General features: G+C 35.5%; 30 protein-coding genes. 17 read left to right on the forward strand and 13 right to left on the reverse strand.

Translation table 11 applies throughout. The features are described 5' to 3' along the window. On the forward strand, positions 1-330 hold a 330-nt coding region (locus LOK78_RS16120; protein ID WP_232635629.1), incomplete at its 5' end, for a hypothetical protein. Positions 331-358: 28 nt separating this feature from the next. Continuing rightward, a complete protein-coding gene (locus LOK78_RS16125) occupies positions 359-808 on the forward strand; it encodes a hypothetical protein (protein WP_232395144.1) in 450 nt (149 codons plus the stop codon). A gap of 9 nt (positions 809-817) precedes the next feature. Here LOK78_RS16125 and LOK78_RS16130 read toward each other — a convergent pair whose 3' ends face one another. From LOK78_RS16130 to LOK78_RS16185, 11 genes are all read right to left on the reverse strand, one after another. Further along, complete coding sequence (locus tag LOK78_RS16130) at positions 818-2,395, reverse strand: glycoside hydrolase (protein WP_232635630.1); 1,578 nt, start codon at positions 2,393-2,395, stop codon at positions 818-820. A gap of 15 nt (positions 2,396-2,410) precedes the next feature. Further along, positions 2,411-5,518: a glycoside hydrolase family 2 TIM barrel-domain containing protein gene (locus LOK78_RS16135; RefSeq protein ID WP_336246342.1), complete on the reverse strand. Its 3,108-nt coding sequence runs from the start codon at positions 5,516-5,518 to the stop codon at positions 2,411-2,413. 38 nt (positions 5,519-5,556) lie between these two features. Next, positions 5,557-6,573, reverse strand: a complete 1,017-nt coding sequence (locus tag LOK78_RS16140) for a glycoside hydrolase family 43 protein (RefSeq protein ID WP_232395142.1) — start codon at positions 6,571-6,573, stop codon at positions 5,557-5,559. Positions 6,574-6,579: 6 nt separating this feature from the next. Continuing rightward, positions 6,580-8,721, reverse strand: a complete 2,142-nt coding sequence (locus tag LOK78_RS16145) for a glycoside hydrolase family 43 protein (protein ID WP_232635631.1) — start codon at positions 8,719-8,721, stop codon at positions 6,580-6,582. Between the two features lie 18 nt (positions 8,722-8,739). Continuing rightward, a complete protein-coding gene (locus tag LOK78_RS16150) occupies positions 8,740-11,496 on the reverse strand; it encodes a LamG-like jellyroll fold domain-containing protein (RefSeq protein ID WP_232635632.1) in 2,757 nt (918 codons plus the stop codon). A 5-nt stretch (positions 11,497-11,501) separates the two neighbouring features. Beyond that, positions 11,502-13,001, reverse strand: coding sequence for a glycoside hydrolase family 30 protein (locus tag LOK78_RS16155; protein ID WP_232635633.1), 1,500 nt, complete (start codon positions 12,999-13,001; stop codon positions 11,502-11,504). Between the two features lie 121 nt (positions 13,002-13,122). Beyond that, on the reverse strand, positions 13,123-14,187 hold the full coding sequence (locus tag LOK78_RS16160; protein WP_232395138.1) for a PKD domain-containing protein: 1,065 nt from the start codon (positions 14,185-14,187) through the stop codon (positions 13,123-13,125). A 22-nt stretch (positions 14,188-14,209) separates the two neighbouring features. Beyond that, complete coding sequence (locus tag LOK78_RS16165; protein WP_272490622.1) at positions 14,210-15,751, reverse strand: PKD domain-containing protein; 1,542 nt, start codon at positions 15,749-15,751, stop codon at positions 14,210-14,212. 29 nt (positions 15,752-15,780) lie between these two features. Then, positions 15,781-17,763, reverse strand: coding sequence for a RagB/SusD family nutrient uptake outer membrane protein (locus LOK78_RS16175; RefSeq protein ID WP_232635634.1), 1,983 nt, complete (start codon positions 17,761-17,763; stop codon positions 15,781-15,783). A 12-nt stretch (positions 17,764-17,775) separates the two neighbouring features. Continuing rightward, positions 17,776-20,913: a SusC/RagA family TonB-linked outer membrane protein gene (locus tag LOK78_RS16180; RefSeq protein ID WP_232635635.1), complete on the reverse strand. Its 3,138-nt coding sequence runs from the start codon at positions 20,911-20,913 to the stop codon at positions 17,776-17,778. 254 nt (positions 20,914-21,167) lie between these two features. Next, positions 21,168-21,716, reverse strand: a complete 549-nt coding sequence (locus LOK78_RS16185; RefSeq protein ID WP_232635636.1) for a beta galactosidase jelly roll domain-containing protein — start codon at positions 21,714-21,716, stop codon at positions 21,168-21,170. A 229-nt stretch (positions 21,717-21,945) separates the two neighbouring features. On the opposite strand from LOK78_RS16185, the gene LOK78_RS16190 reads away from it, so the two are divergent. From LOK78_RS16190 to LOK78_RS16210, 5 genes are all read left to right on the forward strand, one after another. Beyond that, positions 21,946-25,992 carry a hybrid sensor histidine kinase/response regulator transcription factor gene (locus LOK78_RS16190; protein ID WP_232635637.1) on the forward strand — a complete coding sequence of 1,349 codons (4,047 nt, stop codon included), beginning with the start codon at positions 21,946-21,948 and terminating at the stop codon, positions 25,990-25,992. 164 nt (positions 25,993-26,156) lie between these two features. Continuing rightward, positions 26,157-28,595 carry a glycoside hydrolase family 2 TIM barrel-domain containing protein gene (locus tag LOK78_RS16195; protein ID WP_232635638.1) on the forward strand — a complete coding sequence of 813 codons (2,439 nt, stop codon included), beginning with the start codon at positions 26,157-26,159 and terminating at the stop codon, positions 28,593-28,595. Positions 28,596-28,922: 327 nt separating this feature from the next. Next, entirely contained in the window at positions 28,923-30,362 is a 1,440-nt protein-coding gene (locus LOK78_RS16200; RefSeq protein WP_232635639.1) for a tyrosine-type recombinase/integrase, read from the forward strand. Then, on the forward strand, positions 30,349-31,014 hold the full coding sequence (locus LOK78_RS16205) for a hypothetical protein (protein WP_232635640.1): 666 nt from the start codon (positions 30,349-30,351) through the stop codon (positions 31,012-31,014). The genes LOK78_RS16200 and LOK78_RS16205 overlap by 14 nt, the downstream gene beginning before the upstream one ends. 57 nt (positions 31,015-31,071) lie before the next feature. After that, a complete protein-coding gene (locus tag LOK78_RS16210) occupies positions 31,072-31,521 on the forward strand; it encodes a hypothetical protein (protein WP_232635641.1) in 450 nt (149 codons plus the stop codon). On the opposite strand, the gene LOK78_RS16215 is transcribed toward LOK78_RS16210, so the two are convergent. Next, the gene (locus LOK78_RS16215; protein WP_232635642.1) at positions 31,518-31,904 is read right to left on the reverse strand and encodes a DNA/RNA non-specific endonuclease; all 387 of its coding nucleotides are present in this window, start codon (positions 31,902-31,904) and stop codon (positions 31,518-31,520) included. The two genes, LOK78_RS16210 and LOK78_RS16215, sit on opposite strands and share 4 nt — an antisense overlap. A gap of 90 nt (positions 31,905-31,994) precedes the next feature. On the opposite strand from LOK78_RS16215, the gene xerA reads away from it, so the two are divergent. The 6 genes from xerA to LOK78_RS16245 all read left to right on the forward strand — a co-directional run bounded on the left by xerA (position 31,995) and on the right by LOK78_RS16245 (position 35,507). Beyond that, positions 31,995-33,125 carry a site-specific tyrosine recombinase/integron integrase gene (gene xerA, locus LOK78_RS16220; protein WP_232635643.1) on the forward strand — a complete coding sequence of 377 codons (1,131 nt, stop codon included), beginning with the start codon at positions 31,995-31,997 and terminating at the stop codon, positions 33,123-33,125. Positions 33,126-33,196: 71 nt separating this feature from the next. After that, the gene (locus LOK78_RS16225; RefSeq protein WP_232635644.1) at positions 33,197-33,460 is read left to right on the forward strand and encodes a hypothetical protein; all 264 of its coding nucleotides are present in this window, start codon (positions 33,197-33,199) and stop codon (positions 33,458-33,460) included. 373 nt (positions 33,461-33,833) lie between these two features. Beyond that, the gene (locus LOK78_RS16230; protein ID WP_232395946.1) at positions 33,834-34,136 is read left to right on the forward strand and encodes a hypothetical protein; all 303 of its coding nucleotides are present in this window, start codon (positions 33,834-33,836) and stop codon (positions 34,134-34,136) included. Positions 34,137-34,426: 290 nt separating this feature from the next. Then, on the forward strand, positions 34,427-34,906 hold the full coding sequence (locus tag LOK78_RS16235) for a hypothetical protein (protein ID WP_232635645.1): 480 nt from the start codon (positions 34,427-34,429) through the stop codon (positions 34,904-34,906). A 135-nt stretch (positions 34,907-35,041) separates the two neighbouring features. Next, a complete protein-coding gene (locus LOK78_RS16240; RefSeq protein ID WP_232635646.1) occupies positions 35,042-35,209 on the forward strand; it encodes a hypothetical protein in 168 nt (55 codons plus the stop codon). Between the two features lie 19 nt (positions 35,210-35,228). Beyond that, positions 35,229-35,507, forward strand: coding sequence for a hypothetical protein (locus tag LOK78_RS16245; RefSeq protein ID WP_232635647.1), 279 nt, complete (start codon positions 35,229-35,231; stop codon positions 35,505-35,507). A gap of 44 nt (positions 35,508-35,551) precedes the next feature. On the opposite strand, the gene LOK78_RS16250 is transcribed toward LOK78_RS16245, so the two are convergent. Next, positions 35,552-36,517: an IS110 family RNA-guided transposase gene (locus LOK78_RS16250; RefSeq protein WP_232635648.1), complete on the reverse strand. Its 966-nt coding sequence runs from the start codon at positions 36,515-36,517 to the stop codon at positions 35,552-35,554. Between the two features lie 360 nt (positions 36,518-36,877). Between LOK78_RS16250 and LOK78_RS16255 the strand changes: the two genes are divergently transcribed. From LOK78_RS16255 to LOK78_RS16270, 4 genes are all read left to right on the forward strand, one after another. Continuing rightward, positions 36,878-37,354: a hypothetical protein gene (locus tag LOK78_RS16255; RefSeq protein ID WP_232635649.1), complete on the forward strand. Its 477-nt coding sequence runs from the start codon at positions 36,878-36,880 to the stop codon at positions 37,352-37,354. 63 nt (positions 37,355-37,417) lie between these two features. After that, positions 37,418-38,152 carry a hypothetical protein gene (locus tag LOK78_RS16260; RefSeq protein WP_232635650.1) on the forward strand — a complete coding sequence of 245 codons (735 nt, stop codon included), beginning with the start codon at positions 37,418-37,420 and terminating at the stop codon, positions 38,150-38,152. Positions 38,153-38,427: 275 nt separating this feature from the next. Next, positions 38,428-39,201 carry an XRE family transcriptional regulator gene (locus tag LOK78_RS16265; protein ID WP_232635651.1) on the forward strand — a complete coding sequence of 258 codons (774 nt, stop codon included), beginning with the start codon at positions 38,428-38,430 and terminating at the stop codon, positions 39,199-39,201. Continuing rightward, positions 39,198-40,535, forward strand: a complete 1,338-nt coding sequence (locus tag LOK78_RS16270) for an exonuclease domain-containing protein (protein WP_232635652.1) — start codon at positions 39,198-39,200, stop codon at positions 40,533-40,535. Before LOK78_RS16265 ends, LOK78_RS16270 begins: the two co-directional genes overlap by 4 nt. The last annotated feature ends 464 nt before the right edge of the window (positions 40,536-40,999 follow it).

A 40,999-nucleotide genomic window follows, 5' to 3' on the forward strand; every position in this document is an offset into this window, starting at 1 on the left:
GAAAAGGGTAACTTTGATCAAAACCTGGTATCCATTTTTAAAATGCAATGCAGGTTCCTAGAGTACCACATGACTCAATTGAACCAACATTTTTCTGTTCTATATGAAGAAAACAGAATGAACAATGCGGATGCCATTAAGTTTATAAAGGCATTTGCTGAAGGTCAAAAGGCATCAAAATCAAATAAGAATGATTCTGTTGTTGCAGTCAACATAGTTGAGCCTTCTTCACCAAAGGCAATCAAAAAGAAACGTGAAAAGCGAATCCTTATAACTGAAGAAGATGCAGAACTGGAACTGTTGCAAAAAGTTTTTAAAATCTATAATTAACGTAAAACAAACGTTTATTTGACGCAAAATGAGCCAAGAAACCCAATATTATACCTGTAAATACTGTTTTGAATCATTTATACCCAAACGTAGAAGGGTACAGAAATACTGCAGCAACACTTGTAGGAACAAGGCGCACCATGCCAGAAAAACTGCAACAACAACCAAAGAAACGTTGCCCACCCAAATAGAAAATAAACCAGCCATTTCTAATCCCACGAAGGAATCGATAAATGCATCTGGAGTGGCTAATGCAGCCATTGGAACATTTACTGTAAATACTCTGTCTAATCTTTTCACCAAGGAAGAAAATAAACCTGCCACCAAAAAGGACTTGGTCGAAATCTTAAAAGCTCTAAAAGGCAGGTACCATATAATTAAAAACGGTGAGCCACTTGGTGATGGCAGAAAACCGTATTATGATATTGTAAAACAAGAGTTGGTTTATTTGTGGCCGTTTCAAACTACAACAAATTAATAAGGACTCCTATTCAAATTTAGAATCCAACACTAAGGTTACAATGGATTTACCATGGATATTAAAACCTTCATCTAAAAGTTTATTTTCTTCCTCCTTGTAAAGATTCATATCTTCCTCAGCACTTGTAGTAAATTGGGTAAAACGATAATAATTAGATCCATTAACATCTAGCTTAATTAATTGGTCTTTTTCACTATAATTAATTACTATTACTACCAATCTCCCACTCTCTTCATCCAAATAGGCCGAAGACATTAAACTTTGAGCAGATTCTAAATCAGTCATTCCGGTATTCACTTCCACTCTGACCATTCCAGGTCTTACAAACCGGCTATAATGCCCCATGCTCCATAAGTTTTTAACAGGAGAGAATTCCCCATCTGTATAAGCTTCATTGGGGTCTAAGGCAATAAAATAGTATTTGGTATCAAAATCAGAATCCCCAGGTTCAAAGGCATTCCAAAATTGCCAAGCCGAAGCATTGGCTTTAGTAATATCAAAATGAATAATTTTAGCTAAAAACAGGGCACAATCCATAGCAGTTCTTTTCCCTTTGTGACCGTCCTTATACCCATTGGCCAACATAGAATATTCTGATTCCCAAAATTTTAAATTTGCTTGCTTAGTAGCTTCTCCCACTTTCTCTCTTACTGAGATTATTTGGTCGTCTGAGTTGTCCGTAAAATAGCTATGGGCTGCAATAATGTTAGGCATATGTTTTAAATCTCCCACATATAAAGAACTATCCGGATGAAATAAATTAGCTATTTGTTGATGTGCATGCCCATTTCCTTCATAAAGAAAATTAAGTTGTGCTGCTTCAGTTATCAAAATATCGGTTTCCAATTGAGAAGCCGTTAAAGTACTATCCAGCAACTTTGCAATTTCAGAAATGTTGGCATTGCTCCAAGGTGTTCCTTCTTGTTTTGCTGTTCCAAATTCAGCGAACCAGTCCCATTGCGGCTCATTACAAGGACTTATATAATCAAAATGAATCCCGTTTTCTTCAAAATGAGATAAAACCTGAGTTAAAAATTGTACATAATCCTTAAAATGTTCTGTCCGTAAATTGGTTTTAAAATCTTTATTGAGCTTATATCCTAATCCATTTTCTGTGAATTGCACAGGCGGAGAGTTTGAAAAAGCTATTAGCTGCTCAACTTCATAGTGTTTTACTTGCTTTAAAAACCATTGATACCCTTCTTGTTTGGACCAATCATAGGTTCCATCTGAATTTAAAAAACATTCCACACGCTTTCTAAAATCACTTATCCCACTACTATCTCCTTGTTCTTGGGTTCCTGCTCCAATATTAAATCTCCAAGAAGAAAGTCCAATCCCCTTTGGATTACCTAAGGAATCCACGGCTTTACTAAATAAAAGCTCTGCAATCCGCTCCTTTTTTTCATGAGGCCAGTATTTACCTATTCCTTCACCAAACCAGCAACCCGCAGCACCAAAATTATCCATCGTTTGATATGTTACTTGCGTATCTACAGTGATAATGCGGTCTGGCTCCAAAGGTTTGAAACATGATATGGTAGTCAACACCATCAATAAGAAGAAATAGGATAATGATTTCATGACACCGGTTTTTACTTACGGAATTAACGAGATAATATATCCATAACTATATTTGTTATCCAACATGCGGTAAGGGTCATGTGGCAACGCACCCCAACTATTATCTCCTCCTACGCCACGTTGTTTATAATCGATATGTAAATAAACGGTATCTTCAAATTGTACATCAGTTGTATGACGTTGGTCTTTTGTTTTACCGGGATCTAAAGCTTCCGTTGACACAGGCAATGCACTAATACCCAATGGTTGTAATCCATGGATCTGAAGGCCTTTACCTGAATTACTTGTCAATTTTAACCAGCGTACATCTGTTTTATAACCGTTTTCTTGCGGACGAATATATTCCCATACAAACTGGTCTTTTACCGTACCTTGATATTCTCCAACAAACGAAGCTGATTTTCTATCGGAATAGTTTTCCCATGGTCCACGGCCATAATATTCTAAATTTGAATAATCACCCTCCAATTGCATTCGCATACCAAACCTTGGTAACTCTGGAAGCTTCTTATCTTTCATATCCAAAGAGGCTATTACCTGAACATCACCGTTGTTTAAAATCAGATATTCCACAACATATGGTAAGTCAATCTCATTAAGTTTTAAGGTAACCTCTATGGGTAATCCTTTATCGGTTTGTTTTTTGACTACTACCGATTGCACTTCTGGATTTTTACTTGCCTTTTTCCATATTTCCAACTGCTCTGGCATATGATTTCCAAAATCGTTATCGGTAGGAGCTCTCCAAAAATGGGGCTCAGGAAAAGTCTCTATTATTTCATTACTTCCTTTGTGGTGATACGATTTTAAAATTCCTTTCTTCAGATCAAATACACCTACAACATGGTCGGTTTCAAAAGATACCTCCTCATCTGTTTTTTTATAGGTTAACGACCCTTTTAGATCCTCTTTTGAATGATTTTTAAAGAAATTTCCTTGACCTAACTTAAATTGCTCTCTGCCCAATTCATGTTTTGCAGGTACAAGTTCTACTCCATTAGAAGTTAGAGCATATACATTTAAAAAATACTCTTCAGTATCATTCATATCGGGTAAATCGATTTTTTGAGATACTGTTGTTTGTGGTTTTCCATCAATCTGAAAAGTCTTTCCAGCCACTTTTATTCCATTTCTAAGAAGTTCCCATTGAATAACAAAGGCGTTCAAATTAGTGTAGAAATAGTCGTTATGAATACTTAAAGTGTCTTCTTTTAAACTAAATGTGATGGGTTGGTACACCTTTTTGACTTCATAAATTCCTGGATGCACTTTTCGATCTGCCGACACCAATCCGTTGGCGCAAAAGTTCTCATCGTTTTGAAGGTTTTCACCACCCAGATCTCCACCATAGGCCCAATAAGTTTTTCCGTTTTCTTCGGCTAACAAACCTTGGTCAACCCAATCCCAAATAAATCCACCTTGCATGTGAGGACTACTGTTAATAATGTCAAAATATTCTTGAAAATTACCATTGCTATTTCCCATAGCATGACTGTATTCACACATGATAAAAGGTCTCGTTTTGGTTGTTGATTCTGCATAAGACTTCATGTAATTTATACTAGGATACATGGGGCAAACCACATCGGTATCTTCTTCCTCTCCTGCTTGTTCAAACTGTACCAAACGCGTGTCGTCAAAGGCTTTCAACCATTTGTAAGCCTCATGAAATACAGGGCCATTTCCACACTCATTCCCCATAGACCACAAGATAATGCTCACATGATTTTTATCTCGCTCTGCCATTCTTTTAATTCGATCCAAATGGGCAGGAGCCCACTCTTTTAGATAAGCTGGATGCCTTAATGTATCAAAACGTCCTTGCCATGTAGCTCCCATGGCATGAGTTTCAATATTAGCTTCATCCACAACAAACATTCCGTATTCATCACAAAGTTCATATAATCTGGTACCATGTGGATAATGACTCATCCTGATCGCATTAATGTTATGTTGTTTCATCAAAGCGATATCTTTTCTCATGGTCGCCTCATCCGGAACATGTCCCTTGGTACCATGATGCTCATGAAGATTGACTCCCCTTACCATGATGGGATTTCCGTTCACCAAAAGTTGGGCATTTTTCAATTCCACACTACGGAAACCAATTTTACCTGTAACCAAGTAATTTTCATCTTCTGTATCATTCCAAGTAATTTTATAATGATATAAGTTAGGTGTTTCATCACTCCATTTTTTTACATTTTCAATGGAAGACGTAAACGATACACTCTCGGTTTTAGAGTTTATTTTTTTACTCTCCTGAAATACTTGTTTTCCTTCAGCATTTGTTAACGTAAAGGATAGCAAGGATTTTTTATTTTTATTGCCTTTAAATCGTTTTAAATCAACCGTTGCTTGCAATTCTCCGTTGATATAATTGGCGTCTAATCCTGCCTTTATAAAATAATCCCAAACCGTTAATTTAGGTAAGGCTTGAAGGTACACATCTTGTTCAATACCGCTCAGTCTCCAAAAATCCTGATCTTCTAAATAACTACCATCATGCCAACGAAAAACCTGTACTGCCAAGGAGTTTTTACCAGATTTTAAAAAGGGAGTCACATCAAATTCTGCGGGAGTTTTAGAAGCTTTAGTCATACCTACTTCTTGCCCATTAACAAATATTCTGGCATAGCCAGAAATAGAAGCAAAATGTAACAACACTTCTTTATTATTCCAATTTTCAGGAACCTCAAAAGACCTTCTATAAGTTCCAACAGGATTGTAATCCCCATTTATAAATGGCGGATTTTTAGGAAACGGATAAGTAACATTTGTGTAAATAGGGGTATCATACCCTTGAAGTTCCCAGTTTGAGGGCACTTCTATAGTCTTCCAATCGGAATCATTCAAATTGGGCTCATAAAAATCCATAGGTCTTTCACCTGGTTTTTTTACAAGATTGAACTGCCAGGCTCCATTCAAACTTTGAATTAAAGAATTGGAATTTTCAGCATTTGAAACCAAAAAATAGGATCTTCCTTCTTCTTTGTTTCTATCTAAAACAGAAGGATTCTCCCATTCGTTCTGTTTTTGACTATTTTTAAAAGTATCTTGGGCTTTACTGGTTATAAACTGGCAAAGACACATTATGAGCAAAAAGATTTTAGTGTATTTCATTCCTCTATTTCTTGGTATTATTTTGTATATTTTCAAAGCTAATTTGTTGTCATTAATTTTATTTTATCTCCTGAATCATCCACTTCAAATAATCGAGGTATCCGAACGTATTGTCCGTCATTATCTACCCAATGACTGTGTACAGACATTAGCAACTTTCCTTCAAAAGTTCTGAACAACATACCGTGTCCATAATTTGGAGGCGTAATTGGTTTAGACTCCTGAATCCATGGACCATCTAGAGTTCCACTTTCGGAATAGGCCACTCCTTGGGTATAATCACCAAAAATCCAACTAGTCCATAACATGCCTAATTTTCCTGTTTGGGTTTTAAACAACCAAGGGCCGTCCGTCACTTTATTAGGTACTTCATCTCCTCTGCTATTTGTTTCTTTACTCCACGGACTATCACTCGCCCTAAATAAGATTTTAGCCTTTCCTTTGGTTCCACTTAAATCAGATTTCAATTGTTTTTTTTCAATGGTTCCATCCCAATTCTGAAGCCATTCATGGCAATACACTAAATATGGTGTCCCATTTTCAATCCATAGCGTCCCATCCAAGGTTGGCATATTGGCAGGCAAGTAAATATCATCCTTCATAGGTTTGTAAGGCCCATCTGGTTGGTCACTTACCAAAACATGGCAAGCCCGACGTTCAATAACATTATTACGAAACGTATCAATCTTCACTTCTCTGTTTGTGAACGTGGCGAAGTAATAATATTTGTTTTTATATTCATGTAACTCGGCAGCCCAAATCATGGGGTTTGGCCCCATCCAAGACTTCGGATTGGTTTCGGCTACGTCATAAGGTCCAGACCATAATTTCAAATCTTTACTCTTCCACAACTTTCCTCCTGTTCCAGTCATGTAATAAGTTTGCGTTTTTTGATCAGCTAAAATAGCAGGATCACTTAAACGAATACTATCCAACGGGATATTGTGACGGATAATCCCCTTTGATTCTTGACCAAAACTCTTAAAAACAGAGAATACCATCACCAAAATCACTAGTTGGCTTTTATAAAAACTTAGTTCAGTAGATTTATACATTTCAAATTAATTAATAGGATCAATTCCATTAAACGTTGGCTTCACTTCAACAATATGTCCGTCCTCGTCAAACAGCATTTTGTCGATGCATACTTCACGATGAAAGCCTCCTTTTCCTCCCATAGTCACACCTTTTGGGTAGGTAAAACGGTGATACACCAAGTACCATTCATCTTTTCCTGGAATTTGAATGGCCGAATTATGTCCCGTTGCAAAAATGTTGGTTTCAGCATCGCGCTGAATCACAATATTATTTTCAGGAATTTGAAGTTTCCCAAGAGGCGCATCGCTTATGCCGTACCGAACTTTGTAATTCGGACTGCGGGTATCATCTTCAGACCACATGAAATAATAGGTACCATTTCGATAGATGACATACGTTCCTTCTCTATAAGTGGTATCTATTTTAAAGGTTTTAAGTGTCTCTTTTTTAATGGACACCATATCCTCATTCAATTCTGCGCCTGCCATATAGCCATTGCCCCAATACAAATAGCTCTTTCCAGTTTTTGGATCTGTAAATACATCAGGATCTATTTCTTGACCGTGCTCCACAGCTTCCGGTTTGAAATCAATCAATGGTTTTCCGCCATCTACAAATGGCCCGGTAGGATTATCTGCAACCGCCACACCTATTTTTTGTGCTGCCGTGAAGTAATAGAAATATTTGTATTCACCATTTATTTTCTTTTCAACAATACAAGGTGCCCAAGCATTGCGATTTGCCCAACTCACATCTTTCTTTAAATCGAGGATGGTTCCTTCATCTTGCCAATCCACCAAATTATCTGATGAAAAGGTTTTGAAATACCAACCCGACCATCCATCAAAGCCATCGGTTGTTGGATAGATATAATATTTCCCAGTTTTTTCTGAATACAGTACATCCGGATCGGCATAATAGCCTTCCAACACAGGATTATGGTCTTCTGAAGCCGTCACTTTATACGTTATATCATCATGCCCCTCAATGGAAATGGTATAATCTACACCACCTTTTGAAAAATCCTGAGGTCCTTGTGGACTTACCGAAAACCCGGACCACATTTTAAATCCGGGATCAAAAGCAGTAAGGTCAACACCTCTTTTCACAGGTAAATGAATGCTCGTTTTTTTACCATTTATGTCCACATTTAGAGGTTTTAAGTCAGATGAAGTCACATCCATCAAAGGATCATCTTGTCTCCCCCATTTTTTTATCAAACTGTAATACTCATTCATTGTAATTGGCATCACTGTACCATGACGAGGATGGAAGTTCATGGTAATATCTTCGTCAATCACTTCAAAATGCTCCAGGTCTTTGCTTTTGGTAAATTGATACCTTCCCGAACCATATACATCATACATCAAGATCCATTCATCAGAATCATTCAGTTTAAACACCCCAGAACCTTCTACCCTTTCGATCTCTTTATCCACGCGATTCATGTTTGGATAAGCATACCCTTCTGTTAGCTTATCGGAAACGGCCAATTTAATGCCAGGGGCACCGCTTTCCGATTTATGGAACAAATAGAATTTATTGTCCTTTTTTATGATATCTCCGTCGATACAGGCATTCCCATCGGGGTTAAACAACAATTGTTTAGGAGCCGATTCAAAACCTGAAAAATCTTGATTGGCATAGGCATAATAAATGATATCTGGATGATTTCCTTTCTCTTTCATGGAGAAATATACCATGTACTTTCCATTGGATTCGTCATAAATCGTTTGAGGTGCCCATACGCGATCTACATTTCCAAACTCCGTTGGATATGTCTCAGGGATGTTAATTATAGAACTTTCCCAATGAATCAAGTCTGTTGATTTCATTAAAATCAAAGCATAATTGTTCCACCCCATTTCGGGCACATACAAATCGGTTACCACCATATAAAAGGTATTGCCATCGGCGCCTCTTAAAATGTGTGGATCCCGAACGCCGCCTGTAGAACTGATTTTTTTGGAATCTATAATAGGTTCGTTATTGTTTAAGGCGCGATAGTGATATCCATCCATACTCAACGCATAGCGAATAGCCTCTTCTCCTGTACCATTTCCTGTAAAATAAGTAAATAAATACGCTTCCCCTTTATCCTCTTTTTTTTCACATGATAAGATTAAGCTCAACATTAAAATTACTAAGAAGACCTTTTTATACATTTCTCTCTATTTAGTCTTTTATTTAATTACAATTTTTTGAATATGACTACTGTTCGAATTTTGAAGTTTTAAGATATAAATTCCGGGTGTCAGGCTTGACACATCAAGGATTCTGGTAGAATTATAACTTATATTATCAGTAACAACTAGACCGCCCTTTAAATCATACATTTCAATCTTTGTGATCCCGTTAGAAGTTTCCCCTAAAAGTTTAACATGTAATTCATTCTTCGTTGGATTTGGCCAAATAGAAACGGAATTATCATTTAAGGTAATATCTTCTATAGATAAATTATTAAATAAGTTGGTCACTTGAGAAGTAGAAAGTGGATAATTAAATACTCTAAAATCATCAATTAATCCTTCAAAAAACCCATTATTAGATGGACTTACTCCTATATAATTGACAAATGGTTCAATATCAGAAGGTCTAATAGTAATTGTACTTGACTGAGCCACTTCATTGCCATCAACATAAATAGATGCACCTTCATCCCCCAACGTAACTACTAAGTGAGACCATGTATTTGCAGGCAATGCTGCTGCGGTTAAAATCTGCTCTGATCCCAGATGTTTTAAGGTCAGTTGCATTTGTCCACCTATAGATGGTGATAAATAAATATGCTCATTATCTCCTGCAGTGAATTCAAATAAACGTTGATTCAAATTAAATCCTGCCCAGTTTACCCAAAAGGCAAGGGAGATTTCGTCGTGATTAACTATATCTGGTGATAAATGAATAAAATTTCCAGATCCATTAAGTGAAATAGCCTGACCCTCTTCAAAATACCCTTCAGTATAAGAACCACCCATAGCTGCTGCATGATTGAGGTTTACAGAAATGTCGTTTGTATGACCATCAAAAGTTAAATGACACACCTCATCATTTTGCCCACTAGCGATACCGGACACTTCATTAGAGTAATCTGAACCATTTAAAGACTCATCTGTTGCTTTAATTTTATAATAATAGGTAATTCCTTCAACCACTGTATTATCCACGAAGGAATTCTCAGAAATATTTCTTCCAATTGTTTGAAAATCTCCTCCTGAAGATTCCGCTCTAAAAATAATATAACCTGCAAGGTCAGTTTCTGTATTTGCTGTCCAATCTAACTGAATGGAAGTTTTTCGTGAGGTTGAAACTAAATTATCAGGAACTTGGGGTGCTGAGAATTCTACTTCAGCAGATATGGGTAGAAATCGCCATTGCTGTTCAAAATTTCCTGTTATCTCCCACTGCTCTACATTACCAGTACCATTTACTTGAATGCAATGAGAACTTTCTCTAGACCGAATATAAAACCAACCATCTTCTACATAATCCAAAAACCATTGTTGATTTCCATATTGACCAAAATCCCAAATATGAATATTTGCTTCATTGTCCAACGAAAAATTATTTAGGTCCAGTCTTCTGTTTGCACTAGACACCGGTTGAATTCTATAATAGCTAAAATCTCCACCTACGGTAGGAATAACTGGATTTACATTCCATTTCTGCATGTTGGAATTTATATCTGCAGATTGTTCTACATTCGCTCCATTGTAATCTCCTGCTACGGTTAATACTTGTCCACTCTGTCTATTTACAAGTTTATATTGTCCATTGATATAAGGCTGAACATCCTCACCATAGGTAATATTAATAACTCTTTCAGCATTAGTTTGGCCAGTAGCGTATCCCGTACCACCAGGCATCTCTAAAACAAATTCACGATATGGGCCTATACCATCATAGTAAACAACTCTATTTTTAGAAAGGAAATTATATTTTGTAGTGACTGCTTGTCTTTCTGAAGTACCTCCAAAAGCTTGAATTTTACCTTCAGGTGAACGATATACAGCTGCAGCCGTCCAATTAGGTCTATGTTCAGCGTAACCTATTCGCTGACCATCAAAAGCCTTGACCATTTCACCACTTGCCAAATCGATATCTGCCCACCAAATTCCTGTTTGCATTCCATATTCATAACCAACAAGAGCTTCTACGATATTATGCAATTCATCATCTGTAGCATGATCACCATTACTGGAAACAGTTGTAAAAAAATCAGCAAAACCATCAAAACTTCCAGCTAATTGATGCGTATTCCCTTCATTTACTCCTGCGGGTAACAAATAATTATACCAACTTAAAGCTTCATCACAACTTAAAGTATTTCCACCGGACAATCTAATATCCTCAAAAAATATATTATTGTTCATTAAGTTTGTAATATAGTACATATCTTCTTGAGTTCCCTGTCCCCAACCATAATCAGGCTCATTGAAAGCACCTATTGAAACTATATTATGACCATCATCCATAAATGCTTGAGCTGTTGTTTGAATAAGTTGTTCCCAATTTTCAGGTTCTCCCACATACCAATCATCAACCCAAGGATGATCACAATTTAAAGCCAAATTCGTATTTGGTCCCACATAAGTATTAATTAGGTATAATCTCCAATTAAGATCATCTATTTGTTCTTGTGTCAATTCTGTTCCTCCAATTAAAGGATAGGTAGGTTGAAAAGATGCACGAACAATATCAATTTGATCCAATCCCATAAAAAGGATGTTTCTTCTAAAGTTTTGTTCATTAGCCCAAGCAAGATCGGCTCCAAATTCAATAGATTTAGAAATTCCTGCATCCTCTACATCAAAAACAACATTACGATGAGCTAATGCTTGAGCTGGTATATTATCACTTGTACTTGCCGTTTGTCCAAACAAACTTGGTTCTAAAAAACCAAGAATTAAAATGGCTATATATAAAGTATTTTTTTTCATGAATTCTATTTAATTTGATATGTGTTCAAGGAATGTGGTGCTAATACCGTATTTAAAAAGCGTTTTCCTATTTTTACAGTAACTTTCTTGCTTTCATCGCTAAAGTTCCCTGCAAAAACAACTTTATCTTGTTCTGGAGTTTCAATAATCATAATTGGTAACTTATCATCCTTTCCTTCTTTAGCTGAAATGATTTTGCTTCCCGGAGATATATAATGTGAATAATGTTTCACAGCATAATACTCGGGTGTATAAGTAGCCGTTTTGGTTTTGGAATCCACACGAATCAAGGCATTTTGCTTCCATCCCCAACCACTCACTCCATCATCGGCTAAAATAGCATTCCAAAAAGTGTATTCTTCACATCCATTTCCCAAATAACGATTGATTAAATTAAAGGTGTGTTCAGCAGCCCCCCAATCGAAAGATCCCCAACCACATTCACTTTCTGTTTGTACATATCTATAATTCGGGTATTTCTCTCTAAGCTTTGGCATTATTTGCCCACCTTCCCATTGAAAGCCCAAACCTTTAATAGTTTCTGGCATATGAGGGTCTGAAAGCACCTCATCAATTACCTCAAAATGGTTTGTATTAATGGTCCCCAAGTAAATCGCTACCTCTGGATGCTGTTCTTTAAGGGCAGGCCCTAAATATTCTACATTAAATCGAATGATTCCCTCGGGGGTCCAAGCACATCCGGGATAAGGTGTGTAACTCCAAGCCTCATTTTGAAACATGACCATATTAATTGGAATACCTTCTTCCTGATAAGAAGAAATAAATTTGCAGAAGTAATTGGCGTAGGTGCTTAGGTACCTTGGATCCTGAATGAAATAATCGTTGACAGCCAATTTCTTTGGAAACAGGTTATCATAGGTAGTTTCCTGACCTTCAAAAAGCAATGCGTCCAATTTGGGATCCAATTCATTAAATTCTGAATTACTCACTACCGAATAGTAATGGTTAATCTTCATCCATGAAGGCGGTGACCAAGGAGATATCCAAAATGAAAGATCTGGATTGAATTCTTGAGCAGCCTTGATAAACGGAATCAAAGTTGTTTTATCCCTATCTATATTGAAATACTGCAGTTGAAAATCTCCACTCACCTCATCACAGCTATACCAATCCCTAGCATAGTCATTGGCATTCATGGAAAAGCGCCCCATGGTAAATTGCAAATCATCTTTCGGACCAAACAATTGGCTCAAAATGGATTTCTGTTTTTGTTCTGTCAACAAATTCAATGCATCCCAACCTCGTTCATTAAAGCAGGTTCCCCAAGCCTTGAAGGTAGTAATACTATCCCCTTTTTGTATTGACAACTGAGGACTAACTAGACCTGTTTTCTCAAGTTTTATTGTTGTTTCATTCCAAAAGTCACCTGAAACACTTGAAATCCAAATTACTTTTTGCCCATGAACTACTAAAACCGAAAAGAGAATTGCGAGAACAACCAGTTGTTTATTATAAACAAGGTTATAAAATTTGATCAAAATCATTATTATCTTTTTTAAGAGGCTTTAGAAATCTTAATATCATAAATGTTTAGAAGGATGCTTTTTATAAAAAATGCGCAAATCATATATTTAGTTTGCGCATTTTTATTACTAACTCAAACAACTATTTAACAAACAATTTTACATCATCGAAACCAGACCAACCATCTCCTCCATCACCAGATGCGTTTTCAACTTCTATACCTATTCTCGCTCCATTTGATTCAATTGGCGCAATGGTTGTAAACTCTACTAAATTCCATTCACCCGGGTTGACACTAAAAGTTTGGGTATCTAAAACATTTCGAACCCCATTTCCATTATTATAATATAAGGTAATTGTCACATTTGGTCCGTTCCAAATATCGAATAAAAGCATGTTGACCTTAAACTCTTCATCTGTACTAATAACGTGGTCTGTAAGATTATAGGCAGATGTATCTCCCGTAAAAGATACCCCGGAATAGTCATTGTCATCTGCTGGCATCCACCATCCTCCTTCTTCTACTCCGGAATCAACAGTAGCTGCATCACTGCTCCACCCAGGGATATCAGCCCAATTCACAACTCTTCCAGTTCCTGGAAGACTGAAATCATAATTTTCCACTTCCACAGGGACAAAAACAGAGACTCCAACGGCAATGGAAGCCATAAAAGTTGAAGGAGTCGATCCTTCTACTCCATTAACTGTTAAAATGACAGTATACTCTCCTGGTTCAGAATAGGTATATGAAGGATTTTCTTCTGTTGAAATGGTACCATCACCGAAATCCCATTCATAGGTAACTCCTAAGTCTGATGTATTAGTAAACACTACTGTTAAATCAGTTACTTCATAAGAGAAACTTGCAATGGGATTAATTTGTTCTACCACAATAACCTTTGAAGCAACGGATGGAGTTGTACCGACAGCTCCAGTAGCTTTTAGGGTTACAGTATAGGTCCCTACACTCTCATAGTTGTGTACAGGGTTAACATTTGTTGATGTATTTCCATCTCCAAAATCCCATTCTAAGGAAACGGCATAATTTGATGCACTAAAGAATGAAACTTCCAAATCATTGGACATATAGCTGAAATCTGATTTAGGTTCATTCAGGGAGTCATCGTCTTCATTACATCCAATACTAAATGAAATTATTAAAACTAAAACTCCTAAATATTTTATTTTAGATAACATATTTTTCATAGTTGATACTCTTTTAAAATCATTATAATTGCACAAAGGATAGATTATTCCATGTCAAATCGTACGGTTGATTTGAACCACTTTTTATCACTATATAAAACGTTTCTGGAGCATCAAATGTGTAAATTCCATCCACTGGATATTCTCCTCCAGCATTAGCTTCTCCCAAATCATAGGTTCCAGCAGTAGTTGGACTTCCGTTCCAAGTACTATAAACAACTTGATAGGGAATTCCAGGAGCGTAATCCTGGCCTGCCTGAGGTTGTACTGTACTGAAAATAAGTTCAGACCATGTTTCATCGATTACTGAGTTAACGGTAATTGAACCACTTAAATGATAAGTACCAGCTTCTACGGTTACTTCTTGATAAATATGTGACCCGGCCCAACCTCCAATACCTTGAAAATTGATAGCTGTTTCTGTCAATCCATCCATAATATCAACCGAAACTCCCGGTGCTACCTCCTGAACAGTCCAGTTAGTCATATCAATAAGACCTGTATCCACGACTTTTTTAAAGGAAAGTTCATTCCATGTTAAATCATATGGTTGATTAGATCCACTTTTAATCACTATATAAAAAGTCTCTGGTGTATCGAAAGTATACAAACCGTCAACAGGATATTCCCCTCCTGCATTTGCCTCTGCCAAATCATAAGTTCCCGGTTCCGTTGGACTGCCATTCCATGTACTATAAACAACTTGGTAAGGAATACCAGGAACAAAATCTTGTCCTGGTTGAGGTTGTTGATCACTAAAAATCAATTCAGACCACGTTTCATCTATTACTGAATTCACTGTAACCGATCCACTCAACAGATAGGTACCCGCCTCTACAGTGACCTCTTGATAAATATGAGATCCGGCCCAACCTCCAACACCTTGAAAATTGATTGAATTAGAGCTGATACTAACTGTGACACCTGGTGACACTTCTTGCACAGTCCAATTGGTCATGTCTATTAAGCCTCCGTCAAAAGGACTTCCTCCAGCATAGACTGTTTCAGAAACTACTGCCGGAGTAGTTCCCTGAAATCCGTTTACCGTTAAACTAACGACATATGGGCCTTCTTCTGAATAAGCATGGACAGGATTTTCTAAAGTTGAAGATTGTCCATCTCCAAAGTCCCAATAAAAGCTGGTTGCGTAAGTTGTGTTACTAGTAAAGGTAAATTCTAAAGGATCATCAATGCTTGTTGAATAACTAAAAGTAGCTGTAGGATCTAGAATTTCAAGTGTAATAGTTTCCTCAAAAACAGCCGGTGAAGAACCTTCCTGTCCATAAGCAGTCAAAATAACAGTATATGTTCCTGCTTCATCATATACATGTGTTGGATGATAAATGGTTTCTGTTGTTCCATCTCCAAAATCCCATTTGATAGACTTTCTATCTGTCACTGTACTGGTAAAGTTAACCTCTAAAGGGTTATTTGAACTTATTTCATAGATAAAAGCTGCATTGGGATTAACCACCTTTTCCATTTCGTCATCTTCATTACAAGAAACAAATGAAACCAATAGTAGGAACACATAATAAAATCTCAATTTATTTAAATACTTCATGATGTTTCAATTTTTAGTTATTCAATCTACTATAAATCAGTTGGTGCTGAATTTGGTGAGGTTGACCAGCCTGGATTTTGATAAATGACTGAAGTTGGTCCACCAGTAATTAAAAAATGTTCTGCTGCAATGGGCTCTAAATAATGCGCCATGGTCCATTCATAACCATTAAACACTAATTCATTGCCTGTTTTTTCATATGGTCTGAGATAATCACTTAAATCTGGAGAAGAAACTCGGGCTGATGGCGTACCATATGTAAGACTTGAAGGTGTGTACCAATCTTGCATGGGTCCCCAAAGCTTAAACCCTTCAATATGATATGGTTCAGAGATCATTTGATCCATGGCTCTCCATCTTTTCAAATCCATCCAACGCAATCCTTCTGCCATTAACTCACATCTTCTCTCTCTCCGGATGTTATAAAGGGTAGGGTCAATTAATTGTCCCGCCGAATAAGCCCCCCAATCATTTTGAGCCTCTATAGTCATTTGGGTATTGGATATAGACAATTGATAATTGGAATCTACTCCGGCCCTATTTCTTATTGCTGACCAATAGGTACTTGCCGTACCATCTAAAGAACCATTTTTCTCATAACATGCCTCAATGTAATTTAGGTAAGCTTCTGTAGCTCTGAAAACTAAGGCTCCTGTATATCCTCCACCATTGTTACATTGCGCTCCATCATAATTCAACCCTTTTCTTATAGCATATCCCGTACTATATCCTTGCTCTAGGTTTGTATTCGTTATATTGGGTACCGGTTCAACCGGTGTTATATGTGATCCTGCATTGGTATTGAACAATACATTGATTTGTTCTGGTTCTTTTAAAAACAGCCAAAGTCTGCCGTCTCTATTTGCACGTACATCAGAGATGTAATCATCACCCTGATAACCAGAACCTGAAGCGTATATAGGCAGTCCATTTTCCATTAAGAAACTTTCAACCAATCCTCTTGTCAATCCTACTCCATTATTTCCCAACTGAGCATATACAGGAACATTATGAGTGATTGACAAACCTCCATCATATCGTCTATAAAGTAGTACCTCACTAAAACCAGACATATCAACGGCACTAAACATATCAAAATATGGGTTACTAGGGTCATCGATTGATTGTTGAAGAACCTCATTATTTGATTCTAAACTATATGAATTAGCTACTTGCGAAGATGCCTCCATAGATTGCTCGAACAACCATTGGATTTCAGCCTCAATACTACCAGTCTGATATTGATATCCCTGATTATAATCCATTTCTGCTCCTGGCCACCCCGGACCATTCGGAACAAAAGGAGTCCCCGCAAAATATTTAAGCCATGTGCCTTCATATAAAGCAACTCTCGATTTAAATAGTTGGGCACAAGCTTTGTTGAGTCTGTTTTTTCCTCCATCAGGAGAACTGCTTGACATCAAACTAATGGCCATATCTAAATCAGATAGAATGAATCTAACCACCTCTGATCTAGGTTGGCGTTTGCTAGCTTCAGTTAACACTTCCATATCATCGGGAAATGTTTCTGTTATAATGGGAAAATCTCCCAAAAGTTGAACTCTAGTAAAATAATCATAGGCCCTAAAAAAGTACATTTCACCTATGTAATGCTCTATATTTTGAGGACTACCTGTTATCTCACCTGCTTCCCATTTTGGCAAAACAGTTTCAAGAAAGTAATTACATTGTCTTATATTATCAAACCACCAACTTCCTCCAGATTGTCCAACTCTCCATTGACCAGGGACAAATTTATTATCATATCCAAAAGTCGCCATATTGTCGGTGTGAACATCTATTCCAAAGGTTCCGAACGACCACTGTGCGTGAGTTGGAAACATATTGTACCTTTCAATTGCGTAAGCAGCTAATTGAGACTCATCATTCAGATATTGTTCAGGGGTTACCGCAGAAAGCGGTTCTCTTTCCAAAAAATCTTTTTCGCAGGAAACGACAAATGTCATTCCCATTAAAATCAAAGTGATATATTTTACTTTTAAGCTTTTCATTTCTTTCTCATTTTAAAAATTGATAGTCAAACCATAAGAGATTGTTCTGTATAAAGGATAATTATTTCCTGTCCATTTAGTTCCAATTGTCTCTGGATCAAATATTCCTGTCATTTTAGTCCAAGTGTAAATGTTCTCTGCAGAAATGTAGAACCGTACTTTTTGAAGACCAATTAGATCTATAACTTCATTTGGCAAACTATATCCAAATTGTAAATTCTTCAATCTTACGTATGAAGCATCCTGCAAATAACCAGTTTGTGCATAATGATTTTTACCATCACCAAATAGCGGTCTTGGATAATAAGAATCCAGATTTTGTCCTAGCGGATGATTTGGATCGGCACGATAATAGTCTTCATGTTGGGTTAAACCTGTAGACCACCAAATACCCCAATCCCAGGCTCCCCAGAAATAATAACTATTCACATAATAGTCCTGTTTCATAACACCTTGGAAAAAAGCTCTAAAATCAAATCCTTTGTAAGCTACATTTAAATCTAATGACACTGGAAAACGAGGCGTATTGTTACCAATAACTTTCATATCCCCATGGTCGGCTTCAGTAAAACCTCCAGAATCTATTCTTCCATCTCCATTCAAATCAGCATACATAATATCTCCTTGAGCCCATTGTGCTCCTAAGGCATCTTGACCTCCATTTGGCAAAGAAGCTAAATGTGCTTCCATTTGTCCTGCATATCGGGCTATATCAATGGTTTCGTACCCCCAAATTTCTCCAAGTTTACGACCTTCAACATATTGATTAAGATCTCCTGTTGGGTTATAGAATCTGGTCACTTCCGTCTGTGCATCAGACAATAAAAAATCAACGCTATAACTCAATCCATTTTTTAATTGGTCTCTCCAGCTTAAAGCCAATTCAAAACCAACGGTTTTTAAATCTGTATTATTCATGGCAGGAACTCCCGTACCTAAAGTTGCAGGTAAACTTGGTGGGTTCCCTAAAAGTCCTTTTGTATATCTATTGAAATAATCAAAAGAGAGATTCAATTTATTGTCAAACATTGAAAGATCCAAACCAACGTTGTAGGTTTCTATATTTTCCCAGAATAATGATTGACTAACAATTCCTGGTGCTGAACTTGTATTGGGTTGTGATCCATTAACTAACCACGACCCATTCGCTGTACCTAACGGCATTGTTGTATAGGTAGGATATACGTTGTTGGTGTTTTGATTCCCTAATTCTCCATAAGAGCCTCTAAATTTCAAGTTACCTACAGTATTACTTAGGGGCTCAAAAAAACCTTCTTTAGCTACATTCCAACCAATAGATACTGATGGGAACCAGTTCCATCTTTTATCCGATCTCCATCTCGACGTACCATCATAGCGCAAATTTCCTTCTACTAAATATTTTTCTTTGTAGTTGTAATTCAACCTTCCAAACACACCTTGTGTTGCCCAATCATAATAGTCACCTGCCACTTCAGGTGGCACTGCTTCTCCACTACTATCCGTTCCGTCAGTGGTATTAATTGTTGGTAAAGAGGATACTATAATCCCGTTCCTTTCCGCAGATAAAAAACGTGTTTTATTCAATTCAGATTGATAACCAAAAAGCACTTTAAAATTATGCCCTTCCCCTACTTCTCTTAAATAATCAGTAGTTATGTTAGTATTCAGATAATTTTCTCTAAAGCCTTGTTCATGCACTAAACTTTGCATCCAAGAATTAGTAAGTACCTCATTCCCATCGACATCATGGTTATAAACTTGGTTTACATCCCAATGACGAAATTCGTTCCTTGTACGATAATTTAATGACCCCGTAATAGTCCAATCTTTTACTGGTTCAAGAATAACCTGTCCTTGTTGATAAAGCCAATCATTTTGAGTTTTGTCAACACCACCATCTCTTAAGCCAAGTGCTGGGGAGGGAGAAGAAATTAAATGGCCATTTGGATCATACACAGGAAGCATAGGCCACCCCTGACGTGCCAAATCCTGAAACAAACCATCTGTCAATTGAGATGGCCTTTGAAAATCCTCTCTAATAAAACGATTTGTAACACTTACTTTAGCCCAATCAGAAAGCTTAGCTGTAATGTTTGCAGAAGTGGTATAACGGTTATACGTATCTGTATTAAATTCCATTAGACCATTTTGATCTAAATAATTTCCAGATGCATAATACTGTATACTTGATGTCCCTCCACTAATATTGACATTGTGCTCCTGAGAAAATGAATGGTCTTTATATATAACATCATACCAATCATTATTGGCTTGACCATAGCCATAGCCATCAGCCCAATATTGAGGGTTACTAGGATTTTGAACAATTTCATCATTTGTCAAACCATTTTGATAATTCAAAATGGCCTGAATCCTTTCATCAGTAAAAAAAGGAGCTTGTCCCCCATTAATGTTAGCATCATTATAATACAAGGCAAAAGTATATGAGTCCATCATGTCAGGGACATTAATAGGCGTATTCCATCTAAAATTATTATTATAACTTACTTGAGTTTTTCCGTCTTTACCCTTTTTAGTAGTAATAAGTATCACTCCAAAAGGAGCACGTGAACCATAAATTGATGATGCTGCAGCATCCTTTAATACGGAAACACTTTCGATATCCTGTGGATTTAAGGCGTACAAATCTCCCTCCATACCATCAATTAAAACCAAAGGGGCTGCATTGGAGTTATTCCCTATTGCTCCAATACCACGAATATTTATAACTGATCTATCATCTAAATTCCCTCCATTTTGCGAGATATTAAGTCCAGGAGCTAAACCCTGTAACATTTGGGTAGAATTTTGAACAGGTCGAGATTCAAGCTTTTCGGAATCCACAACCGCTACGGACCCAGTAAGATTTACCTTTTTCTGAGTTCCGAAACCCACAATTACTACCTCATCAATACCAACAACATCCTCATCCATTATAACATTAATTTGGGTTTGGTCTCCAACAACAACTTCTTTGGTCTTCAGACCTACATAGTGGAACTCTAATACATCTCCAGAAGAAACACCTGTAAGTGTATAGTTTCCATCAAAATCAGTTACAGTTCCCTTGGATGTTCCTTTTATTATTACAGAAGCTCCAATAACTGGTGTATCAAATTGGTCCTTAACAATTCCTGATACACTCTTTTCCTGGGCTGAAGCTAACATACCCCAGAAGAAAATTAACATAAAAAGCACTTTTGAGCTCTTTGATTTTAACTCATTCGAAGTGCTAGGACTCAAGCCAAAAAAACAACGTTTTTCTTTCATAGTTAGTTATACTTAAATTTGTGATTTATTAATTTGAAATAGTTAAGATTAAATTATTTTCATAATGCTAATGTATTTTTTAAGAATTTATAAAAACATCTTATTTTCATCAAAAAAGATCTATTTTTCATAATCACCTAATATATATTGAATTATGAACCACTTAAAAACAACCATACATGGTTATAAATTCCGGTCCCCTTTTTCCATAAATTATTGGTCCTTCTAGTTTCTTCCACAAGAATTGCGATCACATTATCCCCATGAAAATTGAGATAAGTATTTAAATGAAGTAATGAGATTTCATTGTTATTTAATTGAAATTTTTCTACTTGTACTCCGTTAATGTATAATTTTGATTTAGGGCTAATTCCCTCAAATCCCAAATAAATATTCTTTTTAATCCAGTTTGGTGGAACTTGAAAATGTTTCCTGTACCATGCAGTTCCTTCAGTAATGGTTTCTTTATCTGATTTTATGTGTATTTCTGGCATAAACTCATCATTACTCCAATCATGAGGTAGATCTAATTCTCTCCAGTCTTGATCATCAAAGTTAGTTTGGAATGCCAAATCATTTTTTCCATAATTATACTTCCAATTAAGATCAAACAATTGCTTATTGTCCAAGCTTATATTCGAATTACTACAGCTCGTAATCATTATCATTATCAAAAAAATAAGACTTGGTATTGCTTTCATAATCTCAATTTTAAATATGGAACTTCTAGCTATCTTTTAATTGTTCTATTAAAAGATTTTACAGTAAAACCAACATTATAAATCTAGATGGAAATTAAACATCTGTTGATCTTAGACTCGTCAATCAACCATCTTAAATCAGTCAAACACCAATAAGGAAGGAAGAGAATATAACTCATTATTAGAATTTAATTAATTTTACAAGAGACCCATAAAAAAGAAAAAGTATATGACTAATTTCTTTAGACAGTTATTGCTTTCTGGAATTATATCATTAGTAGGATTCTATTTAAATGCCCAGGTTTTAGAAATCGAGAAACTAGGTATTGAAAATGGACTATCCAACAATAATGTAGTGAGCATCACACAAGATAATGATGGATTTATTTGGATAGCTACTAAGGATGGTTTAAACAGATTTGACTCTAACACATTTAAAGTTTTTACATCTTCAGAATCGGAATCTAATACTATATGCAGCAATGTCCTTAATCATGTTTATGCAGATAAATTTGATGATGTGATATGGATAGCATCAGAAAAGAATGGTGTTGATGCTTACAATTACAAATCACATATTTTCACTCATTATGAACATGATTACGACAATCCTGAAATAAACGATTTGAGTGCTAATGGGGTGACAAGAATTGATGGAGATGATAAAGGTAATATTTGGTTTGCAACTTATGACCAAGGCATTGATATCCTAGATAAAAAAACCAATCAGTTTACCAATTTCAACACCTCTAATACTCCTGGATTAGGTTCCAACTATAATTGGTACGTCATGTATGATACCGAAGAAAAAATTTATGTGGGTCATGTTATGGATGGGTTCAGTATCATTAATTCAAAAACTAAAACAGCTATTAATTATAAACATGATCCCAAAAACCCCAATTCTTTAGCCGACAATACGGTAACTAGTATTTTAAAGGATAAAAAAGACCGTATTTGGATTGGTACTCGTAACGGTCTTACCTTGTTCAATCCTATAAGTGAAAGAATGGTAACCTTTCGTAACGACCCTAAAAACCCAAATTCCATTTCAAGTAATTTTATCCAGAAAATGTTTGAAACCAAGGATAATGAGCTTTATATAGGAACTGAAGGCGGAGGACTTAACGTACTGCATTTAAACGACTTAAATTTCGATTCAGATTCTTCCTCATTAAGTTTCTTTCATATTAATGCTTCAGAAACCCCTGAAGGGCTAACAAGTCAATCTGTGCAAACCGTTATCCAAGATACTTTTGGAAATATTTGGCTCGGTGGCCTTGGAGGAGGTATTAATTTCATACCAAGCAGAAAAAGTAATTTTCACAAAATTGTATACCTCCCATTCATCGGAAACACTAATAGCCTAAACGACAAACCTGTCCATTCAATTTGTGTGGACAATAAAAATCAAGTCTGGGTCGCAAATGGTATAGGAGGAATATCAATTTATAAGGGTGGCATAAAAACCAAACAGATAGACACCATACTAAATGATTCGAAAAAACAGAGCATTATTAGTTTGTATCGAGCCAGAAATGAAGACATTTGGATTGGAACATCTCAAGGGGAAATTTTCACTTACAGCAGTATAGAAGATAATTTTACCAAACTCAAGTGTTTTGACACTTTAAACAACACTCCTATTTATTCTTTTTTTGAAGATAAAAAAGGCCAAATTTGGATTGCAACAGATCTAGGTCTGCATGAATATAACCCTCAAACAAATCAATGTAATATTTTCTCTAAATCCAACTCAGAATTACCGGATAATATTATAAGGTCTATTGCAGAAGATGGTCATGGAAATTTGTGGGTGGGTTCGTTAATTGGCGGTTTATGTGTTTTTGACAAAAATTTCAAACTTATAAAAAATTATGGTGAAACCTATGACTTTTATGCTGTAAATCAAATCTATAAAGATTCTAAAAACAGGATGTGGATTACCAGTCAAAACGATTTATTTCTTATCAAGGAAAACTCTACTGATTCTGTCCTAAGGGTTAGTGAGATAACAGGATTGGCAGAAGCTAATGTACGTTCCATAGTAGAAGGTAAATCGGAAAAAGAGATTTGGGTCAGTACTACAAATGGAATTAGTCAAATTGAACTTAATACCATGAATATAAGCAATTATGATGTAAGTGATGGTATTGTGGCTGGGGACTATCTCTTTAATTCGGTAGCCAAAACGGATGATAATAAAATATATTTCGGATCTCAAAATGGAATTACCTGGTTTGACCAAAACCTTGAACCCATAACCATGCCTACTTCAGAGGCAACTATCACCAAGTTTTCTACAAGTAGTAACAAAAACTTTTTGAGCGAATTTACTGATGTTCCATTTGGAGACAATATAGAACTTGATTACACTCAAAATTCATTTCAAATTGGGTTTAACATACTAGACTATTCACTAGCCCATAAAGTAGAATTTGCCTATAAAATGGATGGACTTAACGATAATTGGTATCTTGATGATGACAATGATGTCACTTTTAGAAATTTAAAACCCGGCAATTATACATTCAACTTAAAAGCCAGAATAAAAAATAATGCTTGGTCTGATAAAATACATCCTTTATTTATCAAAATAAACCCTCCTATTTGGCTTACTTGGTATATGAAACTGATTTACATTATCATCATTGCAACAATGATTTATTATGCTTTAAAGTTTTACAAGAAAAAATTAAAAATAGAAAATGACCTTCTATTAGAAAAAAAGAGTAGGCAACATGAACAAGATTTAAATGAGGAAAAATTAAGATTTTTCACAAACATTACCCATGAATTAAGGAGCCCAATGACTTTAATTTTAGGCCCATTGGAAGATCTTATATCGGAAGGTTCATTTTCCGAAGAGCAGTCTAAAAAAATTCATATGATCCATAGAATTTCTAGTAAACTACTTCGAATTGTCAATCAAATTTTAGAGTTTAGAAAATCTGAAAATAAAAGCCGAAAATTAAGTGTTATTAAAGATGATTTAGGAAAATACATCTATGAAATAGGTGACAAATACAAGGATCGCGCAAAAAGTAATCAAATTGATTACAGTATTATAATTCCAGAGAAAAAAGTAGACGTCTTTTTTGATCCAGATGTAGTTACTATAATTGCTGACAATTTGTTATCCAATGCCTTTAAATATACACGTGAAGGTAGCATTACACTTGAACTTAAGCAATGTGTAGAAGACAGCATTGAATATACTAAAATTCTTGTATCAGACACCGGATATGGAATTTCTGATGAAAACTTACCCTATATTTTTGATCGCTATTTTCAGGCCAAAAACACCTCCCATCCGGTAAAAGGAACTGGAATTGGACTAGCCCTACTAAAAAATATGGTTGAACTACATGAAGCTGATATTGATGTCCATAGCGCTTTAAATGAAGGCACCGAATTTCGAGTGAAATTTTTAACTAATAATACCTATCCTGAAGCTGTTCATTATTACCCAGAAGAAGCTCAAATTGAAGAAATTGAAGAAAACTCTAAAAATTTAATCCTTGTTGTAGATGACGATCCTGAAATTGTTGAGTACATATCCGATTCTTTAAGTGATATTTATAATGTTATATCCGCTGAAAATGGTAAATCAGGATTTGAAATAGCTTCTGAAGAGATCCCTGATATTATAATAAGTGATATCATGATGCCCATTATGGATGGTCTTGAAATGTGTAAACAATTGAAAAAGGATCTAAGAACCAGTCACATTCCACTTGTACTCTTAACTGCCAAGGGTTCTTTGCACGATCAAAAAGTTGGATATGATTTAGGTATTGACTCCTATCTCACTAAACCCTTTAGTAGTAATTTGTTAAAGAGTCGATTAAAAAATATATTAGATGCCAGACAAAAATATTCTCTTTCCAATTCATCCGAGTTTAAAGCTAAGCAAGAATTATTGAATGAATCCATTGGAGAGCTTGATCAGGAATTCTTGAAAAAACTTACCCAAACAATTGAAGAAAATCTCGAAGATGAAAAAATGAATATCTCGTATGTAGCTGGACAACTGAATATGAGTCACTCCACTCTTTATCGAAAAATTAAGGCTTTAACCAACTTGACCGCAAATGAATTTATACGAAAAGTGCGCATTAATTTTGCTGAACAACTTTTAATAACTGGTCAGTATAATGTTTCAGAAATAATGTATCAAGTCGGAATCAATAGTAGTAGTTACTTTAGGCAATGTTTTAAAGAAGAATTTGGATTAAACCCTAGTGATTACCTTCAAAAACTAAAAGAATCTTAGTCCACACCTCACAAGTTTATGAAAACCAAATATTTAATAAATACTATTCAATTATCAATTGATTAATTACTGACCTTTTTCGCTTAAAAAAAGACTCCTACTTTTGAATAAAAATAGAATATTGCAAATACATTTCTATAATCTATTCGCTACTTAATTAAAGTATGAAACTAACCAAAATATTAGCTCTTTTATTTTTTCTAACATTGACATTCTCTAGCTGTCAAAATGATAATGTTGTGGATAGAAAACAGAACTTTGACAATGGATGGAAATTTCATTTGGGCGATATCCCTGAAGCTTCAAACTTTGATTTTGATGATTCTTCTTGGCGTTCGCTCGACTTGCCTCATGACTGGAGTATTGAAGGAACAGTAGATGTTTCTAATCCTTCAGGTAATGATGGAGGGTATTTTCCTACAGGTATAGCATGGTACCGTAAATCATTTATTATACCAGAAGATTATAAAGGAAAACTAATCAATATCCATTTTGAAGGAATTTACATGAATTCTGAGGTTTTCATAAATGGAAAATCGTTAGGCATATACCCCTATGGATATTCGCCCTTTTCCTATGATTTAACCAAATACATGCATATAGGAGAAGAAAATATAATTTCTATTAAGGTAGATAATTCCATACAGAAAAATAGTCGTTGGTATACTGGCTCAGGAATCTACAGACATGTTTGGTTGGAAGTAACAAACCCAACTCATATAGATCATTGGGGGGTATTTATTACAACTCCTAAAGTGACTTCGACCAAAGCCGACGTTTTAATTAAAACAAAAATTAAGAATGGTACTGATACTTCCAAAGATATTTTAGTGGCATATTCATTATTTGATCAAAATCATAATAGTATAGGAAATCTTCAAAGCAATATAAATCTCGAGCCAAATTCTTTTAAGGAAATAGCTCAATCTTACACGATAAACAATCCCAATCTATGGAGTCCAGAATCCCCTTTCTTGTATACTGCTGAAATAGCTTTAAAGGCGGATGATGAAACCATAGATCAAACGACAACTGTATTCGGTATTAGAACCATTGAATTTACCAGTGAAAATGGTTTCTTATTAAATGGAAAAGAAACTATTTTAAATGGAGGTTGTGTGCATCATGACAATGGTTGTTTGGGAGCTGCCTCATATGATCGTGCTGAAGAAAGAAAGGTAGAGCTTTTAAAACAAGCAGGATTTAATGCTGTTAGAACAGCGCATAACATCCCTTCTGAAGCATTTTTAGAAGCTTGTGACAGATTGGGCTTATTAGTTATTGATGAAGCTTTTGATGGATGGAAAGAAATGAAAACCACCTTTACTCCTATCGAACACGATTATGCTTCATTATTCGACAAATGGTGGAAAACAGATCTTCAAGCTATGGTAAAAAGGGATAAGAACCACCCCTCAATTATCATGTGGAGTATTGGGAACGAAATTATAGAACGCACCAAACCTGAAGCTGTAGAGACCGCTAGAATGTTATCTTCAGCGGTAAAAGAACTGGATTCAACCAGACCAGTGACCTCCGCAATGACCAGCTGGAATCAAGGTTGGGAGATATTTGACCCGCTTATGGCAGAGCACGATATATGTGGTTATAACTACATGTTACACGAAGCCAAATCTGATCACGATCGTGTCCCCTCCCGTGTTATCATGCAAACAGAGTCTTATCCTAAAGACGCCTTTTTTTGTTGGGATTTAGTTTCAAGCAATCCATACATCATTGGTGATTTTGTTTGGACCGCTATTGATTATCTAGGAGAATCTGGTATTGGACGTTGGTATTATTCTGGAGAAGTTCCAGGAGAACATTGGGAAAGAGACCTTTTTCCATGGCATGCATCCTACTGTGGAGACATTGATTTAATGGGTATTAGAAAACCTATTTCCCATTACCGAAACATGCTATATAATGATCATGAAAAACTGTATATGGCAGTACGCGAACCTAACCCACTTCCTGCTAAAATTCAAACAACTATGTGGGGCAATTGGCCAACCTGGGAAAGTTGGACGTGGCCCGAGTATAATGGAAAAATGATCGAAGTTGAGGTTTATTCAAAATATGAGAAAGTGAGATTGTATCTTAATGACACCTTGATGGATGAAAAAACAACAAATAGAGAATCAGAATACAAAGCTATATTTGAAATTCCATATCAACCAGGAACACTAAAAGCGGTTGGCGTTCAAGAAAATAAAGAAAAAGAAACCAAAACATTAATGACTGCTGGTAATCCTAAAAAATTAAAGTTAACAGCCGATAGAAAAACAATCAATGCTAACGGACAAGATCTAGTATATGTTTCAATCGAAGTTACTGACCAAAATGGAATTTTAAACCAAAACAAAAACACCCAAAACCTCTTACAATTTGAATTAGAAGGACCTGGAATCATTGCAGGTGTAGACAATGGAAACATTAAAGACACCTCCCCATATGTTTCCAATTTAAGAAAGGCGTTTCATGGAAGAGCCTTAGTCATCCTAAAAAGCACGGATGAAGAAGGAACTATTAAACTAAATGTTACTTCAGAAAATCTTGAAACTTCCTCGATTCAAATTGTATCTCAAACATCTGTGAAATAGTTGTTAGTTTATTTAAGAGTTTATTATCATTTTTCACAGTATAGCCTCGGTTTTTAATCGAGGCTTATTTATTTCTCATGAGTAAGCTATTCAATAATATTTCTTTAACTTTATTGTTCGAAATAATAATTAACCCTAAGGTTAAATTTGCATACAAAAGTGCATACGATTTAAAATTTTTAAATTTTATAACTCACTAAAAAACAGCTTTTTAATTTTTTAAAAGCGGAGTTCATAACCCAGAGGTCCCGAGTTCAAATCTCGGTCTCGCTACAAAATCGTAACACACACCCTTCTAGCGGTTTAGTTCACCTAAACCGCTTTTTTATGCCTAGTTTTAACGATTTCATTACCTTTGAGTACAGACATGAACACGTTTTGGAACACGATCCGGAACACGTTTTGGAACACGATTTTGATTTTAACATACAACAGAAATTGACTAAAAGACTGCCCTACTCCCCTCCAAAAATCTATGATGCCAAGGGAGACCTGTCCAAAAGATGGTATGTATATTTCTCATACAGGAATCCCAAGGACGGGAAATTGACCCGAATGAAAAACATCTATGGAAATGTAAACCAGTATAAAACCAAAAGGGATCGACTGGCACTTTTGAGCAAATACAGCAGCAGGTTACTTAGGTTATTGGAATTGGGTTTTAATCCCTATCAGGATAATCTGGAGAAGTTTTTAGAAAGTAAAAAAAGAATCTCTGCCCAAGACCAAAAAGGTCAGGTTGTTGTTCAAGAAAAACCAAGTCTTCAAAACATTCCTGTGCAAACCAGTAGCGGATCCAATCAAAGTAATTCTGTAAAAGAAGAAGAAAAAAAGGTTATCCCAAAAGACATGCTAATTAAAAATGCTTTTATGGATGCATTGGAAAGAAAGACTCCTGGAGTAAAACAATCCACCATTCAGGGATACACCTATTCAGTCAATTCGTTTCTGGATTTTATGAAAAAGAAGTATCCCAAATTGAAAAGCATTGACCAAATCGATAAAAAAGTAGCCCAGTCCTTCATGACCGAAAGGAAAAAAAGTGTCGGTGCAAAAACCTACAACAATACCAGAATCAATTTAAGTGCTGTCATGCAGGACATGGTTGACCATGACCTTTTGGATACCCACCCTTTTGAAAAAATAAAAAATCTCAAAACCCAGCCCCTGCGTCACAAAACCTACAAACCAGAGGAGGTCAAAAAAATATTCGATTATTTAAAGGATGCTGATCCCATTCTTTTACTATATGTCCAGTTTATTGCCTATGGTATTTTTAGACCATTGGAAGTCAATAGACTCAAGATTGGAGATATTGATTTGGTCAACAAACAGGTAGAGCTAAAGACAAAAACCAGAAAACGCATCATCAAACGGCTCCCAAGGATCTTGTTGGATGTTCTGCCCGATCTATCCCATCTGGACTCAAATAACTATCTTTTTACCCCTACCGAAATTGGAGGTGTTTGGGATGCCAGTGAGAATAACAGAAGGGATCACTTTTCGAAGCGCTACAAATTTGTTGTCAAGGATAAATTTAAAATGCACAAGGATTATACTTTGTATAGCTTTAGACATACCTTCATTTCTTTTATTTATGCCGAACTGAGAAAACAACACTCCCAATTTGCAGCCAAATCCCTTTTGATGGAAATTACAGGCCACCAAACACTGACGGCACTTGACAAATACCTAAGGGACCACAGCATTGAAATAGCAGAAGACCACTCACATTATTTGGACAATTCGATTTATGGAGAATTATAAAATCCTGGAAAAGCTGCTTCTTAATTTAAGGGTAAGCTACATTTTTTATATCCCTAAAGACCTTCTTCCTAAAGAAGAACTTGAAAAGCTACATCCAGATTTGGTCAAGGATATTTTTGACCAGATCATTGGTCTGGACAAAGAAGGTACTCCCAACCCAAATTATAAGTTATATATCCTAGACATCATGGACAAACGAAGCCTATTAAAACAAAATACTATGGCACTTTTGGAGGCCAGGGTAAAAATGGATGAAGCTTCGTTAAAATACATTTTGGAAGAGTACAAAAAGCATCTTGACGGACACCTACACATCAGCAATTGGTTAAATACCCATTTGCAAAAGTATTTTCCGAAAGAATATCCAGAAGTCCATTCTTTGTTCCAACACCATAATAATTCTTTTATTGATCATTCAAAAGAATTGGTTACCCTGTTCAATTTAGAGATTAGTACGCCTCTAAAAAATGATCCGGTTAAGGAATTTAAAAACTTGTTTTTAAATGAGAAATCGGCAGAGAATATAGTTAATCAATCCACAATTTCAACTGTTGAAAAATGGCTTATCAAACCTGTAAAAGAAATAACTGATGATGAAATAGATCACATGTTGTTGAACCAAGTCTTTGGTATAGACCCTAAACATTTTTAATTGTAAGCAACAAACAAAATTGAATTATACGTAAAACAAACGTTTATTTGACGCAAAATGAGCCAAGAAACCCAATATTATACCTGTAAATACTGTTTTGAATCATTTATACCCAAACGTAGAAGGGTACAGAAATACTGTAGCAACACTTGTAGGAACAAGGCGTACCATGCCAGAAAAACAGCAACAACAACTGGGGAAACCTTGCCAGGAAAATTGGAAAACCAATTGGCAGTTCCAACTCCAATCAAACAAACTGTTAACACCGCTGATATTACAAATGCAGCCATTGGAACATTAACGGTAAATGCTCTGTCTAATCTTTTAACCAAGGAAGAAAACAAACCTGCCACCAAAAAGGACTTGGTCGAAATCTTAAAAGCTCTAAAAGGTAGGTACCATATAATTAAAAACGGTGAGCCACTTGCTGATGGCAAAAAACCGTATTATGATATTGTAAAGCAAGAATTGGTTTACCTGTATCCATTCCAAGCATTAACTACTTAGCTCCTACCCTTTTTCATATAATCCTGCCACTGCACCAATACGTATTTCTCTATTTGGTTTTCCATTTTTTTTAGAAATCCATACTCATAAACAAATAGATACACATCACCCTTAGTATTCTTCCAGTAATGGGTAAAGAAATGAGGGTCAAACCCCTTATCCTTTAAGGTGCTGGACCTCACGGTGGCTTTGCCTGCTTTATTATAGCTTTTTAAAATGCGTCGGTTCTGTTTTAGTTGGTTGTCCACCTTATTGTAAAATCTTGGCTCCTCCTCCAAAGATCTCCGATAGTGATAGGAACTTTTACAGTGTAAATCGCAAAACCGCTTATCTATTCTACCTGTTAGCTCCTTTCCACAAGACATACATGTATTTTTATTCATATCTATCACATTAACCGAATGTTACACGAATACTATTCGTATAATATACGAATAAATCATTTTTAGTGGTTAATTTTAAAAAAACGTATCATGAAATTCAGTCAGCACATCACTCTAAAACACCTTTTAATTGACAACCAGAAGTTTATAGGACTTCAGTTTTACTCAAACAAAGCGCTGGAAATTCTGGTCAAACAGCTTGACAATGTTCAATGGAGCGAAGAGTTCAACATGTACTATGTCCCCAATAAAAAACCCATGTTAAATGCCATTTATGATACTTTCAGGGGTGTTGCCTGGATAGATTCAAAATACTTTTTTAGCCATACCAGATCCAAACAACTGGATGAGACCTTTGATGTCAATTGGTTCAGGAAAAGACAAAAGCCCAACAATTACAGGCTTTGTCCAGAGAGCTATCTACAAAAGCTGGAACTAAAAAAATACTCCAACAATACCGTGAAATCCTATGTCAAACTTTTTGAGGAGTTTATCAACCATTTTCCAGAAAAGGAAATTGACCAAATCAATGAAATGGATATTAGGGATTACCTAAAGGTTCTGGTACAGAGCAAGCGTTCAAACTCTTACATAAACCAATCCATAAACAGCATAAAGTTCTATTTTGAAGTGGTTTTAGGAATGCCCAATAGACTCTACCGAATTGAACGTCCCAGAAAACAGAACAAATTGCCCAAAGTTTTATCAAAAGAACAAGTGAAAGCGCTTATTGAGTGCACTGGTAATATCAAGCACCGATGTATAGTTTCCTTGCTTTATTCTGCCGGATTGAGACGCAATGAGCTTCTTAACCTAAAAATCCAGGACATTGACAGTTCAAGGATGCTGGTCCATGTGGTGGATGCCAAGGGAAACAAAGACAGGTACACACTTTTGTCACAGAATGTACTTGTGGATTTAAGGAAGTACTATAAGCAATGGAAACCCAAGAACTACTTGTTTGAGGGTGTACAAAATAAAAAATATAGTGGCAGCAGTGTTGGAAAAGTAGTTGCCATGGCAGCCATGAAGGCTGGAATAAAAAAACAGGTAACTCCCCATATTTTAAGGCATAGCTTTGCTACACACCTTTTGGAAAACGGGACAGATTTGAGATACATTCAATTACTGTTGGGACACAATTCCACCAAAACCACCGAAATATATACCCATGTGGCAAAAAGTAGCTTTGATTCTATCAAAAATCCGTTAGATTTGTAGGTATATATATAATAAATATATGTTCACCAGTGAACATATCCACACGTTGTAAACTATTTAAAAAGAACTATATGACTGAAAAAATAATCAATAACACTATAATATTTGATGGAGAAAAAGAACACATCGGACTTGATATATATAAAAATGACCGACTTAAAAAGTTTTTGAACGACTATTATATTTGGCATTTCCCAAAGGATTTTCAAAACGAAGTAGTTGAACAAAACGGAACTTTTTACATAAGCACAAATAATGACTTATCAAACATCAACATTAAGTTAAAGAACGTTAGCCAAGAGACTCTTGACCGATTTTATCAGATATATAATTAATATTAGACTTTATTACTTTCTCAATTCGTTTTCCTTCATCACTCAATCCAATGAATAAAGCAATTTTAGAAAGTATTAACTGTCTCTCATTATCGGACAAAAAATTAAATTCGTGAAACATATCTATTAAATCTTGACTTGAATAACCATTCGTTAAAATGGACTTTGACATATCAAACGAAACACCAGAATTGACCGACATAAAAAAACAGTTTACAACACTGTATAACGTCCATTGCTTCGGATTTTCATAAATGAAAATACTTGCAACCGGACTGTGTTGTTTTTTAATTAAACATTAACTCAATTAACGCAACAGTCGTTATACAAACCGTTGTGTGTCATTAAAGAAATGGATATAAATAATTAAAATATGGATTTAAAAGAACTTGATGAAAAACTAAGAGAAGTTGTTGAAAAATGGATAAATGCACTTCCTGACTTTAACACAGGGCATGAAACAACAGATATGTTGAAAAGAGTTAAATATGCTAGCGAAAATATATCATTTAATAATGAGATAAATAAAATAGCAGATGAATATTTATCGGATAAAGAAAATTTATCTTTACGAGATAAAGAGAATTTTTGGTTTTTACTTAGGAGATATAGAACAAAATACGAATACGGATTTAACTTTCCTGGCGGTGATGACTTTTATCAATCACTATTTTGAATCCAGTGAGATATTCAAACCTTTGGATTAAAGGTTGCATTTTGTTTAAAACATCCCAAAATTCAGCTTCTTCCTCATCCATTCGTTTATTTACTTCTGACCAATCAATATTATTAACCGACATAAAATAACGCCACACAACATAGTATATAAATAATAAGGGCTATTGTGCTAAAATTTAATATTAATACTTTTACCATTCAACGTTTATATATGAATATTATATACTTGAACCCTTACTATTCATATACAAACCGTTGGCAACAATATCCGAACGAAACGCAAGACAAATGGAAAAGAAATTAAAACAAAGTATTCTGACTTCTTATCTAATTGGAGCACCAATCGGAATCTTTGTCGTTTTCGCTACGATTTTTGTTCCGAGCTTCTTATTCGGAGAAGGACTTATGACAATTGTTATTCTTGGAACATACGGAATTTCAACAATCGGACTTGTAGTTGCATTTTTAATTGCTCTTTGGATTGGTGGAAAATTAGCATATAAGAATATTAAAAGCGGAAAATCATTACTTCTGACTTCCTTTAAATACTCAATAGTTGTGAATTTAATAATTTGGACAACTTTTTGCCTGATTATCGGACTGACTGTTACGGAAGAAAGATTTCTAATGATGATTCCACCGATTATCGCTTTTGCTGTTTGTACAGTTCTGACAACTTTTTCAATTGGGCTTTTGATTTCATACATTATAAAACGAATAAACAATAAACCAACTGAATTAAAAAATACTGTTGCCAACACCGTGTAAAAATAATTGCTTGGTTCTTGCCTACTCGGAAAATCCTGCGGATTTTCCTCTGGTTCGTTCCATTTTTAGTAAGTTAGTTGCTCGCACACGCAACTATCCTTACACAAACCGTTATGCACAAGTTGACAAAACCGAATGAAAGCGCAAATCGAGAAACATAAAGTAAGCGGAAAAGTTTACGTTTGGACTTATAAAGACAATAACCGAAATTATCCAGGTTGGAATTTTACGACTGACTTAAAAGCAAGTGAAAGTCTCTCTGAATTATTGAATTTAATGTCTGATTGCGAATGGGTCGACTAAAAAGAAAATAACGACTGAATTGCCAACTCAAGCGCAATTGAACGTGCCGAATAATCAAAACGGAATTGCTAAATGGAAATCTAAACCGAATCTGACTCTGAATTACAAAACGTCTGAATCGGAAAATCATTGGCTGATTAATGAACTTGATAACGGAATTGAAATTCAGTTCGGAAAAGAAAAACTGACTGAATTACAAAACGCAATAAACGGAATTCCAAAAGGGAATGGAGATTTTGCAATTTCAGACCAAAACGAGGAGAACATTTTGTACTTCTGGTGGAATTTAGAAAAATAAAAAACCAGTGCATAACAAAGAACTGAGTTAAAAAACAAGTTCTTTTAGCTCAATTTTGACACATAATTTTCATGATATGGCAATCCACTTTTTGCAATTGCAAAAGCTTGTTTAATTAACTTGTTTACCACGGCTATCAATGCCAATTTTTTGCTCTTTCCCTGTGCCACAATGCGTTCATAGATATTCCTACAGGCCCTATTGTACTTGCAGGCCGAAAATGCACACAAAAACAAGAGGTTTCTGAGCTTTTGGTTGCCCATCTTGCTGATCCTGCTTCTTCCCCTGACACTGCTTCCTGATTGACGAATGGTAGGTGTTGTGCCAGCAAAACTGCACAGCTGAGATGCTGTCTCGAACTTGGTAAAACCATCGGTTAGTACAATCAACAAGGCAGCTGTCTTATCGCCCAGTCCCGGAATACTTTTTAGGTTGCTAAGCTGCTGTTGGTTCTCTTCTTTGACCATGGACAACAAACGCTCCTCCAAGGTCTTTATCTCTTTATCCAAAGCCTTTCTTGACCTAACCAGCGAGCGGTAAACTGCCTGTGAAGGAATCCCTAAGGCCTGCTCGCCATGAATCTTGTTCTTCAATTGGGTTCGCTGTTTGAGGTAGAGCTCCAAAAGTCGAAGAAGCTGCAAACATTCGGCTTGGTTTTTGTCCTTGCCGGTGTAAAGTGGAACCTGATTCTGCCCAGCATATTCACAAATGGCCTTGGCATCACTCTTGTCTGTCTTGATCTTGGACAACCGCATCTGGATAAACCGTTTTACCGATAAAGGATTGACCACCGAGACATGCTTCTCCAGACCATATAGATACTGTGCCAAACAATAGTGATAGTAGCCCGTGGCTTCCATGACTACCAGTGCAGAGTCTTGCATATCCTTAACAAACTGCTTAAAGCCTTTCAGATTATTGGGATATTGCTTGTAAAGGCCTGTGGAGTCCACCACATCAAAGACATCTTTGCTGATGTCTACGCCATAAATTTCATTATATTTACTCATAAGAATTGAATTTTGGAAAGGACAGACTACTTGGGTATCAACAACTTTAAATCGAGGTCCAGGCCTCACAGAACTGATCGAAATCTAAGTAGAAAAGAGCAGGGATTATCAATGTTGACGGAATCTCTAGTTCCAACGGCTATAGTAACCTTAGTCTGCTCTTTTGTTCTTTCTGATTAGAATACCAATTTAATTAGATTTCAAACTTAAGACGGCTATAATTCAGCGTGGCGACAGTGCAAAAACCAAAAGTAAAACCTATATTTAAACTGATTTCTATGCGGAATAGTCCTGCGGACCATTCCACGCCGAAATCATACGAGCCAAACCGTTGTGCATAATTTAATTGTAAAACATCGAATGAAAAAAACTTACATTTTCGGGCTTCTGATTTTGATTACAAGCTGTGGAAAAGAAACTGATTTAAAAAACCGAATTGAGCAATTACAGGCTCAAAATGACAGTTTAAGATCGGAATTAAAAAATTATGAAAATAAATACGTGTTTGAAAACGTGTTCTTCAAACATTACCCAGTAAATGGTTCTGAAATGAAAAAAGGCGAAAAATATTTTGGCGAATTTGTATTTCTACCGTATTTAGAAAACGATATTGTTCTATTTGGTACGGAAATAGCTGAATCTGGACGGACAATCAAAAATCCAGACACCCTTAGATCAAAGAGAAGTAAATATGGAGCTTTCAGTTTTGAAGTTGATATCGTGAATGATACTACTGAGCTTATATTTATGCCATTAATGAAAGATGATATCTCGATAAAACATCAAAACCTTGGTTATGATGGTGTTTTAATTTCTGATAAAATCAGATCTAAATAAAAAACTATGCACAACAACGGTTAATCTCCAATAGCCGGTACCGTAAGAAAGAAAATAATTAACTTGACCAACAAACTAATACTAAGCCGACAAATCCGCGTCCATACTCCGCCAACTGGCGATAACCGAGACCGTTGTACATCATTTATGACCAAATCACTTCTTTTAGCCCTGACATTATCTTTTTTTGCAAACCTTGCACAAGGTCAAATTCAAAAAGATTTTTTTGTTGAAGATGCAAATGGTGTTGACTTTCTAAGAATAAAATTTTGCGTAAATGAAAAATCTCAGATTTTTGGCGCAGAAGTTGAACAAAGTGAATCCACTTATAAAAATGAATACGTTATTAATCAAATTAAAGAGTATTTACTAGGTATTGAGTTTTATGAAAACAGTAAATTAAAAAATGATTGCCATTTAACTACGTTTAGATTAATTAATTCGAAGTATGAAAATTTGGAGATTAACGGAAAGGAAATCCCCAAAGATTTCCCTCTTCTTATAGGAGAGTATCGTTATAAAAATCCATTCTACAGTGAAACAAAAATTATCAGAAAAAATAAAATCCAGAGAGAAAAAGGTAAAGAAGAAAAACAAATCTATTGGATTGAATGGATTTCAGATTCTGAATATAACCTGATATACAAAAGAATGACTGACAAAAATTTGAGGCAATATATTGGGAAAGTTATTCATGTAAAGATTTTAGATATATTACCAGATGGAAGTTATGTTTATAAGTCGACCGCGGATCATTTTGACTGGATTACTTATGGTGTAATAATGAAAGTAAAATAAACAATGTACAACACCGGCTATAGTTCCTTTAGACTTGCTTATGATTTTCCTCACGAAAATCCCTTCAATTGGTTTCTTTTTCCTAACCACCCATCAGACCTTATTCTATATGCAAACCTACTAACATTAGGCAACTTTAAGTACTGATTATTATTATTGGTATCCATTTTATAATTCTAAAAACTATATAATAGAAATCCATATTTTTAAAAGATTGCTTTGAAAGCTTAAATTTGCTACATTTAAAAGCATTTAAAGCTTACATTTGTAGCATTATGAAAATAGTATCTAAAAACATTAGACAGCTAAGACAATTGAAGGGTCTTACTCAAGAAATTTTAGCTGAAGAGTTAAAGGTAACAAGATCACGTATAAGTTCTTACGAGGAAGGCCGTTCTGCCCCTACCATAGAATTTTTAATTGATCTATCAGATTACTTTAAAATACCCATCGACATCCTATTGCGCAATGATCTTACAAAAGCACAGGACACCTCGTTTATAGAAGTTGGAAACAGACGGGTATTATTCCCCATAATGGTAGATAATGATAATGAAAACCTGATAGAAGTTGTTCCTGTTAAGGCAACAGCAGGATATTTGGCAGGGTACGATGATCCAGAGTATATTGAACATTTACAAAAAATTAAGTTGCCCTTTTTACCTACTGGAAAACACAGAGCCTTTCCAATCAAAGGAGATTCCATGTTACCAATGAAAGATGGTTCCTATGTGATAGGACGCTTTGTTGAGGGTAGAGAAGATATTATAAGTGGTAAAACCTATGTACTCATCACATTAAACGAAGGGATGGTATACAAACGGGTCTTAAACCAAATCAAAGAAAAAAATACATTACTGCTAATCTCAGACAACACAAATTATGCTCCGTATGAAGTTTCCATTGATGAAGTTCTAGAGCTCTGGGAATTTACATGCAGTATCAATACCCAAGAATATGATGAACGAGAACTTAAGATTTCCAGTATCATGAACATGTTCAATAGCTTGGGAGTGGAATTAAAGGCATTGGAAAGGATTATAAAATGATGTACACTGTCATAGATATTGAAACTACAGGACAAGGAAATAAAATAACAGAAATTGCCATTTTTAAATTTGACGGGGAAAAGGTAATTGATGAGTTTACATCTTTGGTAAATCCTGAGATCTACATACCTGAATACATCACTGCCCTTACGGGTATAGACAATAGCATGGTGGCAGAGGCTCCTACTTTTAGGGAAATAGCAAGTTCCATACTTGAAATTACCAAGGATTGTGTTTTTGTGGCACATAATGTCAATTTCGACTACAACATCATTCGGAATGAATTTAAAGCCATTGGTCTGGAATTTACACGCAAAAAACTGTGTACTATTCGTTTATCTAGAAAACTGATACCCGGACATCGCTCTTACAGCTTGGGAAAGTTATGTGCAGCCCTTAATATACCTATTGAAGGCCGTCATCGGGCCAGAGGTGATGCCCAGGCTACCGTTACTCTTTTTCAGAGAATTATTGATACTGATAATTCCGAAAAAGTATTTGCTGAGTTTTTAAGGAGAACTTCAAAAGAAGCTACTCTCCCACCCCACTTGCCAAGTGATATCTTTAATGGTATTCCTAATGCACCTGGAGTTTATTACTTTAAAAACAAAAGGGGTAAAATCATTTATATTGGAAAGGCCAAGGACTTAAAAAAAAGGGTGCTGGGACATTTTTACGACAAGACAGACAAAGAATTAAATCTATGTAGGGAAACTGCTGATATTGATTATGAACTATCAGGAAGCGAACTTATTGCTCTGCTAATGGAAGATGCAGCCATTAAACAATATTATCCCGAGTACAATGTGGCCTCCAAAAGAAATCCTAGAGCATATGGGATTTTTACCTATCAAGATAGAATGGGAATTAATCATTTGGCATACAACATCTTGAAGAATGCTCCGTCACCTTTCATTACTTTCTTCAACATCACTGATTGTAGAACCTATTTAGAAAAAATATGTGTGCAATTTGAACTTTGTCCCAAGTATTGTCATTTACAGGAAGGCGTCCAACAATGCAGCCACTATAAGATCCATACATGTCGTGGTGTTTGTATAAATAAGGAATCAGTAAAGAACTATAATTTGCGCGTTGAACAAGCTATATCGTTCACTAGCGAAATATCTTCAAACAAAATCATAAAAAAACCTGGAAGACATCCTGATGAAGAGGGATTTGTATTGGTTAAAAATGGTATTTATTTAGGATTTGGATTTGTGGAAAATACTGAGCAAATTATAAATACGGAGGACTTGGAGCATTTTCTTATAAGACAGAAAGACAATGTTGATATCCAGAGAATACTGAAAAGACAGTTAATTACTTCGTAGCCAAAAATTTATTTAGATAAAAACAATGAAATTAAAATTGATTATCACTCAAATCAAAACAAATTGATTATTTACTCTTTTTTGGAGCAAACTGGTGTTTTTAGTTTATTTTATTAAATTGCATCGAAAATTATTTAACCACGTGAACACAAAACCGAACAGGCTGGTGAACACGATTTTGAACACGATTATTTATAACTAACTGATAATCAATATCTATTTTTGTCAGTTTATCAATTCATAACCCAGAGGTCCCGAGTTCAAATCTCGGTCTCGCTACAAATTTTAAATAATTGTACATAAGCGGTTTAGCCTTTGCTAAACCGTTTTTTTATGTCCAATTATAAAGATGTTCTTACATTTGCATACGAAAGTGAATACGAAAATGCATACGATTTGCCCAACAAAAACAAATTTACCACCCCAAAAATTTACACAGCAAAAGGAGATTTAAGTAAACGTTG

It is taken from the genome of Mangrovimonas futianensis, from assembly GCF_021245805.1.
GTDB lineage: Bacteria > Bacteroidota > Bacteroidia > Flavobacteriales > Flavobacteriaceae > Mangrovimonas > Mangrovimonas futianensis.

What these genes read in the sequence shown, in the direction of transcription:
- LOK78_RS16195 (WP_232635638.1), top strand. Translation starts at nt 26,157, where the DNA reads ATGAAACTAACCAAAATATTAGCTCTTTTATTTTTTCTAACATTGACA.
- LOK78_RS16165 (WP_272490622.1), bottom strand. Translation starts at nt 15,751, where the DNA reads ATGAAGTATTTAAATAAATTGAGATTTTATTATGTGTTCCTACTATTG.
- LOK78_RS16175 (WP_232635634.1), bottom strand. Translation starts at nt 17,763, where the DNA reads ATGAAAAGCTTAAAAGTAAAATATATCACTTTGATTTTAATGGGAATG.
- LOK78_RS16265 (WP_232635651.1), top strand. Translation starts at nt 38,428, where the DNA reads ATGAAAATAGTATCTAAAAACATTAGACAGCTAAGACAATTGAAGGGT.
- LOK78_RS16190 (WP_232635637.1), top strand. Translation starts at nt 21,946, where the DNA reads ATGACTAATTTCTTTAGACAGTTATTGCTTTCTGGAATTATATCATTA.
- LOK78_RS16130 (WP_232635630.1), bottom strand. Translation starts at nt 2,395, where the DNA reads ATGAAATCATTATCCTATTTCTTCTTATTGATGGTGTTGACTACCATA.
- LOK78_RS16270 (WP_232635652.1), top strand. Translation starts at nt 39,198, where the DNA reads ATGATGTACACTGTCATAGATATTGAAACTACAGGACAAGGAAATAAA.
- LOK78_RS16185 (WP_232635636.1), bottom strand. Translation starts at nt 21,716, where the DNA reads ATGAAAGCAATACCAAGTCTTATTTTTTTGATAATGATAATGATTACG.
- LOK78_RS16135 (WP_336246342.1), bottom strand. Translation starts at nt 5,518, where the DNA reads ATGAAATACACTAAAATCTTTTTGCTCATAATGTGTCTTTGCCAGTTT.
- LOK78_RS16125 (WP_232395144.1), top strand. Translation starts at nt 359, where the DNA reads ATGAGCCAAGAAACCCAATATTATACCTGTAAATACTGTTTTGAATCA.
- LOK78_RS16155 (WP_232635633.1), bottom strand. Translation starts at nt 13,001, where the DNA reads ATGATTTTGATCAAATTTTATAACCTTGTTTATAATAAACAACTGGTT.
- LOK78_RS16235 (WP_232635645.1), top strand. Translation starts at nt 34,427, where the DNA reads ATGGAAAAGAAATTAAAACAAAGTATTCTGACTTCTTATCTAATTGGA.
- LOK78_RS16180 (WP_232635635.1), bottom strand. Translation starts at nt 20,913, where the DNA reads ATGTTAGCTTCAGCCCAGGAAAAGAGTGTATCAGGAATTGTTAAGGAC.
- LOK78_RS16250 (WP_232635648.1), bottom strand. Translation starts at nt 36,517, where the DNA reads ATGAGTAAATATAATGAAATTTATGGCGTAGACATCAGCAAAGATGTC.
- LOK78_RS16200 (WP_232635639.1), top strand. Translation starts at nt 28,923, where the DNA reads ATGCCTAGTTTTAACGATTTCATTACCTTTGAGTACAGACATGAACAC.
- LOK78_RS16210 (WP_232635641.1), top strand. Translation starts at nt 31,072, where the DNA reads ATGAGCCAAGAAACCCAATATTATACCTGTAAATACTGTTTTGAATCA.
- LOK78_RS16255 (WP_232635649.1), top strand. Translation starts at nt 36,878, where the DNA reads ATGAAAAAAACTTACATTTTCGGGCTTCTGATTTTGATTACAAGCTGT.
- LOK78_RS16215 (WP_232635642.1), bottom strand. Translation starts at nt 31,904, where the DNA reads ATGAATAAAAATACATGTATGTCTTGTGGAAAGGAGCTAACAGGTAGA.
- LOK78_RS16160 (WP_232395138.1), bottom strand. Translation starts at nt 14,187, where the DNA reads ATGAAAAATATGTTATCTAAAATAAAATATTTAGGAGTTTTAGTTTTA.
- LOK78_RS16240 (WP_232635646.1), top strand. Translation starts at nt 35,042, where the DNA reads ATGAAAGCGCAAATCGAGAAACATAAAGTAAGCGGAAAAGTTTACGTT.
- LOK78_RS16225 (WP_232635644.1), top strand. Translation starts at nt 33,197, where the DNA reads ATGACTGAAAAAATAATCAATAACACTATAATATTTGATGGAGAAAAA.
- LOK78_RS16140 (WP_232395142.1), bottom strand. Translation starts at nt 6,573, where the DNA reads ATGTATAAATCTACTGAACTAAGTTTTTATAAAAGCCAACTAGTGATT.
- xerA (WP_232635643.1), top strand. Translation starts at nt 31,995, where the DNA reads ATGAAATTCAGTCAGCACATCACTCTAAAACACCTTTTAATTGACAAC.
- LOK78_RS16205 (WP_232635640.1), top strand. Translation starts at nt 30,349, where the DNA reads ATGGAGAATTATAAAATCCTGGAAAAGCTGCTTCTTAATTTAAGGGTA.
- LOK78_RS16145 (WP_232635631.1), bottom strand. Translation starts at nt 8,721, where the DNA reads ATGTATAAAAAGGTCTTCTTAGTAATTTTAATGTTGAGCTTAATCTTA.
- LOK78_RS16230 (WP_232395946.1), top strand. Translation starts at nt 33,834, where the DNA reads ATGGATTTAAAAGAACTTGATGAAAAACTAAGAGAAGTTGTTGAAAAA.
- LOK78_RS16150 (WP_232635632.1), bottom strand. Translation starts at nt 11,496, where the DNA reads ATGAAAAAAAATACTTTATATATAGCCATTTTAATTCTTGGTTTTTTA.